Raw genomic sequence first — 57,671 nt, 5'->3', positions numbered from 1 at the left:
CCTTTAAGGAGGAAATGTCTATCTTATCTGCTCCGACCAGTCCAACCTCTTCCTGTACAGTAAGCACAACTTCAAGATCCGGGTGTAACATATCATTACTATCCAAAAGAGCAAGGCAGTATGCAACTGCAATACCGTTATCCGCTCCAAGAGAAGTGTCCTCCGCATAATAAAACTCTTCATCTTCCTTTACTTCAATTCCATGCTCATATACATGACTGCTTCCTTCCTCTCTCACATAAACCATATCAAGATGCCCCTGAAGGATAACAGGGTCCCCTGCATCAGGCACAGTAGCCGGCTTTTTAATAATCAGATTGTAATTGCCGTCCTGCATAATATCCAGCCCTCTTTCCTTAGCAAAGCTTAGGATATAATCACTGATTGCCTTTTCATCTCCCGATGCCCGGGGAATAGAACAGACCTTTTTAAAATATGAAACTACTTTCTCCACATCTGTCATATTTGCCTTATCTCCCTCCCAAATAGATACCGTTATTGTACCACACAGCTTTCCCTACATAAACATTTTTACCAGACTTGAGAAAAATCCGAATAATCCGTCCCCGGCGATCAGTCCGGCATCACGGCAGTTCATAAATTCATCTCCGATAATCTTGCGGAAAATCACTGCTACGATAACACCAATACCATAAACCGGATTATTAATCAAAAGTCCTGTTGCCAAAAGTACACCAAACATATACTTTCTTCCTATTATCTGAATAATTGCTCCCGGAACTGCCCATATCATTAATTCTTTTAGCAATGATATATCACTTCCCATTTCCGCGGTAGTTGCAAACACCGTACTTGTTGCAGGAATCAGCCCATCTTTCATCGTCATATTTGCAAAGAAAATCACCACGATGATTCCAATCAAAGCACCCACCATTTCGATATATATCTGCTGCTTTCTCCCATAAAGTTCATGCTCTACATTTTTACTCTTTCCACGGATAATCCAGCCCGTTTTCAAATCATACCCCATATCCGCAAAGCATGGTCCAACAGCACTGACATACCCTGTGAGCACTGCGACTGCGATTGGGGGAAATCCTATCAATACACCAATTGTCATGAAAATAGTGGTAACCGCAAAACCCGGAAACCATCCGGAATACATCGCTGCTTTTCCGATAATAATCATAGAAGCCACAGAGGCAAATGCAGTCCATACAATCCAAATTATCATTTTAACAGGAGACATTCCTGTAAAGATACCACAGGCTATTCCTACAAATACTCCGCCTGCTACATGTGTAAGCAATGCAATAACCAGTGTACTCTTTGTTTTTGCAGCGGATACCGTCACCACTTCTCCAACTGCTTTCTCTTCAGTCTTTTTCCGTTTTGAAGAATTTTGGCAGATGGAAATAATAGATTGAACTAGTGCAATTAACCCTGCTCCTACCATGAACCCTTGTGGTATTCTTGTAGTTCCAAGGTCAAACCCTGTCAATGGAGCACAGTATCCGCGGACCAGCAGCCCAATTCCGAGTGCCAGCATGGAAACAATATTTGCTATAAACACGATGCCTACCGCACCTACCGGCAGTTTAAAAAAGCTCCCCACGATTCCAACAACAATTCCCTGAATGACCCGTTTTGCTTTATCTCCGCCCTCATCTCCTGCCTCCAGCACTTCTGCCGTAGCTACACCCGGTGCCCATGCCTCTTTCGCAGGAAATAAAGGGGAGTCATACAAGCTTCCCACTGTATAAACGGAGATTACCGTTCCAAAAATACAGCCAAGGGCCATGGGCAAAATCGCTTGTGTCTCTCCCATTACATATAAAATAGCCACTGCCACAAACGCACAGTTTGCAGCTGCAAAACCCGCACCGGATACAATAGTCTGAATATAGTTCTGGCGCTCAAGATTCTTAAATTTTCCAAATAGCGTCAGCGGAATTCTTGAAACAAGCATTGCTAATACCGCACCTAATATGGATGTATTTGCTGAAACTCCAACCTTACCCATAATCTGCATGCAGATGATTCCTGATAAAACAGATAAAATAACACCAAAAATAATGGTCATAGGCTCTGAAAAACGTATTCTTTCAAATGTAGATGTTCCCTCTTTTGGGTGATTTTCTTTCATGGCGGCCCTCCTCCGGCTCTTTTTTGATATAAAAAGAACACCTGAACACCGTAATGATTCAGGCGCTCTCTTTTATTTTTAGTAGCCTGCAACTCCCATTTTCTTGCAAATTTCCACAAGCTCTGGATCCACATACTTTCCATTTTCTTCAATTGCCTCTCCATCGAGAATAATGGATGGGCTGGAAACAACACCGTCTGTATGGGATGCTGCCGTCCAATAGCTTCCGCGAATCATCTTACCCTGGCTTCCGATACCAAATTCCATACATCCAAAGATCCTTTCATCTTCTACAATGCGCCCTGTGGCTTTTGTTACACCAGGATTGAAACCTAATGAATAGTGTGCAAGGCGGAACATATTAGGATCATCAAAGGAGTGTAACCATGCACTGAATCTCTCCGCATCTTTGCCGCCCTCAATCTTAATCACTCTGCCATTCTCAAGAATCAGCTCTACATTGTCTGAGAGGATTCCCATATCTGCCGGCGGGAAGATTGCAGCGTCAAATACCAGCTTGCCATTGATGGTTTCTTCAATTGGGCACCAGCTGATCTGTCCGCACATCATAAACGGATATCCTTTGAATGTAGCAAGCTGTCCGGAATGGCGGACCGGTCTTCCCTCGTTTTTTGCTGTGAGATATGTACCATTCCCGTCCTGAATAATAATTTCGTTGGCTGCTTCCATCTTAGCTTTGAGAGCCTCACCCAGCTCTACAACCCGGGGAACATCTACTTTTCCAATACAATTAACAATCATTGTTACATCCATGCCGGTCAGGTTGATATAGCGGCAGCCAAAGTCAATTGCTTTTCTCCATGACTCACACAACATAATAGAAGAATAAGAAAGCTCAATCCATACATCCGCTACTGCCACTGCATTTCCAAGCGGAGTAACTGGCTCTGCATACGCTTTCTCATTAGTCGGGACATAGATCATCACTGGGTTGGCGCCCACAATATAAGCGGCGCTCATAATTGCATCCAAAACTCTCTTATCTGTAGATGTATCTCCTGTCACAACAACATTTTCTCCTGACTCTACCAACATCACTTCTTTTACAAGCTTGTATGCAGCTTTACTCAACTCGTAAAATAAATAGTCCGGCGCCATCTCAATTCCAATTGGGTATTCCATAACTTTTACTCCTCCTTTTTTCCTATACATCCTTTTTATCACCTTTATTTATCCTGATAATAGCATGGTTTTCTTTCAAAATGAAATTGTATTATTTTATAGCGTAATAAGCTCTGGTTATACCGGATACTTCCTGCCTTCCATGTAACTTTTCACTAAAATACTGAGCCTAAATGACTTGATTTTATCATTTAAGCATAATAAAATAAATCTAACCAATTTTTATACAAGATATGTTACATGGCTGAACTGTAATAAGCATTCAGAAAGGATTTTACCATGTTAGATTTAAAATTAGATACGTTCCTTGTGCTGTGCAAGACAAAGAATTACACCCAGACCGCAAATATTTTAAATATCACCCAGCCGGCAGTCACCCAGCACATCAAACATCTGGAAAGCTATTATCAGACAAAGCTGCTCTATTATGATGAAAAAAGGCAATTTCATCTGACTGAAAACGGTAAGCTGCTCCGTGCATATGCCCAAACAGTAAAGGCGGATTCCCTGCAGATTGCTGAACGCCTGAAAGCCCCGCCGGCAGAGCCTGAAGAAATAAAAATAGGTACCATAGTTACCACCGGGGAGTCGCTGGTCCCTCATATGGTCGCTGAATATCTTGGAAAATACCCTGACAAAAAGGTCTGTATGTATCTGGACGAAGCAGATGCACTCTTAATTCAGCTTCAGAACGGGCGTATTCATTTCTGTATCACTGATATTTACTGTCCTCCGGATGAGTACGAAAGTGAAGAACTCTTCGAATCAGAAACAATTTGCGTCTGTTCCCCCGAACATCCATTAGCCGAAAAAGCCGTAGACTTTAAGGAACTTAATAATTATCGTCTTATTTTCCGTGAAAACGACACTTATTCCAAACGCAACCTGATGAAAATTCTTCACCAGCACAATCAAGATGTCACCAATTTCCGTTCCTATGTAGAAATCGGCACTATCAATGCAGTTAAGAAACTGGTTATGGAAAACATTGGCATTTCATTTATCTACCGCTTTGTCATACAGGATGATTTGGACAACAAAAGGCTCAGTCAAATACATATCCAAAATTTTTCATCCCGCTGCCTGTTCAACCTCGCATGGATGAAAAACAGCTTTTTTACTCCCAACAGCCTGCAGTTCCTTGACATATGTAAAGAAGTGCTGTCTTCTCCTGGTTTTCCTGAAAAATCGTTGATGAAAAATTCGTAAATCCATAAAAAATTTAAAGGGATGCTGCAAAATGCAAACATCCCCTGTTTCCTTTATTTATTTCTCTGTTATCAGTTTATATCTGTTCTGATATTTCCCGCCGTCCTAACGTTTCCCAAGCCGGCATACCGCACGCCCTTCTTTGGCATCCAGATACAGACATGTTCCGCTGCTCTCCACATCAAACACTTTAATAATTTCAGACAGCTCCTCCTCCTTTGGCCATAGCTTCAGAAATACATCCGGAAATCTTTTCAGAAGCTCCGGCTGATAGAGCCTCGTTTTACTGTTTTCGTTAATCGCTCCGTAATAAACATCCGCCTCCACCAGATCCTGAAACATATGACTCCCGTAGGATAACTCAGGACGGTACCCCGCTTTGCTGTAGGCCACCTCACATATGGCAATAAACTGGCTGATATCTGCATATACTACAGGTACTCCCAATTCAGGAGAGGATGTTCCGATACGTCCCGGCACAAGCAGCATAAGTCTTTTATCTTCTTCCTCATAATGCTGGTTAATCTGGCTGATCATCCTGCCTACATCCGTTTTTTTTGCATAAGGATACTCGTAGTATGCCTGCGGGTCTACCCATACAATTTTGTCCAGGCTTTCTCTCTTAGATCTGCGCATGGATGTCCTGCGGACATCAAACAACAGCTCATCATCAATCCCCCCTGGGATAACCACATTTTCTGATACAGAAGCCTGAAGGGGACGGCACTGGAGCAGATTCACCTTCCACATACCTTCCCTGGGACACTTTACCGCAAATTCCACATCTACCGGACGCTCATATTCTGCTTCAAGCATTTTCAGCATCTTACGCATCATCCATATAAAATCATTTTTCTCAACCAGTCCCTGACAGTCTGCAAAATAGACCTTTCTAAACCGCCGCCGCTGGGATAACATATATTCTGCTTCCGTATCCCGGCTTAAAACAAGCTTCTTCTGCCACTCCGGCATCTTCTGAATCACACTCTCCAAAGGTTTCGTGGTTAGCTTATTTTCCGAGAAATCCAGGACATCGACCTGTCTCTGGGAAAACTTATGCTGCTCCGCAATGGTGCCCCTGAGGTTTGCCCGGGCACGATCCAGCCCCACAAGCCGGGGATAATCCCCCGGTGTACGTTCTACGGCCCTTGTTCCCAGCCCCACAACGATACGGAGCATACCCTCATCTGGATTCATATGCTCCATCCATTTATAAGGGTTGTAAGAACACCCCATTCCCGCTGCTACAGGAAAGTAAAAATCATCACAGTGCTCACCTTCTACCTTTTGTACCAAAAGCGCCATCTGTTCATCCGCATCTAAAAGCTTTCTCTTTCTTCTATACTCAATAGCAGAAGGATTCATAGTACTTGCATATACTTGGCGTATAGCTTCCTCTAATTCCTGAATCCGCTCCTCCTCACTGCCCTGATTCATACAGAAAATAGACTCATATTTTCCCGAAAATGCATTCCCATATCCGTCCTCCAGAAAACTGCTGGAGCGTACAATAATTGGAGTCGTACCGTAATGCTTCAGTATCCTTTTCAATTCCTGGCTGACCTTCTCTGAAAACACCCCATTCTTTAGCTGCTTTCTCAGCTCATCTGCCTCTTTAAAATGCTCCTTCTCTTTGCGGTGCTTTTCACGAAGCTCTGTACAGCCGTTCTGCTCCAGGTATTGACAGAATACATCGGAACCTATAAAAAATGAATGATGGGATTCTATAAAATCTCTGAATTCCGGAAGCCGTACCTTTATCAGCTTCCTGGCCACCAGAAGGCCGCACGCCTTCCCGCCAATCAGCCCGTCTCCAATGCGCCTTTCCCAAATCTCTCTGAAATCTTCCGTGGAAAAATGTTTCAATATGAGCCGTTCCATCCGAGCTTCCGTAGTCATCAGGCTATTACACACAATTTTCTTCTCATCTTCCGTGAGTTCTTCCTTATTCAGAAATTCTTCCCAACCATTCATGCTCTATATCCCCCTCTCCTTTGCTAATTTCAGTGTAAAATAATTTTGAAAAAATAGCCAATAAATCAAATTTATAATTATTATAACTATTTGTTTATAATTCACTTGACTGAAGGGATTGCCTTTTTTATAAACTCTGCCATACTCCTCGTAAGATACTTATTTTTACGGTAGTACAGATAAACATCCCTGACGGTTTCGGGATCATCTATCTTATAATAAACAATATTTGGATCCGGCGGCAGGCTCTTGACAACAGTATCGCTTACGAAAGATGCCCCCATCCCATATTCTGTCAGATGATATGTAGTCAAAAGCTGATTCAGCTTGAGAGAAATATTCAACTGTACGCCTGCCCTCCTGCAAATCGCTTCCACCCTTTCTCTTGTATCATTGTGGGCACGCAGCACTACAAACGAGTCATCCTGAAACTTTTTTAAAGGTACTCCCGGGAACTCCGGCTGAAGATGTACATCCCTGCGTACATCTTCAGCGGTCATCTGATATTTGGCTGCACGTTTATTACTGTCGAATGACACAGGTACTGCAAGCACCAGATGCTCCTGCATAAATATTTTTTTTTCATATACAGATTCGTCCAACAGATAGTTGTCAATCATAATATCCAGCTCACCTGCATACAGCTTCCGTTCCAGCAATGGCGTGTGTCCCTCAAACAAACTCACCTTTACATGAGGATAAGCCTCGCGGAATCTGGCTATAATAGGAGGAAATATAAAAGAAGAAAACAGGTATGTTCCTCCTACAGAAAGATGTCCCGTTTTCAATTCATGCAGGTTTCCTATGTAATATGCAAACTCATCCTCCAGGTCCATAATCTTTTCCGCCGTCTTAATATATTTTTTCCCGCAGTCAGTGGGTTGAATTGGAGTCGTACTCCTGTCAAACAGCGGCATCCCTACTTTACTCTCAATCTTCTTTATCATGGCGCTCAAAGCCGGCTGGGAAATATATAAATTCTCTGCTGCCTTAGAAAAACTTTTCTCTTTATAAACCTCATATACATAGTTCATTCCGCTGAACATGCCGTACCCCCATAATCATCTGGTTATAATTACTATATAAATATAAGTATTTGTTTTTCATTCTAGAACACTTCTATAATAAAAGCAAGAATAAAGATACTTTTACAAGGAGGATATTTATGAAGCCAATTGCAGATTATTCAGAAAATCAATTAACCGCTCTTTTGAGTCAGCTTAAAACTCAATATAAGGAGGCACAGGCACAAAAGCTAAAGCTGAACATGGCCAGGGGCAAACCGGCTGCCACCCAGTTGAATCTTTCTAACGGGCTTTTAGAAAAAATGGAAAACTACACACTTGCTGATGGAACAGATGCCCGAAACTACGGCATTCTTGAAGGCATTCCTGAATGTAGGGAACTCTTCGGAAGACTTCTGGATGTTCCTCCGGGACAAATTATTATTGGCGGCAATTCCAGTCTAAATATGATGTTTGATGTCATCAGCTTCTTATGCCTTTTCGGCACAGGAGGCAGCAAACCATGGCTATATCATAAATATTGCAATACACCCGTTAAATTTTTATGTCCTGTCCCCGGGTATGACCGGCATTTTACAATTTGTGAGGAACTGGGCATAGAAATGATTCCCATCCCTTTAGGAGAAGACGGGCCTGACATGGCGCTTGTGAAAAAGCTTGTACTGGAGGATAAATCCGTGAAAGGGATTTGGTGTGTACCGCTTCACTCCAACCCGCAGGGCGTCTGCTACAGCGAAGAAGTGGTGGAACAGTTAGCTTCAATGGAAACCGCCTCGAAAGATTTCCGGATTTTCTGGGACAATGCATATGGTATCCATCATATTTCTGAAGAGGTTCCTTTAAAAAACATTATAAAAGAATGTGAGAAACATGGAAATCCAAATAGGATATATTATTTTTTCTCTACCTCTAAAATCAGCTTTCCTGGAGCTGGAGTTGCATTAGTTGCTTCCAGTACGGAAAATACAACAGAATTGAAGAAACATATGTCCGCGCAGACTATCGGACATGACAAACTGAACCAGCTGCGCCATGTGCAATTTTTCAAAACACCTGAGAATATCTTGCACCATATGGAAAAACTGGCAGGAGATTTGAAGCCCAAATTTGATATGGTTGCAGATAAATTGGAAAAAGATCTGGCCGGCAGTGGGCTGGCATCCTGGAGCAATCCAAAAGGAGGCTATTTCGTATCACTTGATACACTTCCGGGCTGTGCAAGGCGTACCATAGAACTGGCTGAAAATGCCGGAGTTACACTGACAAAGGCCGGAGCTGCCTATCCCTATGGAAAAGACCCAAAGGACAGCAATATTCGTATTGCGCCTACCTATCCCGCAATAGATGAGCTAAAAAAAGCAATGGATATTTTCATTATCTGTGTAAAAATAGCAGGAATAGAAAAAATATTAGAAAATAAAACAAAATAAAATGTAAAGGAGTAATTATGATGGGACAGCAGTATAATCCTTATGACAACGTACTAAAGGTAGTAAAAGAGGCTGCAGATATTTTAGGTTACTCAGACAGCGACATTGAAGCAATCAAATTTCCTGAGAGGGAACTAAAAGTGGCAGTCCCGGTACGGATGGATGACGGGACAACACATGTATTCGAGGGTTACCGCATACAGCATTCCACTTCCAGGGGACCGGCTAAAGGGGGAATCCGTTTCCACCCAAATGTAAACCCCGACGAAGTACGAGCTCTGGCCGCGTGGATGACATTTAAGTGTGCCGTTGTAAACATCCCTTACGGCGGTGGTAAGGGCGGCGTTGTGTGTGATCCTAACCAATTATCAGAAAATGAACTCCGGGCTATCACAAGAAGATTTACCGCAGCAATCGCTCCGCTGATTGGGCCTGAACAGGACATTCCAGCTCCCGATGTAGGAACCAACGCGGCAGTAATGGGATGGATGATGGACACTTACAGCATGCTGAAAGGACACTGTGTACATGGTGTTGTTACAGGTAAACCGCTGGAGTTAGGCGGAGCCCTCGGGCGAAAGGAAGCGACAGGGCGCGGTGTCTTATTCACAACCCAAAATATACTCAGCAAACTTAATCTTGACCCTGTGGGAGCAACAGCAGCTATCCAGGGCATGGGAAATGTAGGAAGTATTACAGCCAAGCTGTTTGACCAGGAAGGAATGAAAGTAGTTGCTGTAAGTGATGTATCCGGCGGAATCTATAAACCAGAGGGACTTCATATCCCTGACATACTTGGCTTCTTATCAAACGACCGGAGAAATCTGCTGAAAAACTATACCGAAGAAGGCGCCGTACACATTTCCAACAAGGAATTGCTTGAACTGGATGTAAAGGTACTTGTTCCCGCCGCATTAGAAAACCAGATTAATACTTCAAATGCCGGTAACATCAGAGCCAGCATCATCGTAGAGGCCGCCAACGGACCAATTACCGCTGAAGCTGACGATATATTAAGGGACAAAGGTATTACAGTCGTTCCCGATATTCTGGCAAACGCAGGTGGTGTTGTAGTCTCTTACTTTGAATGGGTACAGAATATTCAATCTGTAAACTGGACAGAAGAAACAGTAAACGAAAAACTTAAAAATATTATGGATCCTGCCTTTGAAGCCGTTTGGGATATTGCTGTACGTCAGTGTGCAACACTGCGTACAGGTGCTTATCTAATTGCAGTAAAACGAGTGGTAGAAGCCAAAAAAGCAAGAGCAATCTGGCCATAATCCGACTTCCGTTCATAATTTGTTCATTTATCATTTAAAAAACTTTCATCTTTTACTCACGCTTTCTTCATTTCTATTGAATATACTAAGTATATCAAATGAAGAACAAAATCATTTGATACTTACAATAGACAACAGGTGTAATACTATTTGAATAAACTTTTTCATAATACATGCCGGGAATCCAAAAGGGTTACCCGGCATCCTCCCTTTTTAAGGATGATTTCCGATAAATCCTTCATCATCTTCTAACTCCCAATCACATTCTGACTATAAATACAATCGCTTCTCTGCCCCCTCCTGCTGCCCATCTTGTATCCACAGCGGTTTTTCCGAAACAGATTGCCAGAAACAATAGTACAATAGCCAGCATAATAAGTATTGTTTTCCTTTTCTGCTTTTCACATTTTTTACGATATATTTTAGGTAATTCTTTTTGGATTTGCTTCAGATTGTCATATTTTTTCTTCGGGTTTTCACCCAAACATTTTTCTATAACTCCAGACAAAAGGTATTCCTCTATTTTAGAAAGTGAGATGTTATCTTCGGTACGTGCCAATATAAATTGTATTGTTTTGCCCAAACCATAGAAGTCCAGGGATATTCTTGTACTCTCTCTGATATGGATAACGGGTTTGACGAAGTGCTCCCGCATAGCCGGCTTCTGCATATTTCTTAGAACAAATCCATTACTTTGGGCGTTCAGGTCGAGAAGCAATATTTCCTCCTCTTCTGTAACAAGAATACTGTAAGGATTGAGATACCGGTAACACTGCTCCCTCTTGCACCTATGGTATTTTTCCAGTTCTCCGGTCAGCAGAGCAAACCACTTGAATATAATTTCTTTCGTAATGCCTCTGCTGTCATTCAGCCTGTGCACCAGAAGCCTGCCAAAAACGCAGTCCATTACAACACGGCACTTTCCGTCATGCTCTATAAACCTGAGAACCTCATATTTTTTCTCTGTAATCAATATACTCCTTTCTGCAGTTTTTACTTATTCATTGGAATACTTATCAGAATTGATGATGAATGAGACTTATCAGAATACTTGTATCTTACTTGATTTATATAAAAAATGCAAGCACTTTCTATGCCTGCATTTAGACGCTGTTATGTAACTATTTCTTACCATACAGTTTTATTTTTTCTTTCAATAATTCTACTTCCTTCTTATCCACCAGGAAGTTTTCTTTTCCATTTACCGATACAGACGCATACACGTCATCATAGGAGTGGTACTCGAGGAGTATGTCCGGCATCTCTTTTTTGTTTCTTACAAATTGAATTTTCAGCAGTGTTTCACCTTCATTTTGCTTTTTTGTTTTTATTTCCTCTTTGATTAAAATACCTTGCAGCTCCTGATACTGCGCAGAGTCCTTTTCTTTCTCAGGATTCCATTTATATGTCTCCTCGCCGGCATCCATAATTACTTGCGCCACCGTATCCATGGGGACAACTGCACTGATTTTTAGTATGAGATGAAATGTATTTATTTTTAGAATTTCCTCTATATCATCCTCAGGAACTTGATAGATTGTCCCAAGATCTTCCTCAAAAGCAGCATAATAGAATCCATCCTGTGTCCCGTCACTAATTAAAAGTGTGGCTATACTGTCTGCATTTTCCTTATACGAATTGCTTTCTTCTTTGTTCCCCCGGCAATACTCTAATGTAATCTTTGATTTTGCCTTCTTAAGTTCTTCCGCCGTACCATCAGGGTATTCATTTGCCGCTCCCTTATCTAATTTTTCCAGCTTACGATAAAATTCCAGCATTGTTTCTGTATCGACAACGGCTTCCTCTCCATAAGGTTCATGTATCTTCCAATACTCATAAGAACTCTCATATTCTTTTGGTTCATATGCAATATCTAATACTGTCTTCCCATCCTTCACCACAGATACTCTGCGGATTCCTTCAGCAATAAAACCCGGATTAGAATGCTTTTCCAGCTCTTCTTTTTTCTCCCCGCAGCCACTTAAAGACAACACAATTATCAAAAATACTATTATTTTACCAACAAAACTCTTTGATTTCATAACGCCTCCATTTTGCGGACACTCTCCCTGTACTGCTGGGGAGACATTCCTGTCTGTTTCTTAAATGCAAGGGAGAAGTAATTACTATCCCGGTATCCCACATCCCCGGCTATCTTCCCTATCTTCATATTAGTAGCTGCTAAAATATACTTTGCTTTTTCAATCCGTTTGCGTACAATATACTCATTGCAGCCTTCATTGGTAACCCGTTTAAATAATCTTGAAAAATAATTGGGGCTTAAATAAAAATATTGGGCAATTCCTGCTACCGTAATATCATCTGTCAAATGTTCATTAATATATCTCTTTACCTGAAGAACCAATTCATGACCATCATCCCCCTCCCCTTCAAGGAGATTTTCCAAAAATGCTTTTGTAATTTTATAATTCTCATTCCTGTCTGCATTAAGCAGCGCAGCCAAAAGGGAATTTAACTTGCTGTCCGCATTTTCTCCTGATTCCACCACATAATTAAAATAAACAGATGATGCGATTTCAAAGCAGCAGCGGCTTACATATTGATCTGTAATGTTATAAGAATTGGTCGCCGCACAGAAAGAATCAAAAATCCTGAGCAGCCTCTCTGTGTTTCCAATATTGGAGTTCAGACTATTTTTAAGCTCAGCATAAACTTCGCGGAACATATCCAACTGCCCTTTTTTCCCTTTGTGCTCAATCAATGTCTTGTACTCGTTTTTTTCTTCATTCCACAGATACATAGCATCATTAAAGGAAAGCGCTGCCTTTTCAAAACCCTCCACTACATTTCCCATAACTATTCTAATGCGGACATTACATTCCTCCTGAATCAGTTTCGTAAAGGTGTCTATGCAATTTTCCAGTTGATCACTTTTTTCGCCTTCAAATAATGCAAGTACAATCCTGCCTTCGTCATCTTCAAAAGTGATTCCTTGTTTTTCAGCATCCAGGTACCCGATTAAAATATTTTTGATTGTAAGCCGTAATAAGAAGTCACTTTCCCCCTCACTGACACCATTTGGGCAAACAGAAGATATCAGTATGGCAATCCGCATCCTTGCGTGTCTAGCATAATGATATTTATTACATATCTTATCTATAATTTCTGTTGTTCCCTTATTTAGGACAAGGGTTCTCATCCATGATTCAAGACACATTTGCTCAGAAATCCCGGAAATCCTGCTTACATGAAACTGCTCTTCCTTTATTTTTCTCCTGCTTTTCACTACCTGAACCTGTTTTCTGATGGAGTCTATTAAAACCTCCTCATCCACCGGTTTTAATAAAAAGTCCTGCACCTGCATCCGTATACATTCTCTTGCATAATCAAATTCGTCATATCCCGTCAGTACAATAATACGAATATCTTCTTTTATCTTTCTTATCTCGCTAATAAGTTCTATTCCTGTCATTCCCGTCATTTTGATATCCGTAATCATAACATCAATACTTTCCTGACTTAATAATGCAAGTGCTTCTTTCCCTGATTCCGCTGAAAACACTTTCTCAACCCCCAGTATATTCCAGGGGATTGCAGTACAGATTCCCATTCGAATCATTCGTTCATCATCTACTATCAATGCCTGCATCATGTGAACCCTCCCCGTCACTTTGCTGTATCTTAGGAATTAGTACTCTTACAGTAATGCCGCCCTTCTGATTTTTCATATACGTCAAACCATAATTCTCTCCGCAAAACAACTGAATTCTGCGATTTACATTTCTCACGCCATAACCGAACTGTTCATCAAATATCTTTACCAGCCGGTTCATTTCCTCAACCTTGTCCTGAGACATTCCTGCCCCGTCATCCTCCACGAAAATTGCAATATCAGAAGAAATCTCTGAGACTCTAATTACAATATGTCCTTCTTCTCCCCCCGCAGACTTTATACCATGGTAGATAGCATTTTCAACTAAGGGCTGCAGTGTCAGCTTTGGAATGGCTGTATTCCCCAGCTCCTCTTCTGCTATGATTTCATAATTTAAAACTTCACCATATCTCATTCTTTGTATATATAGATAGCTTTTCACATAGTCCAGCTCCTGATGAAGTGTAATAATATCCTTTCCTTTACTTAAACATATACGATAATATGTAGCAAGAGCCTTTACCATATTGGAAATCTCCGAGTCCCCGCTCACAACAGCCTGCCAATGGATACAATCCAACGTATTATACAAAAAATGTGGCTGTATCTGAGAGTGAAGCGCATCCAGCCGGATTTGATTCATTTGTTCTTGCTGCTCTACAATTTGTTTCGCATTTTTTGTAAAAAATATAAGCAGCCCACAGAGAAGAAGAAGCAATATTACAACTGTCCCCAGGCTGTCCTTTGCCAAATCCCACCAGCCGATATGTGTCACATAATAGAAATCCCAGCCCGTAAGCTTCTCATAAATAGCCAGGCCAGTGTCACTAATTAATTCCCCCTCCTTAGCATCCCGGAACTTCATTTCTTCAAATTCCATTCCCATTTCTTTTTCACCGGCAGGCACAATAATATTTCCTTCTTCATGGACAAAATAAGTATTTACCGTAAAATTTTCACCAGGATTTTCTCTGTTCATTAACTGGTTTAAATTAGAGTCCTTCACGTTAATACACAATGTCCCCAGCCTTTGCCCAATCACAGAATTGGAATAGAGAGGATAATAAACACTAAGGCTATACTCTCCTCCCCGTCCATAGGTATTGGAATAAACCATCCTGACTACATTATTCCTCATACTGATGCTATTGTTATAATCTTCCTTTATCTTTCCCTTATAATCAGGAAGCCAGTTGGGAATCGCATTTCCTTTTATAAGAAAATCCCTCTCGTCTTCTCTTACAACTGAGATAAAATTCAAGTTCTTATTCATATTACATATATTGTCCAAAACACTATAAGCGTTCTTTATAGTCTGCTGCTCTTTGTCATTTTCTTTTAAATATCTTTGAATATGCTCATTCAGGTTGATAGACCAGATCAAATCATAATACTGGGTAAAACTGTCTTCCGTATTAGCTGCCATAGTATCTACTTCTTTCATCGCCATCTGAGCAGACTTATTAATAAGCGAAATCATAGTAGAGACTGCCGAAACCGTTACAATAAGAACCGTAGAAATAATTAGTGCTTTTGTTATAAAATAAGTCATCTTTTTATCAAACGTCATTTGCCGGTGTGCCTTTTTTCTCATTCTTCTCTCCATGTCAAAAGGTATTAAGGTGAACCCAAGTACACCCTGGCACACTTGAATTCACCTTAATTTCATTATAACATAATCCATTGATTTGCAACACATCTGCCATAATCCCAGGCATCCCAGCCAATCCAGCTTGTATCATTTGCAGTATCTAAAAGTAATTTATAATTCCAATAAAAATAACCACTGCCCTTTTCCCAGGCTGCTAACTGTGCTTTGGCAATTCCGCCGTACAGCTTCCTCTTTTCCTCGTCTGACAAATGCTCTCCCTGAATTACTTCACTTCCTAACGGATTCTGTCCGCCCTTTGTATCCTCTGGGCATCCGGCAGAATTGAAAAGACTCCATTCACCGCAGATTACAGGAAAATGCTCACTCATCTCTTCAATCTCTTTTGAGAAATTTTCCTTTATGTATTGTTCATATCCTGCTGCCGTCTGCTCACATCCTTCGATTTCTGCCAACATCAAATATAAATGGATATCCAGCACTACATTTACAAATTCCTCTTCACACATATAGTTCATCCACTCTTTTGCTTCAAAAGCATCATGAATAACAATTACTTTATCTTCCGGAAGATACTTTCTCATTCTTCTATATGTCTGTATATAAAAATCTTTCAAAAAGGATATGGTCATAGGACCGCTTTCTTTTGCCATATCTTCATCTACTGCTTTATAGCGGTTAGGCACATCCATAACCTTCCACATTTTTTCTGTAATTGGTTCATTCAAAATCTGAATTCCCCAGAGACCTTTACGGCTTCCATACCGCTTTGCCAATCTTTCCAGTACTGTAATTGCAAATTCTATATTCTCCGGCTCCTTTGCCCATGTACACACGCCGGATATTCCGCCATTGTCAAAACCATTCTGGCTCCCGGGAACCGTATGTAAATCAATAAGAATTAATAACCCATACTTTTCCGCCCAGGCAAATGCTTTATCCAACTCCTCCACGCATCCTATAAAAGGAGGGCAGTCCCCAAAGATAAAATAAGGTACGGGGATTCTCACTGCATTTAAACCCAAGGATTTAATATAGACAAAATCGCGTTCACTGATATACTGGCTGCGATGCATCTTAATCCGCGCTTCATATACTTCTCTTGTGAGCTGCGTGGGCAGATAATATTCATCTGCCGCCGTGGTTCCTTCAAATAAAGATGGATTCATCCATTTTTCCAACACCAGCCAATTGCCTAAATTCACGCCTTTTATATACATGGCTTACCTCCATATCTCAATCCTGTTAAGTCCTTCTCTCAAATCCGCAAAAGGTCCAATCAGTGTATCCCCATTCCTTTTATTTCCGTTATAATCCGTGTTAAATACAATCTCACTTCCATCCGGGTTATCGAAAACGCCCTCTACAATCCGTGTCACGGAAAGGTTATTTGTTGAAAGAATGCCATATTTTTTATTCAGCAATTCTTTTGTTACAAGCATTTCCAGATAAACTTTTTCATTTTCCTCTATAATCTTTATCTCCGGATTAAATTCACTGATTATATTATCCAGCTCGCCCTCATAAGCTTTTGCTCCCTTAAAGTAAGCATTGTTGTTAATGTATACCGGATCCTTTACTTTCATAAACTGCTCATGATCTCCATTGCCTAAGGCTGCAACCCGTTCTGTATATTCCTCTAAGCAGTTTGGACTTCCATTATAATCTGAAGTACCGCACAGGGATTGTTCTGTATAAGTTTTTACCCCTCCAACAAAGATATTTTGATACCATCTGTCATCTCCCCCAAATACGAAAGTTGTTCCCATAACCTGGGTAGAATGTGGGAAGTGATAAGGTGTTGCCCTGTCCAATACCGGCTCACGGCGCATTGTTCCACAATAAAGATTATTTACAAAAGCTCCTCCCTGGGCAATATTATCAAAGTTGTATTCAGAGGCAAAGATGTTGTTATCTACCAGATGAGGACCGTGAGTGACTTCAATCATCAAATCCCTGTCATTTGCATAAAACAAGTTCTTGCTGATTCTTGTTCCCTGTACCTGCCAGTCCAGCCATATTCCTAATGTAGTATTATGAATCCTGTTGTGGTGAATCTGCACGTCTATACATGCATGTAGCTTAATACCTGCTATCTCATATCCAAAATATTCATGCTTTACCGCAATATTATAAATATGATTATTATAGATTTCACTAAATACACACCCCAGATGGCCTACAATTCCATTCTGTCCGCAATCGTAAATTGTATTATTCCGAATAATGTGTGAGCCTATCTTCTCCTTACTCCATCCAATCTGCAAAGCTCTGAAAACAGCCTCCATCTGGTACTGGTACCCAGGCTTTCTATGGGTGTATGTACATAAATTATGCCCTGTGGACTCCTCTTTTCCTATACTGATTCCACTGCACTTGGAATCATGGATGATATTGTCTTCTATAATCCACCCCTTACTCCAATTCACCCCCAAAAGCCCCGGCTGGTCCGCAGTAGGAGGTGTCCATGGGGTGGCTGCCTGTGCCATTTCAAATCCCCGGACAGTAATATAATTCCTCCCCGTCTTCTCCGGGTAGAAACAGCATTTTCTTACATTTATTTCTACTGTTTCTTTATTAGGGTCTGCACCCTGAAAGTTTGCATAGATAACAGTAGTCTCTTCCCCTGCTTCGCTATACCATTGAAAAACTGAATCCTCCGGATGAAGTAATGATTCTTTATGCTTCGTCCATGGTGGATTTTCCCCTTCCATGCGCATAACAGGATTCTTTACCTCGTCAAGAGAGCTTGCCTCATAGAAAGACTTGCCATTTAAATACACATCTCCACAATGGAGCGTCCTGTCTGAAGGATATATGAGCCAGTCACCAGAAAGCACTTCCTTATACGGGTTGTAATCACCAAAGACGCTGTTCAAAATTACAGCCTTCCATACATTTCCTTCCACTAACTCCCAATTATCCACCTTTTCTGAACCTTTAATAACGACCTTTTCTCCTTCGGCCGCCTGGTAAATAATTCTATTAATATGACTGTCACCGCCACGCGCAGGCTTAACCCACTCACGGTATTCACCCTCATGGACAATCACCGTATCCCCAGGCTTTGCAATCTCCGCTGCCCTGGATATTGTCTGGAACGGCTGCTCCTTTGTTCCTGCAAATGAATCAGCCCCCTTTTTAGATACATGAATTTCTCTTCCCATAACGTTCTCCTTATCTAGTCTATTTTATTAGTTAACCTTTTACTGCTCCTGCCGTCATACCCTTCACCAGTTTATCCTGGGCGAAGATGAATAATAGAATCATGGGGATTACCGTCAACGTAAGAACCGACATAATCATAGGCATATTCATAGAGTACTGCCCCTGGAATTCCCACACAGCCAATGGCAATGTTCTGTTGGCTGATGATTGTGTCAGGGTATATGCAAAACTAAATTCATTCCACATATTTACCCCATTATAAATCGCCAGTGTGGCAAGCCCCGGCTTTGACAGAGGAAGTATTACCCGAAAAAATGTAGCATAACGGCTGCATCCATCTATTTGTGCAGCTTCCTCTATTTCTTTTGGTATTTCCCTCATAAAACTTGTAAGAATAAAAACAGAAATCGGGATTGCCGTGGCAATATAAGGTCCAATTAATGCCCAAATGGAATCATATATTCCCATATTTTTTGACATCTTAAAAACCGGAATCAATGTAATATGTATAGGGATAGACATGCATGCTACAATTAGTGCATATATAGGTGAAGCCAATTTAAACTTGAATCTTGACAGCGGATAAGAGGCACAGGCTGCAATAAATAATAATATTAAAAGAGATACAGCTAATACAACAACACTATTGAAAAAGAACCTGAAAAAATTCCCCTGAAACACTGCCTTATAATTTTCCAGATAAAGGCTGTCCGGCAATGCGAATACTCCCTTTGTCATCATTTCAAATTTCTCTTTAAAGGAGTTCAAACCCATAAACAGGAACGGCAATAGGGATATAACTGTCCAAAAAATCCCGAAAATCACGGCCAATATCCTGCAAACTCTGCTTCTTAATGTGATGGCGTTCATGGTTACTCTTTCCCCCTATCCCTATTTAATAATTTCATTGTCAGTAAGGAGACCACAGTAATGAGTATAAACATCCCCCCTGCAACTGCCGATCCATATCCCATATTGAATTTAACAAAGGATTGCTTATACATATATGTTGCCATTAATTCTGTAGATGTTCCCGGACCTCCGTTGGTCATAACATAGACCAAATCAAAGTATTTCAGCGACCCTACCATTGACAAGATTGCTGCACTTTTCAGAGAGGGGGTAAGCAGTGGGAATGCAATTTTTCTAAAATACTGCCCCTTATTGGCACCGTCAATTATAGCTGCCTCATACACATCAGTGGAAATATTGCTGTATGCAGCCATGCAATACACCATATAAAAAGGAGTAAACTGCCACGCTATGACACCGATTACCGTAAAAAGCGCAGTATTTGGATTTCCTAACAGGTCGATATTTCCCCCGCCAAATAACTGAGAGATTGCACTAAAGATGCCTCCATTGGTTGCCAGTGCATAGGTGAACAGGAATCCAATTGCCACAGATGACATTAAAAGTGGAATAAACCATAATACTTTAAAGATTGTCATTCTTTTTCCACCAAAATCAATCAATGTAGCCAGAGCCAAACCTATTGGTATCTGAATACAGATGGATAAAACCATGACAATGATATTATTCTTAAATGCAGTCCAAAAGTTCTGATCCGCTATCAGTTTGGCCCAATTCCTAAATCCCACCATACTCTTATCCGCCGATATTCCATTCCACTTATAGAAACTGGTGATAAAGGTATCTATAATGGGATAAAAAATATAGATAGCCATTAAAACTGCAACAGGCAGCAAAAACAGGATGGCCGCTGTATGAATCTCCCGCTTTCGCCTCGCTGCCAAAGAAATTACTCCTTTTTCCATCGCATTTCCTCCTCATTCTATTCAAGCAGCCTTGCGTACTTGCCGCAAGGCCGCTGAAAGCCTTTACTCTGCAGATTCTTCCAAATATTCCTTCATAGCCTCCTGCATCTGCTTCGCAGCCTCGTCAGGTTTCATGGTCAAACCAAACAGCTCCTGACTTGTATCCAAATGCACTTGTGCCACCGCCGGCGGAAGGTATTGGTCATACCATAATTGAGTAGCTGATGCACTGTTGGCTGCCTCAACAACAAGCTTACTGATAGGATCCGTAATCTTCTTCTCTATACCTTTAATTGGAGGAGTTTTACCACTTTCAACCATAAAGTCTACAATCTCTTCTTCAGAGAATTTTGTGGCACAGTCAAATGCTGCCGCCAGCTTTTCATCTTTACAGTTAAACGAAATGAAATTATCACCAATTGTTCCAATCATAATAGATGGGTCCGCATCTGAGCCTTCCAGTGCCGGGAATGGAAACCATCCCATCTTTTCATAAAACTCTTCACTGTCCTGTTGAATCAGACCTGTATACCATGAACCAATCAAATCCATGGCCGCTTTTTCCTGATATAACAACTGCCTTGCCTGTCCGTCGTCCTCACTTAATGAATTTACTCCCTCCGGGAAATAACCCTTTTCTGTCCATTCTGCTATTTTCTCTCCGGCATAGATAAAGCTTTCATCTTCAAAAGTTCCTGTACCGGCAACCGCATCATTAAAAGGTTCAAGTCCTCCTTTTCTGGCAGCCAAATTCATGAAGTACATAGAACCCGTCCACTTCGTTGAATTAGCAAGCGCAAAAGGAGTGATTCCATTTTCCACAAAAGTATCACACACTTTTTCTAATTCTCCAATTGTCTTAGGAACTTCTAAACCATATTCCGCAAATAAATCTTTGTTATAGTAGATACCGGATAATGAAACATTCATAAATGGAACAGCATAGATATCATCTTTGTATTTTGCCTGTGCTATAGCTGCATCCATAAGTCTGTCGGGAAGTTCACTATTATTAAATAAATCTGTAATAGGCTGAGCATATCCCGATTTAATGTATTCATTCATTGGTCCCCCTGACCAACTCAAATACATATCCGGACACTCACCCGAACTCATTGCTATAATAAGCTTCTCTTTATATGTATCATTCTGTGTCGGCACACTTGTAACAGTGTAACCCGAGTCTGTTGTGCTATTGTAGAGGTCAATCGCCTTATCATAAATTGCCTTATCCACCTCTTCCGTACCAATATTCCAGAATACAATCTCCTTTTCATCACCACTGGTCTTCTCTCCTGAAGTTTCCTTGGCAGAATCGCTTTCCGTCCCTGCACCACATCCTGCAGCCAGCGAGACAACCATTGTTGCAGCCATAAGTAATCCTGCAATTTTTTTCATTCTCTTTTTCATTGCCTTCCCTCCTATAATCTAATATGACAATTTAACCATAAACACGGCCGAACTGTTATTTAATATACTATCATTGATGAAAATATTTAGATATTTAATAAAATGTCCTGATTATATAATTTTCTTACCTATTTTAGATTTAGAACAAAGCGGGCAGACGGAATGTGACAACAAAAGACAGACTATCGGCATAAAGCTGATAGTCTGTCTTTTACATTCTTGAGGGGCAAAAAACCTGACGAAACAAACAGCAAAACGGCATAGCCAAAACTGACTATGCCGCGTGCTGCACAAAAATTCACAGGATTATGTTTACACTTTCTCATTTTCTAAAAATATTTTTCTGGTAATAAAGTTATACACCATGGTTACTCCGGTAGCCCCAATTTTGGAAATCATATAGAATATACCAATCTTATCCACACACAGCCACATGATTAATTGATTTATCCCCAATCCAATGACGCTTAGGGTAATAAATACAAGAAAATCCTGTGTTTGGCTTCTGCCTCCATTTACATCAAACACCCAATGAACACTCAGAAGGTAATTATAAATAACCGAAACTGTAAATGACATTGCATTAGAAATCAAATAGTTAATCCCAAAAAATTCTGTGAGCAATATCATAATGCTGTAATCTATCAGGAATGCACTTCCACCCACGACTGTAAACCGGATAATCTGCTTCCACAGGCTTGTCTTTTTCTTATCGTCCACGTTTTTGTCTTCCCTTATATCTCTTCCAGCCTGCTTAATGCTGCTTCCACTACTTTATCCATATCATAGTATTTATAGTCTCCCAGCCTTCCGCCGAAGATTACATTTTTTTCTTTTGCAGCCAGCTCTTTATACTGTTCAAACAGTTTGTTGTTCTGTTCATCATTAACTGGATAGTATGGATCCATTCCCACTTCCCACTCTGAGGAATATTCTCTGGAAATCACAGTCTTTTCCTGCTTTCCAAATTCAAAGTGCTTGTGCTCGATAATTCTGGTATAAGGCACTTCTCTTTCCGTATAATTAACAACAGCATTTCCCTGATAATTATCGCAGTCCAGAACCTCTGTCTCAAATCTCACCGAACGGTACTGGAGCGCCCCCAGTTGGTAGTCAAAATATTCGTCTATCATTCCGGTGAATATAATGGTATTGGCAATATCCGGATTTTCTTTCCTGAAGTCAAAGAAATCTACGCCAGTTCTTACTTCTATACCATCCAGCATCTTCTCAACTACTCCGGTGTATCCGCCAATGGGAATCCCCTGATACCTGTCATTAAAATAGTTATTGTCATATGTGAACCTAAATGGCAGTCTTTTAATAATAAATGCGGGAAGTTCTTTACAGTCTCTGCCCCACTGCTTTTCCGTATATCCCTTTATCAGCTTTTCATAGACATCCCTGCCTCCAAGGGATAATGCCTGCTCTTCCAGGTTTGCAGGTTCTGTAATTCCTGTTTCAGCTACCTGCTTTGCAATCATATCCTTTGCTTCCTGCGGAGTTTTAATCCCCCACATCTTACTGAATGTATTCATATTAAAGGGCAGATTATATAATTCATCTTTATAAACCGCAATAGGGGAATTAATATAGTTATTAAATTCAGTAAACTGGTTCATATATTCCCATACTTTTTTATTTGAGGTGTGGAAAATATGTGCACCATATTTGTGTACATGGATTCCTTCCAGGTCCTCACAGTAAATATTTCCTGCTATATGTTCACGTCTGTCAATAACAAGACATTTTCCGCCCCTTTTGTTCAGCTCATGGGCCATAACAGCACCATACAGCCCGGCGCCCACTATCAGATAGTCATACTGATGCATTTCATCATCCTCCGCTTCTATTTCTTATATTTATTGAACTCCTAATGCTCAATCAAGTTGTAAAGTTTTTCTTCACCATGTTCCATATTATAACATTTTTAAAACAGCCTGTACATAGGTGCCGGAAGAAATCCAGCTTCCTGCTTCTTTTGTCTCTCAGCTCATGTCAGATCATGTTGTGTTTTGTCAATTTTCACTATGTTTTTGTTTTTCTCGTTTACAAAATGGACATAATGCACTAAACTAGTATTGTGAGTTGTTTTCTTTTAAAAATATGACTAACAATAATTCAAGAGACGGAGGTAACATACATGAAAGGAAACGTAATCGTCGGACAATCCGGCGGACCGACAGCGGCTATCAATTCTAGTCTGGCCGGAGTATACCGTACCGCCAAAGACCGTGGTGCAGGTAAGGTCTATGGGATGATGCATGGAATCCAGGGACTATTACAGGAAAGATATATTGATTTATCTGACTTTATTACCACGGAACTGGACGCAGAATTACTAAAAAGGACCCCTGCTGCTTTTTTAGGCTCCTGCCGCTACAAACTTCCCGGAATACACGAAGACAAGGCAGTTTATGAAAAAATATTTAGTATTCTTGATAAACTGGATATTGAAGCATTCATTTACATCGGCGGAAATGACTCCATGGATACCATTAAGAAGCTTTCTGATTATGCCATTGTCACCGGACACCCAACCCATTTCATAGGCTGCCCCAAGACCATTGACAATGACCTTTCACTCACCGACCACACACCGGGCTTCGGAAGTGCCGCAAAATATATTGGCACCTCGGTAAAGGAAATCATACGAGACAGCTTCTGCCTGGAGTATGAGAAGGGGCTTGTATCCATTGTGGAAATCATGGGACGTAATGCCGGCTGGCTGACAGGAGCGGCTGCCCTTGCAAGGGGAGAGGACTGTTCAGGGCCTGATTTAATCTATCTTCCCGAACTGCCTTTTGATATAGGAAAGTTTGACCTCAAGGTCAGAGAACTTCTGTCTATGAAATCATCTGTTGTAGTAGCAGTATCCGAAGGTATACGGCTTGCTGACGGACGTTATGTATGCGAGCTTGGCCAAAGTATTGATTTTGTAGATGCATTCGGACACAAACAGCTTTCAGGAACAGCAAGCTATCTGGCAAGCTACATTGCAGGTGAAATCGGCTGCAAAACACGCGCCATTGAACTTAGCAGTCTGCAGCGTGCTGCTTCACACTGTGCATCCCGCGTAGATATTCTGGAAGCGTATCAGGTTGGCGGTGCCGCAGTAAAAGCCGCTGACGAAGGCGATTCCGGCAAGATGGTCATATTAAACCGTTTATCAGATGATCCGTACCAGAGCGGTACTGAGGTAAAGGATGTGCATAAAATTGCAAATGACGAGAAGCTCGTTCCCAGAGAATGGGTAAATGAAGACGGAAACTATGTAACTGATGCATTTGTCAATTATGTCCGCCCCCTTATCCAGGGTGACGTGTCTCCGGTTATGGTAGACGGTATTCCCAGACACTTGTTCCGTCCGGTACAATAAAGTTTTTTTGCAAAACATATTGACAGGCTATCTAATTTATTATATACTAATATCTGCTGTGAACGAAATAGTTCCAGCATGTGCGCGTAGCTCAGCTGGATAGAGCGTCTGGCTACGGACCAGAAGGTCGGGAGTTCGAATCTTCTCGCGCACGCTAAAAAGACATAGTATTTCCTCTGGAAGGAAGCCATGTCTTTTTTATATTGAAAAAGAGAGGGGCATCCCTCTCCTTCTATTTAAAAAACTTAGTCCTCATTTCCCAAATTTGCAATCATGCCGGCAAACAAATCAGGAATTCCCATCTCATCCCGTATCATCTTGCCCCGGCAGCGAAGCCAGACCCATTCACCTTTTATGTTTTTTGCCCGGTACTTCATATCACAGTATTCCGATTTCCCATCCATTATCTCTTGATTTTTTTCAAGATATATTTTTACATCATCAGGATGTATAATCTTTTCCCAAATGGCATTTACATCACCAGCAATCTCTCCGGGCAGGCTAAATTCATTTACCATAGCCGGAGGATACCGAAATATACCAGTCTGCAAATTTCCTGCAAATATATAATCATCCGTACTGCTCATCAATGCCTCATACAGATGTTCTGTATCATATAGAAAGTCTCCAATATCTGTTTTTCTTTGTTTACCCATTGCTTTCATGGCATGATATTTCCGCTTCTGGATATACATTCTTGCATCAGCCTGTTCAATTAAATCAGAAACATTATGAACTTCTCCCGGAAACACCTCCACAAGTCCGTATGAAAATGATATTTCGTAAACAACACCATTTTCTTGACGTTCTTCATCCAAATGCTCTAAACTTTTCTGCAGCCGCTCTTCACCGCCTCTTCGGCTCTCATTAAAAAACGCAAGGACAAACTCATCACCACTCAAGCGGAATATCAAATCACCGTCCACCAGCTGGTAAGACATGGCAGAAGCCGCATACTTAAGCATGCGGTCTCCTTCTCTATGTCCGAACCTGTCATTTACTTTTTTTAGGTTATTTATATCACAAAGAGCAAGCGTGAGCATTTTCTGCTCCGACTCCACTCTGTGGAGCAGCTCATCCAGGTACTCTTTTCCTGCTCTGCGGTTCAGTACCCCGGTCAAATCATCAAAGCTCGCCTGTTCTATGAGACACCTGTATGCCTCAGAAATCTCCACATCACGCATTTCAAGCTTCCTTCGCTTCCCCCTCACGGAATTTCTCCGCCTGCGCATTAATCAGCTCCTGGTCCTCAAAATAGTTAATCTTCATTGCTTCTTTTACATCTCTAAGGGTATCTGCCGCAACACTCTCTGCTTTCTCACTACCCTTTTTTAATATTTCATATACATAAGGTATATCTTTTTGATATTCTTTTCTTCTATTTCTGATTGGTTCCAGCTCTGCCTGAAGAACAGAATTCAGGAACCGCTTCACCTTCATATCGCCAAGGCCGCCGCGTGTATAATGTGCTTTCAGCTCGTCCAGGTTCTCATAATCTGGCAAAAATTCCTTAAAGTATTCCGGACGGCAAAACGCATCAAGGTAAGTGAAAACCGTATTTCCTTCCAGTTTTCCAGGGTCCTCAACTTTAATATGTGTCGGGTCGGTAAACATACTGAACACCTTCTGCTTTATAGCATCCGGCTCCTCTGAAAGATAAATACAGTTATTCAAAGATTTACTCATTTTAGCTTTTCCGTCTGTACCCGGCAGTCTCAAACAAGCAGTATTATCCGGAAGCAAGATTTCAGGCTCTACCAGTGTATCCCCATAAATAGAATTAAACTTCCTTACAATCTCTTTCGTCTGCTCCAGCATCGGAAGCTGATCTTCACCAACCGGTACTGTCGTTGCCTTAAAGGCAGTAATATCAGCAGCCTGGCTGATTGGATATGTGAAGAATCCCACCGGAATACTGGTATCAAAATTCCGCATCTGAATTTCTGATTTTACAGTTGGATTACGCTGCAGGCGGGATACTGTGACAAGATTCATATAATAAAACGACAGCTCACAAAGTTCCGGTATCTGTGACTGTATAAACATCGTTGACTTTTCCGGATCCAGGCCGCAGGCCAGATAGTCCAGGGCAACCTCTATTATATTCTGACGCACTTTTTCCGGATTGTCCGCATTATCCGTCAATGCCTGTGCGTCTGCTATCATAACAAATATATTATCAAACTCTCCTGTATTTTGCAGTTCTACTCTGCGCTTTAAAGAACCAACGTAGTGACCTACATGCAATCTTCCGGTAGGTCTGTCTCCAGTTAACATAATCTTCCCCATGATTCTTCTACTTCCTCCTAATCCATTTGTAGTCTTTTCACATTATAACACTACAATAACCATTTTGGCTATAGAAAGAACGGGCAGATATGGCTTTTCCTTGTTCTGCCTGCTTCAAAAGGCTATTTCTCCAGCCGGCTTTGGCACCCTCTTCTTGTTTGTTTCATATACGAACTGATAAAGAGCATATGACATCAGGGCTCCTGCCATTACATCTATGACTGAATGCTGTTTTAAAAACATTGTGGCCAGAATAATTAAGCCTGCCAGAATGTAAGCACTCCAACTGATAATTTTATGCTTCCGCAGAGCCTGACTATGGCAGATTGCTATACAGGCTGCTATAGAGTTAAACACATGCAGACTCGGCAGAACATTAGTAGGGGTATCTGCCCGGTAAAGCATCTTTACCATATCTATAAAAATGTTATTTCTATCGAAATATACGGGACGCAGGTTCACTCCGTTTGGAATGAGGGTGGATATAATCAGAAAAATGGTCATTCCTGTGAACATTAGCTTAGCCAGCTTATAAAAGCCTTCTACATCAGTGAAGAAAAAGTATAAAAATGTGATAGCAATAAATACAAACCATAACAAATATGGCACAATAAAGTATTCTATAAATGGTATCTTCTTATCTATTGAGGAATGAATGACATGATAGTTGGATGTTACATGCTTTTCCAAATATAAAAACCATGGCATATAAATTAAAATATAACTAAACACCCAGGCATGTTTATACTTTTTTATAAAACCTGCTGCTTTGTTTTTAAGGCTCATACAGAACACTCCCTTTTTTCGAATCTGAATCCCTTTTAACTCCCCCGATTATAACACGAATCAGAAACTGCAACAACAATGTTCATAAAACCTTAACAAATCTTTTTATTTTTTTTGAGATTATATCCAAGACTTCTATATTTACACAGTAATCACTCTGATTTGTTTCCCTAACAGCCCTGCTATTATTTTTTTTCTTAAAAATATCGGCTCTCCGTCCGTATGAACGGCAAGTGCCTCCTCCGTCTCTATTGTGGCTTTTCTGCACTGAAATACAAATATTCCCGGGAAATGTGTATGCCATCCTTTATAGGCAGTGGGAAGCAATAAAAGAACTGCAAGTTTTGGAAGTTTTGAAATCACGATTACATCCAGCAAACCATCATCATTTCTGGCATTAGGGCAGAAATGAAATCCGCCGCCTTCGTAAGAGTTATTCATAGCGGCAGCAAAATATACCCTTTCAAATGTCTTTGCTTCTTTATCATCCAATGTTATTTGTGCTCTTACGGGATTATCACAAAACAGCCGTCCAAGTGCAATTGCCACATAGGTCAGTTTTCCAAGCTTCAAACGGTTCAGTAAAACTTTCAGGCTGGATATGGCTGCCTGATGACAGACTGCAGCATCAAAGCCGATTCCTGCACTTACGGCAAATCTTCTTTCTTTACCTCCGCGGGTCAAAAGTCCAATATCCATTTTCTGTATCTGTCCGGAATTTAGTACAACATCCAGAGCATCCAGCGGCTCCTTGGGCAGTCCCAGTCCCCTTGCCAAATCATTGCTGGAACCGGTGGGGATGTATCCGAGAGTAATTTTCTCCACATCTTCAATTCCATTCACGACCTCATTGACTGTCCCGTCACCGCCAAGTATCACAATCACATGTTCCTGACCGTCACCTGTTATCTGTTGGGCGAGAGTAATGGCATGTCCCGGATGTTCCGTGAGGAAGCCTTCATAATCCGTTTGTCTTTTCTTTAGCTCCGGCTCAAGAATTTCCCATATCATGCCGCCCTTGCCGGAACGGGAATGGGGATTCACAATAAAATTATACTTCATTTTTTCTATACCTCCGCCCTGCGGATTTACTTTTATAACCTGTACCGTCCGGTACTTTTTAAAGGATGGTACTATCCAGGTATTTGCTAAGGGACCGTCTCATGTTTCCCTCAAAATCAGCTTTTCCGCCGCGCAGGCACCATTCGAATACATTTCCGATTACAATCATTCTGATATCTGTAGTAAACGCTTCAATCTCCAGATTGAGCCGTATGATTCCAGCCTGTACCGCCTTCTCCACATATGTCTGTACTGTTACAATGGGATACGTACGTTCCGTACGGCTGTCAGGATTCAATGCCTGATTTTTTGTATCATAATAACCGGACATAAATTCTACTCCAAGCTCACGGCAATACTCTACATAATTCAGATACACATGGATAATTGCAATCTTCGCCTCATCTGCATTTCTTGGAAGATCCAGCAAATCCGGATTAATACTGGGCTGGTCTTCAATATAATAGGACAGCAGGTCATCCTTCGTCTTAAAATGATGATAAAAGCTTCCATTGGATACCCCTGCTTCCTCACAGATATTTTTGATAGAAAGTTCCTCATAACCTTTCTTCTGCAAAATTCTTTTCGCTGCCCGGAATATTCTTTCCTTTGTCTCCCGGGACTTCTGCTGCTGTCTTGATAGTTCTATCTTATCGCCCATAACTGTACACTCCTTTTATCTGGCTGGTGATAGCTTGAGTATATCATAAACCACAGTCACATTCAAGAAAACAGAGTGGACTCTAAAACAATCCCCGGTAGACTTCAAATGCAGAAGGTATAGGATACTTTTCTTCGATTTCTAGTCTGGGGGCAAATATCATATCTTGACTGCAGTTTTTTTCCAGCTCATCAACCTTTATCTCATATCCTATCATGTGCCATTCCACATGACTGAATATATGCTTCGCATCTTCCGCCTTTTTGATATGAAGAGGTGATAGTCCTATAGAATGGCAGTATTCTACCACTTCTTTTCTGTTTAAATGCCCTTCCAAATTGGGCAGTTCATACAGTCCGGCAAGCAATCCTTTTGGCGCCCGCTTCTTTATAGCCAGGGAATCTCCATCTTTCAAAACCAGAACTGTCCTCTTCTCAATTCTTCTCGCTTTTGCCTTCGTTTTTACCGGCAGCTCTTTTTCTATTCCCAGCAATTTCCCCTGACACAGATGGCAGACCGGACATTCCCCGCATTTTGGGTCTCCGTTTGGCATACAGACAATAGCCCCAAGCTCAATCAGACCCTGATTAAAATCTGATGCAGCATCAGAAGGTATTACTTCCTCAATTTCTCTTTCTATACGAGTTCTGACCCCTGCCTTCATAATATCATCCCTGCTTGCTGTAAGCCTGGACACAACCCTTAATACATTACCGTCCACAGCCGGCCTGGGCAGGCCATAGGCAAAGGAACTGACGGCTCCCGCCGTATAACTTCCTATTCCTTTCAGGGAGCGTATTTCCTCGTATGTAGCAGGAAATTCTCCCTGATAGTCCACCATAATCTGCTGGGCAGCTTTTTGCATATTTCTGACCCTGTTATAATACCCCAGTCCTTCCCAAAGCTTAAGGAGTTTATCCTCTTTTACTTCGGCAAGGTCTTTGACAGTGGGGAGCACTTCCAGAAATCTCTCGTAATAACGCTTCACCGCCTCCACTCTTGTTTGCTGAAGCATAATTTCAGATATCCACACATGGTAAGCGCTCACATTATGCCGCCACGGTAAATCCCTCTTATTCCTGCGGTACCATTCTATAATTGGAATAACTGCTTCTTTAAGAACCGGGCTGCCCAGTACAACAGGCACTGGTTCATCCAATTCAATACTCTCCGGCGTTACCCTGCAATCATAAGCCAGAACTTTTACCCCGGCAGCCTTTGCCGCTTTCAAAGCTTTTCCAAACTCGGGATGCGTATCCACATTGGGTGTAAAATAACGAACCCCTTTCATTTGTATAACAAATATGACATACGCCTCATAGCCTTCTTTCACCGCTCTGCACAGTTCCTCCACATGCTTGACAGCGCGTAAACTGGGTGCATCAGGGAATCGGACTACGCCATCCTCTTCCAGGGTCACTCCCTTTACCTCAATAAGAATTTTTCTTCCATCCGCTTCCACATAAAGGTCAAAACGGGAATTCCCATAGGTCACCTCAGGTTTTACATAAGGTTTATCTCCAAATAACTGCCCTTCTTCAATCCACTCCTGAACAACCCTGTTTGGAATCTGTGAATCCATGTTAATCAGACGTTCTCCCTTTTTTACTGCAATCAAATCCCATCCTGTCTTCCGGTTGGGATTATCACTTTCCTGCACATAAATGCTTACTCCCGGCTTCAGCAATTCTGCACAGCGTCCGGTATTCTTTACATGTATAGTTTCCTGTTTCCCGTTCAGCTCTGCATACGCAATAAACCGGTTTGGGCGCTCCAGAAATATCGCCCGTTCTATCTTTTCATATTTCATACATCTCTACATCTTTCTTTACTTATAATAGAAAAAATACCATTTACCAGATTTTCTGTTTATAGAATAAAGAGTTTGCAAAGCAAACTCTTGCACCTGGGTTAGTCGCCTAGCGACATCTGCCACTTATGCCGCAGTGCTCATCCCCCGGAGGGTTTTCTGTAATAGGACGTAATTTCCTATTACAGAATAAAGAGTCTGGCAAGCCAGACTCTCTATTATGCTATAGTATTTTCGATAAAAATTCTTTTAGCCTTGGTTCCTTAGGATTTCCAAAAAACTCCTCCGGAACTCCCTGCTCCTTTATCTTTCCTTCGTCCATAAAAATAACTCTTGTTGCCACTTCTCTGGCAAAACCCATTTCATGTGTCACCACAGCCATTGTCATTCCATCCTGGGCAAGCTTTTTCATCAATTCCAGAACTTCCCCAACCATTTCCGGGTCCAGGGCTGAAGTAGGTTCATCAAACAGCATGACTTCCGGGTCCATTGCCAAAGAACGTACGATTGCAATACGCTGTTTCTGCCCGCCTGACAACTGGGATGGATATGCGCTTGCTTTTTCCTCCAGTCCAACCAGCCTGAGCAGCTCCATGGCGCGCTTTTCTGCATCCGCTTTACTCTTTTTCAGCAGTTTAACCGGAGCCAGAGTAATATTTTCCAATATGGTCTTATGCGGAAACAGATTAAAATGCTGGAACACCATTCCCATTTTCCGGCGGTGCAGATCTATGTTTGTCTCTTTGCTTGTAATGTCTATACCTTTAAAGTATACATGTCCCGTTGTTGGCACTTCCAGCAGATTCAAGGAACGCAGGAAAGTAGACTTACCGGAACCAGAAGGACCGACAATAACAACAACCTCACCTTTACGAATTTCCTCCGACACTCCATCCAATGCATGGAGCTTGCTGTGATAGACTTTATGTAAGTCTTCAACTTTTATTAATACTTCGCCATTAATGGTCACTATTTCTCAGCCTCCTCTCCAGCATATTTACCAGCTTTGTAAATATCATTACCATGATGAGGTAAATTAATGCTACGGCTATGAGAGGCATAAATGCATCATAGGTACGGCTTCGGATAATATCCCCGCCTTTTGTGAGATCCTGAAGCGCAATATAGCCTGAAACTGAAGTTTCTTTCAAAAGTACAATGAATTCATTTCCCAAAGCCGGAAGCACATTCTTGAATGCCTGAGGCATGATAATATAAATCATTGTCTGTACGTAGTTAAAACCAAGGCTGCGCCCTGCCTCAAACTGTCCGTTATCTATAGACATAATGCCGGAACGGAAGATTTCAGCAACATAGGCGCCCGAGTTAAGACCGAATGCCATAATAGCAACCAAAACCTTACTGATATCCGAACTGCCAAAGATAACAAAATAGATAATCAACAATTGTACAACAACCGGAGTTCCCCGGACAACTGTCAGATATATCTTACATATAAAATTGAGTATTTTTAACTTTCCTGTCTTATCATAAGTGGAACGTACAATTGCAACCAGAAAACCAATGACGATACCGATTATAACGGCAAAGAAGGTCACTTGTAAAGTGACCCCCAGCCCATCCAAAATATATTCCCAGCGGTTTTCTTTTATAAAATTTACGTAGAACCTATCCTGCAACATCTGCAACATCATTTTATCCTCTTTTATTCTGCAGTATCCGCACTAATATATTTTGCCACTATTTTATCCAGTTTTCCGGAATCTTTCAGGCTTGCCAATGCTTCGTTAATTTTATCTTTCAGCTCGTCATTACCTTTTTTCACGGCAATAGCATATTCTTCCTCTGTGAACGCCTCATCTAAAATTTTCAGCCCCTCTGCTTCTTTTACAAATTCTTTCGCCGGCTCTCCGTCGATGATTACCGCATCAACCTTGTCCTGCTTTAATGCCTGAACAGCCTCAAATCCTTTGTTGTAACGCTCTATTGCTGCATCCTCGATATCCTCTGCATAGATATCTCCTGTAGTTCCAAGCTGCACACCAATCTTCTTACCTGTCAGGTCATCCGGACCCGAAATGGTACTGTCCTCTTTTACAATAATAACCTGGGTAGCTGTGGCATATGTGTCTGTAAAATCAACGTTTTCCAAACGGTCTTCTGTCACTGTCATCCCCGCGGCGCCAATATCTGCTTTCCCACTGGATACTGCTGTGATGATTGAATCAAATGCCATATCTTCAATCTCCAGCTTCATTCCCAATTCCTCGGCGATAGCTGCCATAATATCTGCGTCAATTCCCACTACCTCTTTTCCCTCGTAAAACTCATACGGCGGGAATTCTGCATTAGTAGCCATAACCAGAGTATCTTTCTTCCCCTCTTCAGAACTGCTGTCTTCCTTTTTTGAGCCACATGCTGCTATCGAAAATACACATGCTGTTACTAATAATAAGCTTAGAATTCTCCGTTTCATCCTTCTATTCCTCCAAATTTATCTTACTATGCATAATAATACACATTATTGTTATATTTTATCATGTTTTCCTCAAAAAACAAGAGCATATTTGCTTTTTCATCTTTAAAGGTGTATATAGATAAATAGCATAGGACTATCATACCAACTAAAACTATAGTACTAAGAATAATGGAATGTTTCTCTTTTGAATAATATAATGAATTCAGCGGAGAAATATACATCCCCATAAAAAGACACAGCATATAAGGGGCACGGCGACAAGAAAAAGGCAGCCACATCCGGACAAAGCCCTTCGTGATTGCCTTAGATCTATCTGATTTTTATGCAAATAGTGTACTCAGCCCAAAGTAAAGAAGCACAATGACACCCAGCACAATCCTGTAATATCCAAACACTTTAAAGTCATGATTCTTTATGTACTGCATCAGGAACTTGATAGCAACTATAGATACCCCAAAGGACACCGCACATCCCAGCAAAAGTAAAAATGCCTCTGCTCCGGTAAAATGGAAACCAAATTTAATGATTTTCAGAAGGCTTGCCCCGAACATAACAGGAATGGCAAGGAAGAATGTAAACTCTGCCGCAACTCCCCTTGCCGCTCCAATTAACAGACCTCCGATAATCGTAGCACCGGAACGCGATGTTCCCGGAATTAATGCAAGTACCTGAAATCCTCCTATAATCAAAGCCATAGGAATTGTAATATCTGACAAGCGCCTCACTGAAGGTTTAGAGTGTTCGTTCTGTTTCTCTATTATAATAAAAAGGATACCGTAAAAAACCAGCATAATTGCGACAACTACATAGTTCATAAGATGGGCATCGATATAATCATCAAATAAAAGCCCAATAATTGCAGCAGGAACAGAAGCCACCAAAACCTTCACCCATAACTGCAGAGTAAGCATCTTCTGTTTATTTGTTTTCGTATTTGAAAATGGATTTAACTTATGGAAATAGATTACGACAACAGCAAGAATCGCACCAAGCTGAATCACTACATTAAACATGGACATAAATCCATCGCTCATTTTGAGCTTTATAAACTCCTCCACCAGAATTAGATGTCCGGTACTGCTGATAGGGAGCCATTCGGTAATGCCCTCCACAATCCCCAATATTATTACTTTTAATGCTTCTAACATAATTCTCCTCCTCTTAGAACAAACCGCTCAATTGCCTTGGCTGCCCCCTCTTCTTCATTCGATAAGGTTATGTAATCCGCAGCGGCTTTTACTTCGTCTTCCGCATTGCCCATAGCGACCCCCAATCCTGCCGCCTTCAGCATCGCAATATCATTATCTCTGTCTCCGCAGGCCATAATCTCTTCCGGCTCAATTCCAAGCATATTTCCCAATTCTACAAGAGACACACCCTTATTTACCCCGGATGCATTAACTTCTATGTTATATCCCAGGGAACTGACCAAAACCATTCCATTTTGTTTTTCTAATTCCTGCCAAGCCGATTCCTGTTCTTCTCTGTCTGCAAATATTGCCTGAACCTTATCCACGTCTCTGTCCGTTTGCCCGGTCAATTCTACGATATCCGTCACTGCCTTTCTGCTGCCAAGTACATATTTCCACATATTCGGATCTTGATGGTAATGACTGATATTTTTTAACTTATCTTCTTCCGCATACCCCTGACCGTCAAAGTACACCTCTTGTAATGTATCATATTTTCTGAAAATTTCCAATGCTTTCTTTGCCCTTTCTATTGGAAGAAGTTTTTCAATCAATACTTTCTTTTCTTTGGCATCAATAACTCTCGCACCATTAGCCGTCAATGCATAACGTATGCCGGACCATGCCCGCAGTTCCTCCGGGATTCCCGCAAAGGGTCTTCCGGTAGCCACAAGCACAATAATACCGCGCTCCACAGCCTTGCCCAAGATCTGCTTTGTATAAGGAAGAATCTCTTTTCTTTCATTTAAAAGGGTTCCATCCAGATCTAACCCTATCATCTTTATTTTCCGTTTCATCTATTCTTAATCCTCCAACCTGCAAACGGGACGATGCAAAGGGGACAGTCCCTTTTGCGCTTCGTTTTCAGAATATTCTTATTTTAATGCTGTGCGCCCTATTTTTTCGCCAGACTGCAATATAAAATTTCTATAACTTATTCTATCAAAATTTGCTTAATAAAGCAATTTATAGTATAATGTTTAGGCGAAACTGTAACAGAACAATTGAGAAAGGAATTAGGTATTATGAAATTGCGCTTAAACCGCGGAGGACGGGCTATTGTTACATTTGCTTGTTCTATCGCATTAGTACTTTCTATCGTTCCAGTACATGCTGAGGACAAGGAAAGCCTGGAAAGCAAAACTTCTAATTTGCAGGAACAGCTTGCAGATATTAACGAAGAACTCCTTACCATAAGTGATAAAATCTCTACATCCGAAATGCAGATTGAGATAACGAATGGTGAAATCCAAAGAACAAAAGATTCCTTAGCTGAAGCAGAAAAGAACGAAGCAAAACAATACGAAGATATGAAAGCCCGTATTAAGTATATGTACGAAACCGGCAACGCAACACTGTTAGAGATGCTTTTTTCAGCCGAGGATATGACCGATTTCCTGAATAAAGCGGACTTTATACAGAATATCAGTGATTATGACCGGAACATGCTGCTTGAACTGCAGAAAACCCAAAAAGAAATTGCCGATAAAAAAGACACTTTAGAGGCACAGCAGGAATCTATGCAGAATCTGCAGTCAGATTTGGAAAAGCGCCAGGATGAATTAACCCGGAAGGCAGAAGCTACCTCCACAGACCTTGCTGCCTACAAGGCCCAAATCGAGAAGCTGCGGGCTGATGAGGCTGCAAGACTGGCCGCAGAAGCTGCTGCAAAAGCTGCCGCTGTAAACAGCAATAACGTCAACAATTCTGGCGGAGGCTACGATGACACCATTGTTAACGGCGGAGGGACAAGCGTATCAGGAAGCGACCTGGATGTGTTTGCTGCAATATTGGATTGTGAGGCAATACATGACTATAATGCCATGCTTGCAGTTGCAACAGTTATTATGAACAGGGTGCAAAGCCCTGCATTCCCCAATTCAATTACTGATGTAGTATACGCAGGCGGTCAATTTGAGCCTGTATGGACAGGACGTCTCGACTCTGTGCTGGCGAATGGGCCAAGCAGCCTGGCATATACTGTTGCACAGGATGCCACAAACGGCGCAAGGCTGGCAGCAGTAACCGACTGTTATTTCTTCCTCTATGCAGGAGCAACGGACAGGCCTGGTGTGAATATAGGAAATAATCTATTTTTCCCAAGCTGGTAGGAAAAAATAAGGATACCGCTTTATAACTAAATGTTATTTCGCGGTATCCTTATTTTTATTATACTTTTAATTCTTCAAATCAGATGTTACTTCTTATTTACCGTAGAAGCACTTCAAATAAATTTCTTTCATTTCCTGCATCAGCGGATATCTCGGGTTAGCACCTGTACACTGGTCATTAAACGCCTGCTCAACCATTTCATCCAAAGTATCCAGGAAGTATTTCTCATCAATGCCATAGTCCTTAATGCATTTCTTAATTCCAATCTTCACTTTCAACTCTTCCAGTTTTACAATTAAGTTATCAAGCACTTCCTGGTCGTCCTTACCTGTGCATCCAGCAAAACGTCCTATCTCTGCATATCTTGCCCGTGCACTTGGGTATGGATACTGTGAAAATGTTCCCATCTTAACAGGTACTTCTGCAGCATTATATTTTATAATTTCTGTAAGAAGAACCGCATTCGCAACACCATGTGGTAAGTGATGGAAAGCACCTAACTTGTGAGCCATGGAGTGGTTAATTCCCAGGAATGCATTTGCAAATGCCATACCTGCCATACAAGATGCATTAGCCATCTTTTCACGGGCAATTGGATCATTTGCCCCATTCTCATATGCTGACGGCAGATAATCAAATACTGCTTTTATAGCACTCAGAGACAGTGGCTGTGTATAATCCGTAGCCAGCATGGAAACATAAGACTCAATAGCATGTGTCATAACATCTATACCAGAAGCGCTTGTTAAGCCTTTTGGCTGCGTCATCATATTATCCACATCAACGATAGCCATGTTCGGAAGGAGTTCATAATCTGCCAGTGGCCATTTTACGCCTGTATCAGCATCTGTAATGATTGCAAATGGTGTTACTTCTGAACCTGTTCCTGAAGATGTAGGAATTGCCACGAAGTAAGCTTTCTCTCCCATCTTAGGGAACATATACACTCTCTTGAGGATATCCATGAAAGGCATAGCCAAATCTTCAAAGTTTGCTTCCGGATGCTCATACATGAGCCACATAATCTTTGCAGCATCCATTGCAGAACCGCCGCCCAAAGCAATGATTACGTCTGGCTGGAAAGCAGTCAGTTGTTCCGCACCTTTTCTTGCACACTGCAGGGTTGGGTCTGGTGCAACTTCTGCAAAACATGTATGTTCAATTCCCATCTCATCTAACTTTGCTTCAATCGGCTTTACATTACCGTTGTTGAATAAGAAAGAGTCCGTTACGATGAATGCTCTTTTCTTCTTCATAATTGTTCCAAGCTCACTAAGCGCAACCGGCATACAGCCTTTCTTGAAGTAAACTTTTTCAGGTGTTTTGAACCAAAGCATATTTTCTCTCCTCTCAGCAACTGTCTTTACATTTATTAATTGCTTTACTCCTACGTTCTCTGATACGGAGTTGCCGCCCCATGAACCACATCCAAGTGTAAGAGACGGAGCCAATTTAAAGTTGTAAAGATCCCCGATACCACCCTGAGAAGCAGGTGTATTCACCAGAATACGGCCGGTCTTCATCAGCTCAGCATGCTTTGCTATCTTCTCTTTCTCACTTGGGTTTACATAAAGAGAAGATGTATGTCCAAATCCTCCGTCAGCTACCAGCTTCTCAGCCTTCTCCAACGCCTCATCAAAGGTTTTTGCTTTGTACATTGCAAGTACAGGAGACAATTTCTCATGCGCAAATTCTTCTGAAATATCTACAGATTCTACTTCCCCAATCAGAATCTTTGTATCTACCGGAACATTTACTCCTGCCATCTTAGCAATTTCATATGCAGATTTGCCTGGAATCTTTCCGTTAAGCGCTCCGTTTATAATAATGGTCTTGCGTACTTTATCAAGTTCTTCACCCGGTTTCAGGAAGTAACAGCCGCGGTATGCGAACTCTTTCTTTACTTCCTCGTATATACTTTCAAGAATCGTTACAGATTGCTCAGAAGCACAAATCATACCATAGTCAAATGTCTTGGAATGGATGATAGAGTTTACAGCCATCTTAATGTCTGCTGTATCATCAATGACAACCGGTGTATTTCCAGGACCTACGCCAATTGCCGGTTTTCCTGAAGAATAAGCCGCTTTTACCATTCCGGGGCCGCCTGTTGCAAGAATAACATCTGCATCTTTCATTACCTGATTAGTCAGTTCAAGAGAAGGCACGTCTATCCATCCGATAATTCCTTCCGGTGCTCCAGCTTTTACAGCTGCATCTAACACGACCTTTGCTGCTTCAATCGTACATCTCTTTGCAGCCGGATGTGGACTGATGATGATAGCGTTTCTTGTCTTCAAACTGATTAATGTTTTGAAAATAGCGGTAGAGGTTGGGTTTGTTGTCGGAATAACCGCTGCAACCAACCCCAAAGGTTCTGCGATTCTTTTAATTCCATACGCTGGATCTTCCTCGATAACGCCGCAGGTTTTCGTATGTCTATAGGCATTATAGATGTACTCTGCTGCATAATGGTTTTTGATAATCTTATCTTCCACGACACCCCTCTGGGTCTCTTCCACTGCCATTTTGGCAAGCGGGATACGCTGCTTATTCGCCGCCATTGCCGCTTCGAAGAAAATCTTATCCACCTGTTCCTGAGTGTATGTAGCAAATACTTTCTGCGCCTCACGCATTGCTTTCATCTTCGCTTCCAGTGTCTCTGCACTGTCAACGATCTCAGGTACAACTACCTTGTCTTTTTTTGCCATTTTGATTCTTCCTCCTGTAATTGAATTTTTCTTCATTACTTGGTTGCTCCTTAATTACTGACTTCAGTTTACCTTACACTTAAATAGTTTGTCAATACCATAGTTTTTCTTTTTTTATAAGTTATTTTTTTATCATCCATTGTGTATTTTGCTTAATACCATTTTAAATTATTATTAGATTTTATAAATATTGATAATCTTCGATATTTAAGAAAATAGGCATAAAAAGTTGTGTTTCACGCCAGTATTAGTGCTTTTTTTCTAATATTTTGACTCTGTAAAAATTCCTTTAAAGAAAAACTACAAGTTTCTTTTCGTGATAAATTATAAACGAGTATTTCTTAGAAAAATACAATAAACAAAAGAACTTGAAACTCTCTGGTTGCATTACTGTATATAAATTTCATAAGACAGACACATGACTGTATACTGGAAATATTTCACTTTTTATTGGGAATAATTTGTGTCGAAATCCGTCAACTCTACTATACGCAATAGTTAAGCCTTTAACGTTAAGCATTTAACAATTTTAGTGAAATTGCACATATTTAAATTTTATATAAAATTCAAAAAATATACCAGAGTCTACTACATAAAACGCCAAAATAAGGGGCGAAAATACAACTTAAAGTCGCATTTTCGCCCCTTATTTTGGCAATCTATATTAATTATACCAATTCAATCAACACTTCCATAGCTGCATCACCTTTACGCTGGCCAATCTTCACGATTCGTGTATAACCACCGTTACGGTCCGCATATTTAGAAGCAACATCAGAGAATAATTTATCAACTAAATCAACATCTTTTGTATTTCTCTTCTTGCCTGCTGCAGCAGCCGGAACTTCTTTTACAGGATAAAGAACCTTCAGCATTTCTCTTCTTGCATGAAGTCTGCTTGGCATATCCTTTTTGATTGTCTTGTCAACTTCATCGTATACAGTAACTTTCTTACCATCAACGACTTCTTTGACTCTCTTTCCGTCTTTATCTTTGCGTGCAACCTTTGCTTTTACGGTTACCTCTTCAAAGTTATCTTTTTCTCTTACAGCCATTGCAATTAATCCTTCCGCTACCTTGCGGATTTCTTTTGCTTTAGCTTCTGTCGTAACAATCTTACCATTGTGCAGCAATGCTGTTACCTGGTTTCTGATCAAGGCTTTCCTCTGGCTGGATGTCCTGCCAAGTTTTCTGTATTTTGCCATTGTTTTAATCCTCCATTATAAACATTTGGTTATGCATCTTCGGGCTTACTAATCAAATACGCCTCGGCGTATTTGCTGCGAGGTGCGCGTCATGCTATGCATGACATAATACATCTACGCACCTCTGCAATCCGCCGGAGGCTTTATTTGGACGGAATGTCCAAATAAAATGCTCCTGCCATGCGCATCGGGCTTACTGACAGGATAATTCAAAAATAATTCATATACGGGTAATGATTACTCATCTCCCTGATTCAGCTCAAGGTCTAATTCCTTCAGCTTAGCCAATACTTCTTCTAATGACTTACGTCCAAGGTTTCGCACCTTCATCATATCTTCAGGTGTTTTGTTTGTAAGTTCTTCTACGGTGTTGATACCGGCTCTCTTCAGACAATTGTATGAACGAACAGAAAGTTCAAGCTCATCAATGCTCATCTCCAGTACCTTTTCTTTCTCGTCATCTTCTTTTTCTATCATAACTTCAGCAGCCTGAGCCACTTCTGATAAATCAATAAATAATTTCAGATGTTCACTGAGTACTTTTGCAGCGAGGCTGACAGCTTCATCTGGAAGCAGTGTCCCCTTTGTCCATACATCTAACGTGAGTTTATCGTAGTCTGTAATCTGGCCAACACGTGTATTCTCCACCGTAAGATTCACACGTTCTACCGGTGTGTAGATGGAATCAATCGGAATAACACCAATCGGTAAATCTTCATTTTTATTCTTGTCTGCGCTTACGTATCCTCTGCCTTTTGTAATGGTAAGCTCCATGTACAGCTTGCTGTCTTTGCCGCCGCTTAAAGTGGCAACGACCTGTTCAGGATTCATAATCTCAATATCGGAATCTGCCTGAATGTCAGCACCTGTTACAACGCCTTCACCCTCAAATTCGATATATGCAGTCTTTACTTCGTCTGATTCTGATGTATTCTTGATTGCCAGTGCTTTCAAGTTCATAATAATCTCGGTTACGTCCTCTTTTACACCCGGAATGGAGCTAAATTCGTGCAGAACCCCGTCAATTTTAACAGAACTGATTGCAGTTCCCGGAAGAGAAGAAAGCATAATTCTTCTCAGGGAGTTGCCCAATGTAGTTCCATATCCTCTTTCCAGAGGCTCCACAACAAATCTTCCATATTTTTTATCTTCTGAAATTTCAGTAATTTCAATATTAGGTTTATTAAAATCAAACACTACACAGACCCTCCTTATGGGTTAAAGAGTGAAAATTAGTTCAGGGACTATTTAGAATATAACTCGACGATAAACACTTCATCCACAGGAACATCAATTGCGTCTCTAGAAGGAAGTTCCTTCACCGTCCCTTTCAGATTTTCAGCATCTACTTCCAACCAGTCAGGAACCATGTGTCCGCCTGTTACTTCAAGGATATCTTTGTATCTCTGGCTTCCTTTGTGCTTTTCTTTGATTTCAATTGTATCTCCGGCTTTTACAAGGTAAGATGGAATGTTTACCTGTTTGCCGTTTACCAAAACATGCTTGTGGTCAACAATCTGTCTTGCTTCTTTTCTTGTTCTTGCAAATCCCATACGGAACATTGTATTGTCTAATCTTGTCTCCAGGAGAATCATCAGGTTCGCACCTGTCATACCATCCATCTGCTTTGCTTTTGCATAGTAGTTTCTGAAAGGCTTCTCCAATACGCCATAGATAAATTTCGCTTTTTGCTTCTCACGTAACTGAAGACCATACTCGCTCATTTTTCTATTTGCTCTTTTTAACTGTCTTTTAGATTTTTTATTAATTCCTAAATAGATTGGGTCCATACCTAATGAACGGCATCTCTTAAGAACTGGAACTCTATTTACTGCCATGTTTAGCTTCCTCCTATCATTATCCGCGGAAAATATTATGCCTCAGGCACTGCACCCGCGCTTTACGGCTTCTCATAGTGAATATCCAAAACGCTCCGAGAACTAGACTCTTCTGCGCTTCGGAGGACGGCATCCGTTGTGTGGCACTGGTGTCACGTCTTTAATACTTGTTACATCAATGCCGCATGCCTGAAGCGCACGGATTGCTGCTTCTCTTCCTGACCCCGGACCCTTTACAAAAACGTCCACTGTTTTCAGACCATGAACTAACGCTGCTTTTGCTGCTGTTTCAGCCGCCATCTGTGCTGCATATGGAGTAGATTTCCTTGAACCTCTAAATCCCAGACCGCCTGCACTTGCCCATGAAAGAGCATTTCCCTGTGCATCTGTTAATGTAACGATTGTATTATTAAAAGATGACTGGATGTGTGCTTGTCCCCGTTCAACGTTTTTCTTGACACGTTTTTTTGTCACTTTTTTGGTAACTTTCTTAGCCATTTAAACTAACCTACTTTCTCGAATTCTATTGATAATGTCTTTCGGCAAATGCCTTATTTTTTCTTATTAGCTACAGTTCTCTTCGGACCTTTGCATGTTCTTGCATTAGTCTTTGTCTTCTGACCGCGCACCGGAAGTCCTTTTCTATGACGGATTCCACGATAACAACCAATTTCTTTCAATCTCTTGATGTTCAGCTGGATTTCTCTTCTCAAATCACCTTCTACGGTCTGAGTCTCATCAATCACCTCGCTGATTTTCTTTACATCCTCACTAGTCAAATCTCTTACACGAATGTCAGGATTTATTCCTGCATCTGCTAAAATACGGCTTGCACTTGTTCTACCGATTCCGTAGATATAAGTCAATCCGATTTCTACACGTTTGTCTCTTGGTAAGTCTACACCTGCAATACGAGCCATGTGTCTTTCCTCCATTTCGAATCTGTTTTCATATTGTCCCTAACTGGGATGTTCTTTGGATACCGGAAAGGTGCTTCCTTCTTCCTGCAAACATCCAGGCACACAATTGTGCATGCCCTTTCCCGGCATGGATAAGCTTACGCAAATAAAAGCCGGGTATTATAAGCAATATACAAAAGACCACCACTCTCACGGTACCTGCGTTCTCAGCAGTATGGTGTATCCTTACTGTATATTAAACAGCCCTACACACTTCCTTGTGTATCGCGCTGTCAGCCGCCTAATTCATTCACAAACCATCTTCAAGATTCTGCAACATCCGTACGTCAGAATTCACTTTCACCAACGCCCGGAATCACTAACTTTTCAGAAATTAACCCTGTCTTTGTTTGTGTTTCGGATTTTCACAGATTACTCTGATACTTCCTTTTCTTCTAATAATTTTGCATTTTTCACAAATTGGTTTTACTGATGATCTAACCTTCATGTCAAATCCTCCTTCCATCCTTTGCTCAGCTATACGTTACAAGCCATTTTTGGGCACACCTATCCAAAAACAGCCATTCCATAGTATAACACTTATCTTTAATCAAAGTCAATACTTTTTTACTTATCTCTCCAAACAATTCTTCCTTTGCTCAGATCATACGGGGACATTTCCAATGTCACCTTGTCTCCCGGTAAAATCTTAATGAAATTCATACGCAGTTTTCCGCTGATATGTGCCAGTACAATATGGCCATTTTCCAGCTCTACCTTGAACATTGCGTTCGGCAGTTTTTCAGCTACGACTCCTTCAATTTCGATTACGTCAGTTTTTGACATATTTAATCCTCCTGCACGTTTAGCACTTTACAATTTTCACTCATGTTCAAACAATATTATCCGCTTATTAGTTTATTGAACACTAGCCATTCAATAAACATACATTTCTGATTACTTCATCATCTGAGGTAGATGGACTGTGTACCTTTCGGATTACCTGCAGATGTTTTCTGTTTTTTCGTTTTGTATGGCAGATGGTTCTATTGACACCATCTGCCAGATATATATATTCAGAATTGACATGAATTATGACATATATACAATCTTTATCACGTCCTGCCTTTGATTTGACAAGCATTCCCGGTTCAAAGGTCATATTATTCTCCCAGGATTTTTACGATTTCAGAAAACACGTCCTCTATGTCAATGGTTCCGTCAACTTCTCTCAGAACCCCTGCAGATGTATAGTATTTAATCAGCGGCTGTGTCTGTTCGTGGTAAACTCCAAGGCGTTTCTCTACTGTCTCAGGTTTGTCATCATCCCTTAAAATCAGGCTGCCTCCACAATTGTCACAAGTACCCTCTACTTTCGTAGGTGCATATTCCATGTGATAAGTAGCACCGCAGTCAACGCATGCGCGTCTTCCTGACATACGTCTTATAATGTTCTCATCGGGCACTTCTACATTAATTGCATAATCTATTTTCTGTCCAAGTTCGGCCAAAGCCTTATCCAAAGCCTCTGCCTGGGGAATTGTCCTCGGGAAACCATCTAAAACATACCCTGAAGCACAATCCTCCTGATTCACTCTGTCTACAACTAAATCGACAACCAGCTCATCTGGTACTAAGAGCCCCTGGTCCATGTATGTTTTTGCTTTCTGTCCAAGTTCTGTTCCATTTTTAATATTTGCTCTAAATATATCTCCGGTTGAAATATGGGGAACTTCATATCTTGCTGCAATTTTTTTAGCCTGTGTTCCTTTACCAGCCCCGGGGGCACCTAACATAATAATCTTCATATCTATGTTCCTCCATCTCAGTCACCGCAGCACCGTCTGATACGGTGATACATCCATATAACACATTAACCCGCCGGTTCTGCCCCTGAGAGACAAAACTTAAGCGAGCTAAATGATTTCAATTAATACCCAAGGAAACTATTCTTCATAGCACTTCCTTTATTATTCAAAAAGCCTGTATAGTTCCTCACAAGCATCTGTGATTCAACCTGTTTGATTGTATCTAATACAACACCTACAATAATAATCAGAGATGTACCGCCAAAGGATACATTTGCATTGAACACACCGTTGAAGAAAAACGGGATTACCTGAACAATAACAAGTCCGCAGGCACCGATAAAGATGATATAGTTTAATATCTTCTGCAGATACTCAACAGTCGGTTTGCCCGGACGTATTCCGGGGATAAATCCTCCGCTTTTCTTCATATTGTTCGCTATTTCCATGGGGTTGAATGTTATAGATGTATAGAAATAAGCAAAAAATATGCTAAGTGCAATATATACAATCAGACCTAACGAATAAATTAAGTTCTTAGGATCAAACCAGTTGCTGGAAGTCATTGCTTTTAGAATCTCACTTCCGATTCCAGTACCCTGACCTTTTCCAAGAAACGATGCAATAACAACAGGAAACTGCATCAGAGAAGATGCAAAAATAATTGGAATAACACCTGCTGTATTGACCTTTAAGGGAATGTGTGTGGACTGTCCGCCATATGTTTTCCTTCCCTGTACCTTCTGTGAATACTGAACAGCAATTTTTCTTTGTCCGCCCTGAAGAACGACAACAAACACGACAACCAGCAATAATACAGCAAGGATTATGATTGCTGCCAAAGCACCGGTGGCAATAGGTTTGCCTTTCACAAACTGTTCATAAAGGGTAACGAAGTCCGATGGTACACGGGAAATAATATTAATCAGCAGGACAACGGAAATTCCGTTCCCCACACCTTTTTCTGTAATACGCTCACCAATCCACATCAGGAATGCAGAACCTGCTGTAAGTGTACACACTACAATGGCAGCATTTACAAAGTTATACTCAACAAGAAGTCCCTGGCGTCCAAATCCTACCGCCATAGCAATGGATTCAACCAATGCCAGAACTACTGTGACATAACGGGTAATTGCTGCGATCTTCTTTCTTCCATCTTCTCCTTCTTTCTGCATCTCCTCCAATTTTGGAATTGCAATCGTCAGAAGCTGCATGATGATGGACGATGTGATGTATGGTGTAATGCTCAGTGCAAACACAGACATCTGAGTAAAGGAACCGCCGGTGAATGCATCAAAAAAATTGAATGCATCACCGGTCTGATTCGCGAAAAAATTCTGGATGTAGGTTGGGTCCACTCCCGGTGTAGGAAGCTCGGAACCAAGTCTAACAACGACCAGCATTAAAAAAGTATAGAAAAGTCTTTTACGGATATCTTCTATCTGAAATGCTCTTCGCACTGTTTCTAGCATTAGATCACCTCTGCTTTTCCACCAAGGGCTTCTATTTTTTCAGATGCTTTTGCACTAAATGCATTTACCTGAACAGTAAGCTTCTTAGTTAACTCTCCATTTCCAAGAATTTTAACACCATCTTTTGGATTTTTAACGATACCGCTTTCAATTAAAGTCTCAACTGTAACTGTTGCGCCATCTTCAAATACTTCTAAAGCACTCAGATTGATACCAATGATTTCTTTAGAATTTCTGCATGTGAAACCTCTCTTTGGTATTCTTCTGTATAAAGGCATCTGACCGCCTTCAAAGCCTGGTCTTGTAGCTCCTGAACGGGCCTTCTGGCCTTTATGTCCCTTACCGGCTGTCTTACCATTTCCAGAACCGTGTCCACGGCCTCTTCTGAAATTATCACTCTGCTTAGAACCGTCTGCTGGTCTCAAGTTTGATAAGTCCATGATATTACCTCCTTATCTCTTTTATTTACGCTTCTTCTTCAACTTTCACTAAGTGTCTAACCTGCTGTACCATACCTCTGGTAGCTGCATTATCCGGTAATACTACCGTTTTGTTGAGCTTCTTGAGCCCTAAGGCTTCAACAGTTCTTTTATGCTTCGGAACAGCACTGATTGTAGACTTTACCAGTGTAATTTTTAAATTTGCCATTTTATTTTACCTCCTACTAAAATAGAACCATATTCTATCTTTATTATACGATAGAACCTCGTTCTATCTTCTTAGCCTACGATCTCTTCTACTGACTTGCCGCGAAGTTTTGCAACATCTTCTGGAGTCTTTATTTCTCTCAGGCCTTCAATTGTAGCCAGAACTACATTCTGCTTATTGTTAGAACCTAAAGATTTTGTACGGATATTCTTGATTCCTGCCATCTCGATTACCGCACGCGCCGGGCCTCCGGCAATTACACCAGTACCATCCGGAGCTTTCTTTAATAACACTGAAGCACTTCCGAACTTTCCGATAATGTCATGTGTAACACTGTCATTATCATCCATTGAAACTTTGATTAATTTCTTTGCTGCATCTTCTTTCCCTTTGCGGATAGCTTCCGGGATTTCAGTAGCCTTTCCTAAACCTGCACCAACATGGCCTTTACCATCGCCAACAACCACTAAAGCTGTGAACCTGAAGTTACGACCACCTTTAACAACTTTGGTAACACGTTTGATTGATACCACTTTTTCTGTTAATTCCATTTGACTAGCATCAATACGTTCTTGTTTCATATGTGTTCTCCCTTCCTAGAAATTCAGTCCAGCTTCTCTGGCTGCGTCTGCTAATGCTTTTACTTTTCCCTGATATATAAGGCCGCCTCTGTCAAAGACAACATCTGTAATACCTTTTTCTTTTGCCTTCTCAGCAATTACTTTACCTAAATATGCAGCTGCTTCAACGTTGTTGGTTTTTTCTAATTCTGCTTTCACATCTTTCTGAAGAGTGGAAGCTGCAACCAGAGTGTTTCCAACCGTATCGTCAACGATCTGTGCATACATGTGAGTATTACTTCTAAACACAGCTAAACGTGGTCTCTCAGCAGTACCGCTGAAACGGTTACGTAATTTCATGTGTTTTTTTCTACGAACTTCGCTTCTTGATTTCTTACTAACCATTTTCACACCCTCCTTATTTATTTCTTACCAGTCTTACCAACTTTACGTCTAATAACTTCATCAGAATACTTAATACCTTTGCCCTTGTATGGCTCCGGTCTTCTCTTGTCTCTGATTTCCGCTGCGTATTGGCCTACTTTTTCTTTATCGATACCTGATACAGTGATTTTGTTCTGACCTTCCAGAGTTGTCTCAACGCCTTCCGGATCAGTCATTTCAACCGGATGAGAATATCCCAGGCTTAATGTCAGCTTGTTTCCGGCTTTTGCTGCTCTGTAACCAACACCGTTGACTTCCAGAACCTTCTTGTATCCGTCTGTTACACCAACAACCATGTTGTTGACTAATGTTCTTGTCAGACCATGTAAAGACTTCATTTTCTTCAAATCACTCGGTCTTGTGACGATGATTTCTTCGCCTTCTTTTTTGATTTCCATTTCTGTAGGAAGCTCTTTTACAAGAGTTCCTTTAGGACCTTTTACAGTCACTACGTTATTTTCTGCAATATCAACAGTTACGCCTGCTGGAATTGCGATTGGCAGTCTTCCTATACGTGACATACCGTACCTCCTATAACTTAAATTCTCGGAGAAGCAGCTAAAGGGCTCCTCTGTTTTCAGTTGCTGTGGTGTTTCCTCTTCTTTATATTTCACAATGAAGTTCTTTTCGCTAAGCTCGTGTAATACCTCGCTAATCTCAAAGAACGACCTCGCACTAAGTTCATCCGGCACTTTCGCTTGGATTCACTAAGTTGCTTTCGGTCTACCACACGAAGCAGAGTACTTCTCCGCCTACGCCGAGTTTCTTTGCATCTTTATCTGTGATAACGCCTTTATTTGTAGAAATAATCGCTGTTCCAAGTCCGCCTAATACTTTCGGGATATCTGCGCTGTTGGCATATACACGAAGTCCTGGTTTGGAAATTCTCTTCAGACCGGAAATAACTTTTTCGCTCTTATCTGCACCATATTTTAATGCGATGTGGATTGTCTTAAAGTTTCCATCTTCTACGATGTCATATTTTGTAATATAACCTTCGTTTAACAGAATCTCAGCAATCGCGATTTTCATCTTGGATGCAGGAACATCAACTGTATCATGTTTAGCAGTATTTGCATTACGGATTCTTGTAAGCATATCTGCGATTGGATCACTCATAGTCATGGATTATTGACCTCCTTATTTCTTTATGGGTTAAATGCTGGAAGTTCTTCTTGCGCGGTTCAACTTAAATGAAGTTCTTTTCACTAAGCTCGTGAAGAACCTCGCTAATCTCAAAGAACGACCTACGTGCTAGGTTCGAAAATACCTCACCAATCACTATCGGTCTACCAGCTTGCTTTTCTTACACCAGGGATCTGTCCTTTATATGCCAGTTCACGGAAGCAAATACGGCAGATTCCATATTTTCTCAAATAGGAATGTGGACGTCCGCAGATTCTGCAGCGGTTATATTCTCTTGTAGAGAATTTAGCTTTTCGCTGCTGTTTAATTTTCATTGATGTCTTAGCCATGAATTTCCCTCCTTTACTTAGTGAATGGCATATTGAACTGTGTCAATAATTCACGAGCTTCTTCGTCAGTCTTAGCTGTTGTAACAAAAATTACATCCATACCTCTGACTTTATCTACCTTATCATACTCGATTTCAGGGAAAATCAGCTGCTCTTTAATACCAAGAGCGTAGTTGCCTCTTCCGTCGAATGCATTCGGATTTACACCTCTGAAGTCACGTACACGAGGCAATGCAAGGTTCACCAGACGGTCAACAAATTCATACATTCTTTCGCCTCTTAAAGTAACTTTACATCCTATTGCCATGCCTTCTCTGATTTTGAAGTTTGCAACTGAGTTCTTAGCTTTTGTAAGAACTGCTTTCTGTCCTGAAATTTTCTCCAAATCAGCAACTGCTGACTCTAATATTTTTGCATTTTCTTTTGCTTCGCCAACGCCCATATTGATAACAACTTTATCAAGCTTTGGCACTTCCATAATATTCTTATATCCAAATTTTTTGACCATTGCACTAACGATCTCATTTTGATATTGTTCTTTCAGTCTATTCAAAGTTCTGGACCTCCTTCCTTGGGTTAATCAATTACGTCGCCTGTTGACTTAGCAACACGTACCTTTTTGTCTCCATCCATTTTGAAACCGATTCTGGTAACTTCTCCTTTGTGTACATACATCACATTAGAGATATCAATCGATCCTTCCTGATGGATGATACCGCCATTCTGATTAGCAGCGCTTGGTTTTGTGTGCTTTGTCAGCATGTTGACACCTTCAACCAGAACTTTTCCATCCTTTTGATTTACAGCAATTACTTTGCCTTCTTTGTCTTTATCTTTACCAGCAATAACCTTTACGGTATCGCCCTTTTTGATTTTCATAGTTGACATTCTCGGCACCTCCCTAGAGTACTTCCGGAGCTAAAGAAACAATCTTCATAAAGTGTTTATCCCTAAGCTCTCTGGCTACTGGTCCAAAAATACGTGTTCCACGTGGGTTCATATCGTCTTTTATAATAACAGCAGCATTTTCGTCAAATCTGATATAGGAACCATCTTTACGACGTGCTCCCTTAACAGTACGGACAACTACGGCTTTTACAACGTCACCCTTTTTTACAACGCCGCCTGGTGTTGCATCTTTAACAGTCGCAACAATTACATCTCCGATATTGGCATATCTTCTTGTAGAACCGCCAAGTACACGGATACACAGCACTTCTTTAGCACCTGTGTTGTCTGCTACTTTAAGTCTACTTTCTTGTTGTATCATGCAGGTAAACCTCCTTTAAAATATGCGGTAAGATTATTTCGCTTTTTCCATAACTTCTACAAGTCTCCATCTTTTGTCTTTGGACAATGGTCTTGTTTCCATAACTTTTACTGTATCTCCAACGTTACACTCATTCTTCTCATCATGAGCTTTCAATTTATAAGTCTTTTTAATGATTTTCTTATAAAGTGGGTGCTTAACGTGGTCTTCAACTGCAACAACGATTGTTTTGTCCATTTTATCACTAACAACCTTGCCTGTACGGGTTTTTCTAAGATTTCTTTCTTCCACAGTACGACCTCCTACTCAGCTTTAGAAGCTTCAGTTATCACTGTCTGGATACGAGCGATATTCTTTCTCACTTCTTTAATTCTGCTTGTGTTATCTAATTGATTCGTTGCATTCTGGAATCTTAAATTAAAAAGTTCCTTCTTAGCAGCTACTAATTCTTCATTTAATTCTTCTACAGATTTTCCTCTTAATTCTTCTACAAATGTATTAATTTTCACTGTTATCACCGCCTTCTAAGTCTGCGCGAGAAACGATTTTGCATTTGCAAGGTAACTTGTGCATTGCAAGACGAAGTGCCTCTCTAGCTGTTTCTTCAGGTACTCCTGCAATTTCAAACATTACACGTCCTGGCTTAACTACTGCTACCCAGTACTCTAATGCTCCTTTTCCTTTACCCATACGAGTTTCTGCTGGTTTTGCTGTTACCGGTTTGTCTGGGAAAATTTTAATCCAAACCTTACCACCACGCTTGATGTAACGTGTCATCGCAATACGGGCCGCCTCGATCTGGTTAGAACGAATCCAGCATGGTTCCGCTGCAACGATACCGTATTCACCGTATGAAATCGTGTTACCTCTTAAAGCTTTACCTTTCATGGTACCACGGAATTGTTTACGACGTTTTACTCTTTTTGGCATTAACATTATTTATCGCTCCCTTCCTTATCTGCTTTAGTCGGAAGAACTTCACCTTTGTAAATCCATACCTTTACACCGACTTTTCCGAAAGTTGTGTCAGCTTCTGCGAATCCATAATCAATGTCAGCTCTCAGTGTCTGAAGCGGAATAGTTCCTTCACTGTAGAACTCTGTACGAGCCATATCAGCACCGCCAAGACGTCCTGAAACAGATGTCTTTACACCAAGTGCTCCGGATTTCATAGTTCTTGACATGCATGATTTCATAGCACGTCTGAATGAAATACGGTTCTCAAGCTGCTGGGCAATATTTTCAGCTACTAACTGAGCATCTTTGTCCGGTCTCTTGATTTCTTTGATATCTACAATTAATTTCTTGTTTGTAAACCGAGTTAATTCAGCTTTCACTTTCTCAATTTCAGCTCCGCCTTTTCCGATAACTACGCCAGGTTTTGCTGTATAGATAACAATTTTCACACGGTCAGATGCTCTCTCAATTTCAATTTTGGAAACACCTGCGCTGTATAATTTCTTTTTAAGGAATTTTCTGATTTCATGGTCTTCCACCAGGTTATCCGCGAAATCTTTTTCTGCATACCATTTAGAGTCCCAGTCTTTGATAACGCCAACTCTTAAACCATGAGGATTAACTTTCTGTCCCATTATTGCCCTCCTTATCTTTCATTAAGCACGATTGTGATGTGGCTCATTCTCTTTTCGATTCTATAAGCTCTTCCCTGTGCCCTTGGTTTGATTCTCTTCATTGTCGGTCCTTTATTTGCATAACACTCTTCAATATAAAGGTTCTCAACATTCATACCATTGTTGTTCTCAGCATTTGCAATTGCTGACTTTAATAATTTTTCTATTACGCTTGAAGCATATCTTGGGTTATAAGCTAAAATACCAAGTGCTGTCTGTACATCCTTACCTCTGATGGCATCTAATACAAAACAAGCTTTCTGAACTGACACTCTTGCATAAGAAATCTTAGCTGATGGTCTTGTGTCTTTCTGCTCATTTCTTTCTCTCTTAATTTGGGATCTATGTCCTTTTGCCATGGGTGAACCCTCCTTTCGAATACTTTATTGAATATAGTAGTTCAATAAATATACCTTATTGAATTTTCACAGTTCAATAAGTTTGTGTTAATGATTATCTTACTCTTGACTTCTTCTCGTCTTTACCATGTCCTCTATATGTTCTGGTTGCAACGAACTCTCCGAGCTTGTGGCCAACCATATCTTCTGTAACATATACAGGCACATGCTTTCTTCCGTCATGGACTGCGAATGTGTGTCCAATGAATGTTGGGAAGATTGTAGAACGACGTGACCATGTCTTAATAACTGATTTATCACCTGCTGCATTCATAGCATCTACTTTTTTCAGTAAACTTTCGTCTGCGAATGGGCCTTTTTTAAGTGAACGAGCCATAGGTTCTAACCTCCTTGTAATCTGAATTATTTAATCGCTTTTCCATCTCTTCTTCTTACAATCAGCTTGTTAGAAGATTTGTTTTTCTTACGTGTCTTAAGACCAAGTGCCGGTTTGCCCCAAGGTGTAGATGGGCCTGGACGTCCGATACCAGTCTTACCTTCACCACCACCATGTGGATGGTCGTTCGGGTTCATAACGGAACCACGTACTGTAGGTCTGAAGCCCATGTGACGCTTACGGCCTGCTTTACCAATGTTAATCAGGCTGTGGTCTCCGTTGCCTACGACACCGATGGATGCTCTGCAAACGATTGGAACCATTCTCATCTCACCAGATGGAAGTCTGAGTGTTGCATACTTTCCTTCTTTAGCCATCAACTGTGCACTGTTTCCTGCTGAACGAACGAGCTGTCCGCCTTTTCCAGGATACATCTCAATGTTATGAATCTGAGTACCAACTGGAATTCCAGAAAGCGGCAGGCAGTTTCCTACTCTTACTTCTGCTTCCGGACCATTCATAACCTTCATGCCGTCTTTCAGACCTTCCGGAGCAAGGATATAAGCTTTCTCGCCGTCTGCATAGCAGATCAGTGCGATATTCGCTGTTCTGTTCGGATCATACTCGATTCCGATTACAGTTGCCGGAACGCCATCTTTCTTTCTCTTGAAATCTATAATTCTATATTTTTTCTTAGCTCCGCCTCCGCGGTGTCTAACTGTGATTTTACCCTGATTATTGCGACCAGCTTTTCTGCTCTTGGAATCCAGCAGAGATTTCTCTGGAGTTGTCTTTGTAATTTCAGAGAAATCAGAACCAGTCATCTGTCTTCTGGAAGGTGTATATGGGTTATATGTTTTGATTCCCATTACGTTCTCTCCTTTCGTTTCGCCTGTTATTTGTTATCACGGAATTGCACCGTATATATTGTTACTTAAGGAAGTTCCTTTCATTAAGCTCGACAATACCTCGCTAAATTCAAGGAACGGCCTCGTACTAAACTCGAAAAAACCTCGTTAAGTACTTCCAACCTCACTAAGTTGCTTCCGGTCTACAGTCCCTGGAAGATTTCAATCTCAGCGCTGTCTTCTGTCAGCTGAACGATTGCTTTCTTTGTCTTAGCTGTTTTTCCATAAGTCATACCGCGTCTCTTTGTCTTTCCTTCAAGATTCATGGTATTTACACTTTTCACTTTTGTTCCTGCGAACATTTTTTCAACAGCTTCTTTGACCTGTGACTTCGTAGCCTGTGTGTGAACTAAGAAAGTATATTTCTTATCAGCCATAAGTCCCATTGTTTTCTCAGTAACTACTGGTTTAAGGATTACATCATAATATTGAATATTAGCCATTATGCGTACACCTCCTCGATACTTGCAACAGCAGCTTTCGTAGCGATTACTGTGTTGTATTTTAAGATGTCATATACATTAATTGTATTTGTATGAGCTGTCTTCACATCCGGAATGTTTTTCGCGGAGATCTCAACGTTTTTGTTGCCGTCCTCCAAAACAACCAATGCTTTATTCACATTCAGGTTGTTCAAAACCTCCTGGAATCTTTTTGTTTTGATTTCATCAAAGTTCATCTCATCAATTACGATAAATTTCTTACCTTCTACTCTGGAAGAAAGTGCTGATTTCAGTGCTGCTCTCTTCTCTTTCTTATTCATTTTGAATGAGTAGTCTCTCGGTACCGGAGCAAATACAACTCCTCCGCCTGTCCACTGTGGAGATCTTGTTGAACCCTGTCTTGCATGACCTGTTCCTTTTTGTCTCCATGGTTTTCTTCCGCCTCCGGAAACTTCTGCGCGAGTCTTCGCTTTCTGTGTTCCCTGACGATTATTTGCAAGCTGGTTTACAACTGCCATGTGTACAAGATGTTCGTTTACCTCAACACCAAATACAGCATCGTTCAAATCGATTGTACCAACTTCTTTACCTTCGATATTATAAACAGATACATTTGCCATCTGTGTGTTCCTCCTTTCTACATCAGTCAGACTAGTTAGCCTTTACAGTTTCTTTAATTGTCACAAGGCATTTCCTAGGTCCCGGAACTGAGCCTTTTACCAAAAGCAGATTGTTCTCAGCATCAACTCTGACAATTTCAAGATTCTGAACTGTAATTTTCTTGTTACCCATCTGACCTGGCATCTTCTTGCCCTTGAACACCTTACTCGGATCAGATGCCGCACCGTTAGAACCAGCGTGGCGATGGAACTTAGAACCATGAGTCATAGGTCCTCTGCTCTGATTGTGGCGCTTGATTGCTCCCTGGAAACCTTTACCTTTTGAAACTGCAGTAGCATCAATCTTGTCTCCTGCTGCAAAAATGTCAGCTTTGATTTCCTGAGCCAATGTATATTCTTCAGCATTTTCAAATCTGAATTCTTTTACGAATCTCTTACCAGAAACACCTGCTTTATCAAAATGTCCCTTTTCGGCTCTTGTAACACCATTTCTGTGTGCAATTTCTTTCTTGCCGCTCTTGTCTTTTGTGACAATCTTTTCTTTCTTCTCAACAAAGCCAACCTGAACTGCACTGTAACCGTCATTATCAGCTGTTTTAACCTGTGTTACTACACAAGGGCCAGCCTGTAATACAGTTACCGGAGTCAACACTCCATCTTCGTTGAAGATTTGAGTCATTCCGACTTTGGTAGCTAAAATAGCTTTCTTCATTATAATTACCTCCTGTGATTTACAGCGGAGCGCTTATGCGCTCATCCTAAACTTTAGGAATACTGCTTACTTATTTTTCATTTTGATATCAATGTAAACACCTGCCGGCATTTCCAGTCTGGATAATGCGTCCACAGTCTTCTGTGTTGGTGTAATGATATCGATGAGTCTCTTATGAGTTCTCTGTTCGAACTGCTCTCTGGAGTCTTTGTACTTGTGTACCGCCCTCAGAATTGTTACAACTTCCTTCTTAGTTGGAAGTGGCACCGGTCCACTCACTTGTGATCCGTTCTTTTTTACAGTTTCGATAATTTTCTTTGCAGATGCATCAACCAGCTGGTGATCATATGCCTTCAATGTGATTCTCATTACTTGACTTGCCATAAAAAAAGTCGCCTCCTTTTCGTACTATTCGTTCAGTACGACAAGCGGTGACTGTACACTCTCCCGTGTGTGTCGTGAGAAACTCACACGTTGTTTCATACTTTTACCTTTCAGTAAATAGTAATCAGTTGTGATTCGTACAGTGACTTGTCGCCAGTTTCCTAACTTGACATTCGCTCCGCGGAAAACCTGCTATTGTGTTTTTCCTACACTTAGCAGCAACCTCACGCTTCACAGCTATCATGCCACAGCTTCATTATTATAGCGGATTCATCCACTTATTTCAAGTACTTTTTTAGAATAATTGCATTTTTTTCAATACAATCCATAAGAAAGAATCTTGCCCGAAAGATTCTCCGCATGGGTTGAGTTGCGATGGCAACACCTTATTTGCCAACCCAGTGCAATCCCCGGAGGGTTTTTATGT

64 protein-coding genes and 1 tRNA gene (1 of these 65 only partly in view) are annotated in these 57,671 nt (G+C 41.0%); 6 read left to right on the top strand and 59 right to left on the bottom strand.

Features of this window, described 5'->3' with window-relative positions; genetic code table 11:
• The 3 genes from pepD to A8805_RS13220 form a co-directional block, all read right to left on the bottom strand.
• Positions 1-463, bottom strand: the start of a protein-coding gene (gene pepD / locus A8805_RS13230; protein ID WP_109711897.1) for a beta-Ala-His dipeptidase. It extends 971 nt beyond the left edge of the window; 463 of the gene's 1,434 nt are visible here — the first part of the coding sequence; the start codon lies at positions 461-463; its stop codon lies off the left edge, out of view.
• A gap of 54 nt (positions 464-517) precedes the next feature.
• A complete protein-coding gene (locus A8805_RS13225; protein ID WP_109711896.1) occupies positions 518-2,107 on the bottom strand; it encodes an OPT/YSL family transporter in 1,590 nt (529 codons plus the stop codon).
• A 78-nt stretch (positions 2,108-2,185) separates the two neighbouring features.
• Positions 2,186-3,250 (bottom strand): hypothetical protein, encoded by a 1,065-nt coding sequence (locus A8805_RS13220; protein WP_109711894.1) that lies wholly within the window; start codon positions 3,248-3,250, stop codon positions 2,186-2,188.
• Positions 3,251-3,529: 279 nt separating this feature from the next.
• Between A8805_RS13220 and A8805_RS13215 the strand changes: the two genes are divergently transcribed.
• A complete protein-coding gene (locus A8805_RS13215; RefSeq protein WP_109711892.1) occupies positions 3,530-4,459 on the top strand; it encodes a LysR family transcriptional regulator in 930 nt (309 codons plus the stop codon).
• Positions 4,460-4,564: 105 nt separating this feature from the next.
• Here A8805_RS13215 and A8805_RS13210 read toward each other — a convergent pair whose 3' ends face one another.
• Together A8805_RS13210 and A8805_RS13205 are read right to left on the bottom strand one after the other, a co-directional pair.
• The gene (locus tag A8805_RS13210; RefSeq protein WP_109711890.1) at positions 4,565-6,433 is read right to left on the bottom strand and encodes a PEP/pyruvate-binding domain-containing protein; all 1,869 of its coding nucleotides are present in this window, start codon (positions 6,431-6,433) and stop codon (positions 4,565-4,567) included.
• Between the two features lie 101 nt (positions 6,434-6,534).
• Entirely contained in the window at positions 6,535-7,479 is a 945-nt protein-coding gene (locus A8805_RS13205) for a LysR family transcriptional regulator (protein ID WP_109711888.1), read from the bottom strand.
• Positions 7,480-7,598: 119 nt separating this feature from the next.
• Between A8805_RS13205 and A8805_RS13200 the strand changes: the two genes are divergently transcribed.
• Positions 7,599-8,888: an aminotransferase class I/II-fold pyridoxal phosphate-dependent enzyme gene (locus tag A8805_RS13200; RefSeq protein WP_109711886.1), complete on the top strand. Its 1,290-nt coding sequence runs from the start codon at positions 7,599-7,601 to the stop codon at positions 8,886-8,888.
• A gap of 20 nt (positions 8,889-8,908) precedes the next feature.
• Positions 8,909-10,171, top strand: coding sequence for a Glu/Leu/Phe/Val family dehydrogenase (locus A8805_RS13195; protein ID WP_109711884.1), 1,263 nt, complete (start codon positions 8,909-8,911; stop codon positions 10,169-10,171).
• Positions 10,172-10,430: 259 nt separating this feature from the next.
• Here A8805_RS13195 and A8805_RS13190 read toward each other — a convergent pair whose 3' ends face one another.
• The 11 genes from A8805_RS13190 to glf form a co-directional block, all read right to left on the bottom strand.
• Positions 10,431-11,144: a hypothetical protein gene (locus A8805_RS13190; protein WP_109711882.1), complete on the bottom strand. Its 714-nt coding sequence runs from the start codon at positions 11,142-11,144 to the stop codon at positions 10,431-10,433.
• Positions 11,145-11,292: 148 nt separating this feature from the next.
• The gene (locus A8805_RS13185) at positions 11,293-12,213 is read right to left on the bottom strand and encodes a hypothetical protein (protein WP_109711880.1); all 921 of its coding nucleotides are present in this window, start codon (positions 12,211-12,213) and stop codon (positions 11,293-11,295) included.
• Positions 12,210-13,784, bottom strand: coding sequence for a response regulator transcription factor (locus A8805_RS13180; protein ID WP_109711878.1), 1,575 nt, complete (start codon positions 13,782-13,784; stop codon positions 12,210-12,212). The genes A8805_RS13185 and A8805_RS13180 overlap by 4 nt, the downstream gene beginning before the upstream one ends.
• A complete protein-coding gene (locus tag A8805_RS13175; RefSeq protein ID WP_181392838.1) occupies positions 13,759-15,378 on the bottom strand; it encodes a sensor histidine kinase in 1,620 nt (539 codons plus the stop codon). Before A8805_RS13175 ends, A8805_RS13180 begins: the two co-directional genes overlap by 26 nt.
• 74 nt (positions 15,379-15,452) lie before the next feature.
• On the bottom strand, positions 15,453-16,613 hold the full coding sequence (locus A8805_RS13170; RefSeq protein ID WP_109711874.1) for a glycoside hydrolase family 5 protein: 1,161 nt from the start codon (positions 16,611-16,613) through the stop codon (positions 15,453-15,455).
• 3 nt (positions 16,614-16,616) lie between these two features.
• Entirely contained in the window at positions 16,617-18,560 is a 1,944-nt protein-coding gene (locus tag A8805_RS13165; protein ID WP_109711872.1) for a right-handed parallel beta-helix repeat-containing protein, read from the bottom strand.
• A gap of 31 nt (positions 18,561-18,591) precedes the next feature.
• Positions 18,592-19,302, bottom strand: a complete 711-nt coding sequence (locus tag A8805_RS13160; RefSeq protein ID WP_330405943.1) for a carbohydrate ABC transporter permease — start codon at positions 19,300-19,302, stop codon at positions 18,592-18,594.
• A gap of 131 nt (positions 19,303-19,433) precedes the next feature.
• Positions 19,434-20,339, bottom strand: coding sequence for a carbohydrate ABC transporter permease (locus A8805_RS13155; protein ID WP_109711868.1), 906 nt, complete (start codon positions 20,337-20,339; stop codon positions 19,434-19,436).
• A 63-nt stretch (positions 20,340-20,402) separates the two neighbouring features.
• Positions 20,403-21,749, bottom strand: coding sequence for an extracellular solute-binding protein (locus A8805_RS13150; protein WP_109711866.1), 1,347 nt, complete (start codon positions 21,747-21,749; stop codon positions 20,403-20,405).
• Positions 21,750-22,061: 312 nt separating this feature from the next.
• The gene (locus A8805_RS13145; RefSeq protein ID WP_109711864.1) at positions 22,062-22,469 is read right to left on the bottom strand and encodes a GtrA family protein; all 408 of its coding nucleotides are present in this window, start codon (positions 22,467-22,469) and stop codon (positions 22,062-22,064) included.
• 14 nt (positions 22,470-22,483) lie between these two features.
• Entirely contained in the window at positions 22,484-23,581 is a 1,098-nt protein-coding gene (glf, locus tag A8805_RS13140; protein ID WP_109711862.1) for a UDP-galactopyranose mutase, read from the bottom strand.
• Positions 23,582-23,892: 311 nt separating this feature from the next.
• Between glf and A8805_RS13135 the strand changes: the two genes are divergently transcribed.
• Entirely contained in the window at positions 23,893-25,128 is a 1,236-nt protein-coding gene (locus A8805_RS13135) for a 6-phosphofructokinase (protein ID WP_109711860.1), read from the top strand.
• 80 nt (positions 25,129-25,208) lie between these two features.
• Positions 25,209-25,282, top strand: a tRNA-Arg gene (locus tag A8805_RS13130).
• A gap of 91 nt (positions 25,283-25,373) precedes the next feature.
• Here A8805_RS13130 and A8805_RS13125 read toward each other — a convergent pair.
• The 11 genes from A8805_RS13125 to A8805_RS13070 all read right to left on the bottom strand — a co-directional run bounded on the left by A8805_RS13125 (position 25,374) and on the right by A8805_RS13070 (position 36,163).
• Positions 25,374-26,312 carry a sensor domain-containing diguanylate cyclase gene (locus tag A8805_RS13125; protein ID WP_181392837.1) on the bottom strand — a complete coding sequence of 313 codons (939 nt, stop codon included), beginning with the start codon at positions 26,310-26,312 and terminating at the stop codon, positions 25,374-25,376.
• Position 26,313: 1 nt separating this feature from the next.
• A complete protein-coding gene (trpS, locus tag A8805_RS13120) occupies positions 26,314-27,417 on the bottom strand; it encodes a tryptophan--tRNA ligase (RefSeq protein ID WP_109711856.1) in 1,104 nt (367 codons plus the stop codon).
• A 114-nt stretch (positions 27,418-27,531) separates the two neighbouring features.
• Entirely contained in the window at positions 27,532-28,203 is a 672-nt protein-coding gene (locus A8805_RS13115) for a phosphatase PAP2 family protein (RefSeq protein ID WP_109711854.1), read from the bottom strand.
• A 141-nt stretch (positions 28,204-28,344) separates the two neighbouring features.
• Positions 28,345-29,265, bottom strand: a complete 921-nt coding sequence (locus A8805_RS13110; RefSeq protein WP_109711852.1) for a diacylglycerol/lipid kinase family protein — start codon at positions 29,263-29,265, stop codon at positions 28,345-28,347.
• Between the two features lie 58 nt (positions 29,266-29,323).
• Positions 29,324-29,926 (bottom strand): TetR/AcrR family transcriptional regulator, encoded by a 603-nt coding sequence (locus tag A8805_RS13105; RefSeq protein ID WP_109711850.1) that lies wholly within the window; start codon positions 29,924-29,926, stop codon positions 29,324-29,326.
• A gap of 82 nt (positions 29,927-30,008) precedes the next feature.
• On the bottom strand, positions 30,009-31,736 hold the full coding sequence (mutY, locus tag A8805_RS13100; protein ID WP_109711848.1) for an A/G-specific adenine glycosylase: 1,728 nt from the start codon (positions 31,734-31,736) through the stop codon (positions 30,009-30,011).
• 223 nt (positions 31,737-31,959) lie between these two features.
• On the bottom strand, positions 31,960-32,706 hold the full coding sequence (locus tag A8805_RS13095) for an amino acid ABC transporter ATP-binding protein (protein WP_181392836.1): 747 nt from the start codon (positions 32,704-32,706) through the stop codon (positions 31,960-31,962).
• Positions 32,696-33,388, bottom strand: a complete 693-nt coding sequence (locus A8805_RS13090; protein ID WP_109711844.1) for an amino acid ABC transporter permease — start codon at positions 33,386-33,388, stop codon at positions 32,696-32,698. Before A8805_RS13090 ends, A8805_RS13095 begins: the two co-directional genes overlap by 11 nt.
• A 14-nt stretch (positions 33,389-33,402) precedes the next feature.
• Positions 33,403-34,173 (bottom strand): basic amino acid ABC transporter substrate-binding protein, encoded by a 771-nt coding sequence (locus tag A8805_RS13085; RefSeq protein ID WP_109711842.1) that lies wholly within the window; start codon positions 34,171-34,173, stop codon positions 33,403-33,405.
• 323 nt (positions 34,174-34,496) lie between these two features.
• Positions 34,497-35,324 carry an undecaprenyl-diphosphate phosphatase gene (locus tag A8805_RS13075; RefSeq protein WP_109711838.1) on the bottom strand — a complete coding sequence of 276 codons (828 nt, stop codon included), beginning with the start codon at positions 35,322-35,324 and terminating at the stop codon, positions 34,497-34,499.
• Positions 35,318-36,163: a Cof-type HAD-IIB family hydrolase gene (locus A8805_RS13070; protein ID WP_109711836.1), complete on the bottom strand. Its 846-nt coding sequence runs from the start codon at positions 36,161-36,163 to the stop codon at positions 35,318-35,320. The genes A8805_RS13075 and A8805_RS13070 overlap by 7 nt, the downstream gene beginning before the upstream one ends.
• A gap of 228 nt (positions 36,164-36,391) precedes the next feature.
• Here A8805_RS13070 and A8805_RS13065 point away from each other — a divergent pair, with 228 nt between their 5' ends.
• Positions 36,392-37,477, top strand: coding sequence for a coiled-coil domain-containing protein (locus A8805_RS13065; RefSeq protein WP_109711834.1), 1,086 nt, complete (start codon positions 36,392-36,394; stop codon positions 37,475-37,477).
• A gap of 93 nt (positions 37,478-37,570) precedes the next feature.
• On the opposite strand, the gene adhE is transcribed toward A8805_RS13065, so the two are convergent.
• The 32 genes from adhE to rpsJ all read right to left on the bottom strand — a co-directional run bounded on the left by adhE (position 37,571) and on the right by rpsJ (position 57,244).
• Entirely contained in the window at positions 37,571-40,189 is a 2,619-nt protein-coding gene (adhE, locus tag A8805_RS13060; RefSeq protein ID WP_109711976.1) for a bifunctional acetaldehyde-CoA/alcohol dehydrogenase, read from the bottom strand.
• A 668-nt stretch (positions 40,190-40,857) separates the two neighbouring features.
• Complete coding sequence (locus A8805_RS13055) at positions 40,858-41,394, bottom strand: bL17 family ribosomal protein (RefSeq protein ID WP_109711832.1); 537 nt, start codon at positions 41,392-41,394, stop codon at positions 40,858-40,860.
• Positions 41,395-41,631: 237 nt separating this feature from the next.
• Positions 41,632-42,591: a DNA-directed RNA polymerase subunit alpha gene (locus tag A8805_RS13050; RefSeq protein ID WP_109711830.1), complete on the bottom strand. Its 960-nt coding sequence runs from the start codon at positions 42,589-42,591 to the stop codon at positions 41,632-41,634.
• Positions 42,592-42,638: 47 nt separating this feature from the next.
• On the bottom strand, positions 42,639-43,232 hold the full coding sequence (rpsD, locus tag A8805_RS13045) for a 30S ribosomal protein S4 (RefSeq protein WP_109711828.1): 594 nt from the start codon (positions 43,230-43,232) through the stop codon (positions 42,639-42,641).
• Between the two features lie 102 nt (positions 43,233-43,334).
• A complete protein-coding gene (gene rpsK, locus A8805_RS13040; RefSeq protein ID WP_009001882.1) occupies positions 43,335-43,730 on the bottom strand; it encodes a 30S ribosomal protein S11 in 396 nt (131 codons plus the stop codon).
• A gap of 53 nt (positions 43,731-43,783) precedes the next feature.
• Positions 43,784-44,152, bottom strand: a complete 369-nt coding sequence (rpsM, locus tag A8805_RS13035; protein ID WP_109711826.1) for a 30S ribosomal protein S13 — start codon at positions 44,150-44,152, stop codon at positions 43,784-43,786.
• A 373-nt stretch (positions 44,153-44,525) separates the two neighbouring features.
• Positions 44,526-44,639 carry a 50S ribosomal protein L36 gene (gene rpmJ, locus A8805_RS13030; RefSeq protein ID WP_020436478.1) on the bottom strand — a complete coding sequence of 38 codons (114 nt, stop codon included), beginning with the start codon at positions 44,637-44,639 and terminating at the stop codon, positions 44,526-44,528.
• 119 nt (positions 44,640-44,758) lie between these two features.
• The gene (infA, locus tag A8805_RS13025) at positions 44,759-44,977 is read right to left on the bottom strand and encodes a translation initiation factor IF-1 (protein ID WP_109711824.1); all 219 of its coding nucleotides are present in this window, start codon (positions 44,975-44,977) and stop codon (positions 44,759-44,761) included.
• Positions 44,978-45,059: 82 nt separating this feature from the next.
• The gene (locus A8805_RS13020) at positions 45,060-45,293 is read right to left on the bottom strand and encodes a KOW domain-containing RNA-binding protein (RefSeq protein WP_109711822.1); all 234 of its coding nucleotides are present in this window, start codon (positions 45,291-45,293) and stop codon (positions 45,060-45,062) included.
• Between the two features lies 1 nt (position 45,294).
• Positions 45,295-45,939, bottom strand: coding sequence for an adenylate kinase (locus A8805_RS13015; RefSeq protein WP_109711820.1), 645 nt, complete (start codon positions 45,937-45,939; stop codon positions 45,295-45,297).
• Between the two features lie 122 nt (positions 45,940-46,061).
• The gene (gene secY / locus A8805_RS13010; protein WP_109711818.1) at positions 46,062-47,414 is read right to left on the bottom strand and encodes a preprotein translocase subunit SecY; all 1,353 of its coding nucleotides are present in this window, start codon (positions 47,412-47,414) and stop codon (positions 46,062-46,064) included.
• The gene (gene rplO, locus A8805_RS13005; protein WP_109711816.1) at positions 47,414-47,854 is read right to left on the bottom strand and encodes a 50S ribosomal protein L15; all 441 of its coding nucleotides are present in this window, start codon (positions 47,852-47,854) and stop codon (positions 47,414-47,416) included. The genes secY and rplO overlap by 1 nt, the downstream gene beginning before the upstream one ends.
• 25 nt (positions 47,855-47,879) lie before the next feature.
• On the bottom strand, positions 47,880-48,062 hold the full coding sequence (rpmD, locus tag A8805_RS13000) for a 50S ribosomal protein L30 (RefSeq protein WP_109711814.1): 183 nt from the start codon (positions 48,060-48,062) through the stop codon (positions 47,880-47,882).
• 71 nt (positions 48,063-48,133) lie between these two features.
• Positions 48,134-48,643, bottom strand: coding sequence for a 30S ribosomal protein S5 (rpsE, locus tag A8805_RS12995; RefSeq protein WP_109711812.1), 510 nt, complete (start codon positions 48,641-48,643; stop codon positions 48,134-48,136).
• Positions 48,644-48,658: 15 nt separating this feature from the next.
• Complete coding sequence (gene rplR, locus A8805_RS12990; RefSeq protein WP_109711810.1) at positions 48,659-49,027, bottom strand: 50S ribosomal protein L18; 369 nt, start codon at positions 49,025-49,027, stop codon at positions 48,659-48,661.
• A gap of 17 nt (positions 49,028-49,044) precedes the next feature.
• Positions 49,045-49,587, bottom strand: a complete 543-nt coding sequence (gene rplF, locus A8805_RS12985) for a 50S ribosomal protein L6 (RefSeq protein WP_109711808.1) — start codon at positions 49,585-49,587, stop codon at positions 49,045-49,047.
• A 202-nt stretch (positions 49,588-49,789) separates the two neighbouring features.
• Positions 49,790-50,191, bottom strand: a complete 402-nt coding sequence (gene rpsH / locus A8805_RS12980; RefSeq protein ID WP_109711806.1) for a 30S ribosomal protein S8 — start codon at positions 50,189-50,191, stop codon at positions 49,790-49,792.
• A gap of 164 nt (positions 50,192-50,355) precedes the next feature.
• Positions 50,356-50,541: a type Z 30S ribosomal protein S14 gene (locus tag A8805_RS12975; protein WP_109711804.1), complete on the bottom strand. Its 186-nt coding sequence runs from the start codon at positions 50,539-50,541 to the stop codon at positions 50,356-50,358.
• Between the two features lie 13 nt (positions 50,542-50,554).
• On the bottom strand, positions 50,555-51,094 hold the full coding sequence (gene rplE, locus A8805_RS12970) for a 50S ribosomal protein L5 (protein WP_109711802.1): 540 nt from the start codon (positions 51,092-51,094) through the stop codon (positions 50,555-50,557).
• Between the two features lie 23 nt (positions 51,095-51,117).
• A complete protein-coding gene (rplX, locus tag A8805_RS12965; RefSeq protein ID WP_109711800.1) occupies positions 51,118-51,429 on the bottom strand; it encodes a 50S ribosomal protein L24 in 312 nt (103 codons plus the stop codon).
• 13 nt (positions 51,430-51,442) lie between these two features.
• Positions 51,443-51,811 carry a 50S ribosomal protein L14 gene (gene rplN, locus A8805_RS12960; RefSeq protein WP_109711798.1) on the bottom strand — a complete coding sequence of 123 codons (369 nt, stop codon included), beginning with the start codon at positions 51,809-51,811 and terminating at the stop codon, positions 51,443-51,445.
• Between the two features lie 33 nt (positions 51,812-51,844).
• Positions 51,845-52,102, bottom strand: a complete 258-nt coding sequence (gene rpsQ / locus A8805_RS12955; protein ID WP_025654670.1) for a 30S ribosomal protein S17 — start codon at positions 52,100-52,102, stop codon at positions 51,845-51,847.
• A gap of 11 nt (positions 52,103-52,113) precedes the next feature.
• A complete protein-coding gene (gene rpmC / locus A8805_RS12950) occupies positions 52,114-52,320 on the bottom strand; it encodes a 50S ribosomal protein L29 (RefSeq protein WP_109711796.1) in 207 nt (68 codons plus the stop codon).
• Positions 52,310-52,747 carry a 50S ribosomal protein L16 gene (rplP, locus tag A8805_RS12945; protein WP_109711794.1) on the bottom strand — a complete coding sequence of 146 codons (438 nt, stop codon included), beginning with the start codon at positions 52,745-52,747 and terminating at the stop codon, positions 52,310-52,312. The genes rpmC and rplP overlap by 11 nt, the downstream gene beginning before the upstream one ends.
• Complete coding sequence (gene rpsC, locus A8805_RS12940; protein ID WP_109711792.1) at positions 52,747-53,403, bottom strand: 30S ribosomal protein S3; 657 nt, start codon at positions 53,401-53,403, stop codon at positions 52,747-52,749. The genes rplP and rpsC overlap by 1 nt, the downstream gene beginning before the upstream one ends.
• An 11-nt stretch (positions 53,404-53,414) precedes the next feature.
• Positions 53,415-53,801, bottom strand: coding sequence for a 50S ribosomal protein L22 (rplV, locus tag A8805_RS12935; RefSeq protein WP_109711790.1), 387 nt, complete (start codon positions 53,799-53,801; stop codon positions 53,415-53,417).
• A gap of 94 nt (positions 53,802-53,895) precedes the next feature.
• Positions 53,896-54,177 (bottom strand): 30S ribosomal protein S19, encoded by a 282-nt coding sequence (gene rpsS, locus A8805_RS12930; RefSeq protein ID WP_109711788.1) that lies wholly within the window; start codon positions 54,175-54,177, stop codon positions 53,896-53,898.
• Between the two features lie 26 nt (positions 54,178-54,203).
• Complete coding sequence (rplB, locus tag A8805_RS12925) at positions 54,204-55,046, bottom strand: 50S ribosomal protein L2 (protein WP_109711787.1); 843 nt, start codon at positions 55,044-55,046, stop codon at positions 54,204-54,206.
• A gap of 182 nt (positions 55,047-55,228) precedes the next feature.
• Positions 55,229-55,528, bottom strand: a complete 300-nt coding sequence (gene rplW / locus A8805_RS12920) for a 50S ribosomal protein L23 (RefSeq protein WP_109711785.1) — start codon at positions 55,526-55,528, stop codon at positions 55,229-55,231.
• Positions 55,528-56,148, bottom strand: coding sequence for a 50S ribosomal protein L4 (rplD, locus tag A8805_RS12915; protein ID WP_109711783.1), 621 nt, complete (start codon positions 56,146-56,148; stop codon positions 55,528-55,530). Before rplD ends, rplW begins: the two co-directional genes overlap by 1 nt.
• A 31-nt stretch (positions 56,149-56,179) precedes the next feature.
• Complete coding sequence (gene rplC / locus A8805_RS12910) at positions 56,180-56,860, bottom strand: 50S ribosomal protein L3 (protein ID WP_109711781.1); 681 nt, start codon at positions 56,858-56,860, stop codon at positions 56,180-56,182.
• Positions 56,861-56,926: 66 nt separating this feature from the next.
• The gene (gene rpsJ, locus A8805_RS12905; protein WP_004607300.1) at positions 56,927-57,244 is read right to left on the bottom strand and encodes a 30S ribosomal protein S10; all 318 of its coding nucleotides are present in this window, start codon (positions 57,242-57,244) and stop codon (positions 56,927-56,929) included.
• Positions 57,245-57,671: the final 427 nt, after the last annotated feature.

The organism is Faecalicatena contorta, from assembly GCF_003149105.1.
In the GTDB taxonomy this organism is placed as follows: domain Bacteria; phylum Bacillota; class Clostridia; order Lachnospirales; family Lachnospiraceae; genus Muricomes; species Muricomes contortus_C.
Note: the sequence above shows the minus strand (reverse complement) of the source record. Positions and strands in the feature narration are given on the sequence as shown.

Coding starts and splice junctions, on each gene's coding strand:
- A8805_RS13180 (WP_109711878.1), bottom strand. CDS start 13,784: ATGATGCAGGCATTGATAGTAGATGATGAACGAATGATTCGAATGGGA.
- A8805_RS13155 (WP_109711868.1), bottom strand. CDS start 20,339: ATGGAAAAAGGAGTAATTTCTTTGGCAGCGAGGCGAAAGCGGGAGATT.
- A8805_RS13085 (WP_109711842.1), bottom strand. CDS start 34,173: ATGAAACGGAGAATTCTAAGCTTATTATTAGTAACAGCATGTGTATTT.
- rpsK (WP_009001882.1), bottom strand. CDS start 43,730: ATGGCTAAGAAAGTTACCAAAAAAGTGACAAAAAAACGTGTCAAGAAA.
- rpsD (WP_109711828.1), bottom strand. CDS start 43,232: ATGGCAGTAAATAGAGTTCCAGTTCTTAAGAGATGCCGTTCATTAGGT.
- A8805_RS13055 (WP_109711832.1), bottom strand. CDS start 41,394: ATGGCAAAATACAGAAAACTTGGCAGGACATCCAGCCAGAGGAAAGCC.
- A8805_RS13115 (WP_109711854.1), bottom strand. CDS start 28,203: ATGAGCCTTAAAAACAAAGCAGCAGGTTTTATAAAAAAGTATAAACAT.
- A8805_RS13070 (WP_109711836.1), bottom strand. CDS start 36,163: ATGAAACGGAAAATAAAGATGATAGGGTTAGATCTGGATGGAACCCTT.
- A8805_RS13205 (WP_109711888.1), bottom strand. CDS start 7,479: ATGTTCAGCGGAATGAACTATGTATATGAGGTTTATAAAGAGAAAAGT.
- glf (WP_109711862.1), bottom strand. CDS start 23,581: ATGCATCAGTATGACTATCTGATAGTGGGCGCCGGGCTGTATGGTGCT.
- mutY (WP_109711848.1), bottom strand. CDS start 31,736: ATGAAATATGAAAAGATAGAACGGGCGATATTTCTGGAGCGCCCAAAC.
- A8805_RS13020 (WP_109711822.1), bottom strand. CDS start 45,293: ATGACCTTTGAACCGGGAATGCTTGTCAAATCAAAGGCAGGACGTGAT.
- A8805_RS13210 (WP_109711890.1), bottom strand. CDS start 6,433: ATGAATGGTTGGGAAGAATTTCTGAATAAGGAAGAACTCACGGAAGAT.
- A8805_RS13165 (WP_109711872.1), bottom strand. CDS start 18,560: ATGGGAAGAGAAATTCATGTATCTAAAAAGGGGGCTGATTCATTTGCA.
- A8805_RS13105 (WP_109711850.1), bottom strand. CDS start 29,926: ATGGGCGATAAGATAGAACTATCAAGACAGCAGCAGAAGTCCCGGGAG.
- rplW (WP_109711785.1), bottom strand. CDS start 55,528: ATGGCTAATATTCAATATTATGATGTAATCCTTAAACCAGTAGTTACT.
- rpsM (WP_109711826.1), bottom strand. CDS start 44,152: ATGGCTCGTATTGCAGGTGTAGACTTACCAAGAGACAAACGTGTAGAA.
- rplF (WP_109711808.1), bottom strand. CDS start 49,587: ATGTCACGTATAGGAAGACTGCCAATCGCAATTCCAGCAGGCGTAACT.
- A8805_RS13135 (WP_109711860.1), top strand. CDS start 23,893: ATGAAAGGAAACGTAATCGTCGGACAATCCGGCGGACCGACAGCGGCT.
- A8805_RS13125 (WP_181392837.1), bottom strand. CDS start 26,312: ATGCGTGATGTGGAGATTTCTGAGGCATACAGGTGTCTCATAGAACAG.
- rpmJ (WP_020436478.1), bottom strand. CDS start 44,639: ATGAAGGTTAGATCATCAGTAAAACCAATTTGTGAAAAATGCAAAATT.
- rplN (WP_109711798.1), bottom strand. CDS start 51,811: ATGATACAACAAGAAAGTAGACTTAAAGTAGCAGACAACACAGGTGCT.
- infA (WP_109711824.1), bottom strand. CDS start 44,977: ATGTCAAAAACTGACGTAATCGAAATTGAAGGAGTCGTAGCTGAAAAA.
- rplB (WP_109711787.1), bottom strand. CDS start 55,046: ATGGGAATCAAAACATATAACCCATATACACCTTCCAGAAGACAGATG.
- A8805_RS13170 (WP_109711874.1), bottom strand. CDS start 16,613: ATGTATATAAAAGGCGTGAATTTAGGCAATTGGCTGGTGTTGGAAAAA.
- rpsE (WP_109711812.1), bottom strand. CDS start 48,643: ATGAAACAAGAACGTATTGATGCTAGTCAAATGGAATTAACAGAAAAA.
- rpsJ (WP_004607300.1), bottom strand. CDS start 57,244: ATGGCAAGTCAAGTAATGAGAATCACATTGAAGGCATATGATCACCAG.
- adhE (WP_109711976.1), bottom strand. CDS start 40,189: ATGGCAAAAAAAGACAAGGTAGTTGTACCTGAGATCGTTGACAGTGCA.
- rplC (WP_109711781.1), bottom strand. CDS start 56,860: ATGAAGAAAGCTATTTTAGCTACCAAAGTCGGAATGACTCAAATCTTC.
- rpsS (WP_109711788.1), bottom strand. CDS start 54,177: ATGGCTCGTTCACTTAAAAAAGGCCCATTCGCAGACGAAAGTTTACTG.
- A8805_RS13200 (WP_109711886.1), top strand. CDS start 7,599: ATGAAGCCAATTGCAGATTATTCAGAAAATCAATTAACCGCTCTTTTG.
- rplO (WP_109711816.1), bottom strand. CDS start 47,854: ATGGACTTATCAAACTTGAGACCAGCAGACGGTTCTAAGCAGAGTGAT.
- trpS (WP_109711856.1), bottom strand. CDS start 27,417: ATGGGGAAGATTATGTTAACTGGAGACAGACCTACCGGAAGATTGCAT.
- rpsH (WP_109711806.1), bottom strand. CDS start 50,191: ATGACTATGAGTGATCCAATCGCAGATATGCTTACAAGAATCCGTAAT.
- A8805_RS13110 (WP_109711852.1), bottom strand. CDS start 29,265: ATGAAGTATAATTTTATTGTGAATCCCCATTCCCGTTCCGGCAAGGGC.
- A8805_RS13225 (WP_109711896.1), bottom strand. CDS start 2,107: ATGAAAGAAAATCACCCAAAAGAGGGAACATCTACATTTGAAAGAATA.
- rplV (WP_109711790.1), bottom strand. CDS start 53,801: ATGGCAAAAGGACATAGATCCCAAATTAAGAGAGAAAGAAATGAGCAG.
- A8805_RS13195 (WP_109711884.1), top strand. CDS start 8,909: ATGGGACAGCAGTATAATCCTTATGACAACGTACTAAAGGTAGTAAAA.
- A8805_RS12975 (WP_109711804.1), bottom strand. CDS start 50,541: ATGGCTAAGACATCAATGAAAATTAAACAGCAGCGAAAAGCTAAATTC.
- A8805_RS13075 (WP_109711838.1), bottom strand. CDS start 35,324: ATGTTAGAAGCATTAAAAGTAATAATATTGGGGATTGTGGAGGGCATT.
- A8805_RS13215 (WP_109711892.1), top strand. CDS start 3,530: ATGTTAGATTTAAAATTAGATACGTTCCTTGTGCTGTGCAAGACAAAG.
- secY (WP_109711818.1), bottom strand. CDS start 47,414: ATGCTAGAAACAGTGCGAAGAGCATTTCAGATAGAAGATATCCGTAAA.
- rpsC (WP_109711792.1), bottom strand. CDS start 53,403: ATGGGACAGAAAGTTAATCCTCATGGTTTAAGAGTTGGCGTTATCAAA.
- A8805_RS13090 (WP_109711844.1), bottom strand. CDS start 33,388: ATGTTGCAGATGTTGCAGGATAGGTTCTACGTAAATTTTATAAAAGAA.
- rplP (WP_109711794.1), bottom strand. CDS start 52,747: ATGTTAATGCCAAAAAGAGTAAAACGTCGTAAACAATTCCGTGGTACC.
- A8805_RS13220 (WP_109711894.1), bottom strand. CDS start 3,250: ATGGAATACCCAATTGGAATTGAGATGGCGCCGGACTATTTATTTTAC.
- rplR (WP_109711810.1), bottom strand. CDS start 49,027: ATGGTTAGTAAGAAATCAAGAAGCGAAGTTCGTAGAAAAAAACACATG.
- A8805_RS13015 (WP_109711820.1), bottom strand. CDS start 45,939: ATGAAGATTATTATGTTAGGTGCCCCCGGGGCTGGTAAAGGAACACAG.
- rpmD (WP_109711814.1), bottom strand. CDS start 48,062: ATGGCAAATTTAAAAATTACACTGGTAAAGTCTACAATCAGTGCTGTT.
- rplX (WP_109711800.1), bottom strand. CDS start 51,429: ATGTCAACTATGAAAATCAAAAAGGGCGATACCGTAAAGGTTATTGCT.
- A8805_RS13185 (WP_109711880.1), bottom strand. CDS start 12,213: ATGAAATCAAAGAGTTTTGTTGGTAAAATAATAGTATTTTTGATAATT.
- rplD (WP_109711783.1), bottom strand. CDS start 56,148: ATGGCAAATGTATCTGTTTATAATATCGAAGGTAAAGAAGTTGGTACA.
- A8805_RS13150 (WP_109711866.1), bottom strand. CDS start 21,749: ATGAAAAAGAGAATGAAAAAAATTGCAGGATTACTTATGGCTGCAACA.
- A8805_RS13065 (WP_109711834.1), top strand. CDS start 36,392: ATGAAATTGCGCTTAAACCGCGGAGGACGGGCTATTGTTACATTTGCT.
- A8805_RS13160 (WP_330405943.1), bottom strand. CDS start 19,302: ATGATGACAAAGGGAGTATTCGCATTGCCGGACAGCCTTTATCTGGAA.
- A8805_RS13175 (WP_181392838.1), bottom strand. CDS start 15,378: ATGAGAAAAAAGGCACACCGGCAAATGACGTTTGATAAAAAGATGACT.